General features: G+C 66.6%; 50 protein-coding genes (1 of these 50 running past the window's edge). 33 read left to right on the top strand and 17 right to left on the bottom strand.

Annotated elements, in window-relative coordinates:
• The 3 genes in view from AC1DFC_RS24085 to fabG are tightly spaced (each overlapping or abutting the next) and all read left to right on the top strand, a layout consistent with a single transcriptional unit that may run on beyond the window.
• Positions 1–566 carry the 3' portion of a class I SAM-dependent methyltransferase gene (locus AC1DFC_RS24085; RefSeq protein WP_478180126.1) on the top strand. 202 nt of this gene lie to the left of the window's left edge, so the window shows 566 of its 768 coding nt (coding positions 203–768); its start codon lies off the left edge, out of view; its stop codon occupies positions 564–566.
• Positions 563–1,036 carry a hotdog family protein gene (locus AC1DFC_RS24080; RefSeq protein ID WP_007837846.1) on the top strand — a complete coding sequence of 158 codons (474 nt, stop codon included), beginning with the start codon at positions 563–565 and terminating at the stop codon, positions 1,034–1,036. Before AC1DFC_RS24085 ends, AC1DFC_RS24080 begins: the two co-directional genes overlap by 4 nt.
• Positions 1,033–1,764, top strand: a complete 732-nt coding sequence (fabG, locus tag AC1DFC_RS24075) for a 3-oxoacyl-ACP reductase FabG (RefSeq protein ID WP_130426171.1) — start codon at positions 1,033–1,035, stop codon at positions 1,762–1,764. Before AC1DFC_RS24080 ends, fabG begins: the two co-directional genes overlap by 4 nt.
• A gap of 22 nt (positions 1,765–1,786) precedes the next feature.
• Here the strand turns inward: fabG and AC1DFC_RS24070 are convergent, their stop codons facing one another.
• From AC1DFC_RS24070 to AC1DFC_RS24055, 4 genes are all read right to left on the bottom strand, one after another.
• On the bottom strand, positions 1,787–2,479 hold the full coding sequence (locus AC1DFC_RS24070) for a P-loop NTPase family protein (protein WP_007837844.1): 693 nt from the start codon (positions 2,477–2,479) through the stop codon (positions 1,787–1,789).
• A gap of 64 nt (positions 2,480–2,543) precedes the next feature.
• The gene (locus AC1DFC_RS24065) at positions 2,544–3,836 is read right to left on the bottom strand and encodes a type II toxin-antitoxin system HipA family toxin (protein ID WP_478180125.1); all 1,293 of its coding nucleotides are present in this window, start codon (positions 3,834–3,836) and stop codon (positions 2,544–2,546) included.
• Positions 3,833–4,147, bottom strand: a complete 315-nt coding sequence (locus tag AC1DFC_RS24060) for a helix-turn-helix domain-containing protein (RefSeq protein ID WP_478180124.1) — start codon at positions 4,145–4,147, stop codon at positions 3,833–3,835. The genes AC1DFC_RS24065 and AC1DFC_RS24060 overlap by 4 nt, the downstream gene beginning before the upstream one ends.
• 72 nt (positions 4,148–4,219) lie before the next feature.
• On the bottom strand, positions 4,220–4,930 hold the full coding sequence (locus tag AC1DFC_RS24055; protein ID WP_478180123.1) for a hypothetical protein: 711 nt from the start codon (positions 4,928–4,930) through the stop codon (positions 4,220–4,222).
• Between the two features lie 173 nt (positions 4,931–5,103).
• Between AC1DFC_RS24055 and smc the strand changes: the two genes are divergently transcribed.
• The 5 genes from smc (at position 5,104) to def (ending at position 12,971) form a co-directional block, all read left to right on the top strand.
• Positions 5,104–8,619: a chromosome segregation protein SMC gene (gene smc, locus AC1DFC_RS24050; RefSeq protein WP_478180122.1), complete on the top strand. Its 3,516-nt coding sequence runs from the start codon at positions 5,104–5,106 to the stop codon at positions 8,617–8,619.
• A 14-nt stretch (positions 8,620–8,633) separates the two neighbouring features.
• Positions 8,634–9,737 (top strand): cell division protein ZipA C-terminal FtsZ-binding domain-containing protein, encoded by a 1,104-nt coding sequence (locus AC1DFC_RS24045; RefSeq protein ID WP_056590574.1) that lies wholly within the window; start codon positions 8,634–8,636, stop codon positions 9,735–9,737.
• 25 nt (positions 9,738–9,762) lie between these two features.
• Positions 9,763–11,850 (top strand): NAD-dependent DNA ligase LigA, encoded by a 2,088-nt coding sequence (gene ligA / locus AC1DFC_RS24040; RefSeq protein WP_413331487.1) that lies wholly within the window; start codon positions 9,763–9,765, stop codon positions 11,848–11,850.
• 116 nt (positions 11,851–11,966) lie between these two features.
• Entirely contained in the window at positions 11,967–12,395 is a 429-nt protein-coding gene (locus AC1DFC_RS24035; protein WP_007837832.1) for a hypothetical protein, read from the top strand.
• Between the two features lie 36 nt (positions 12,396–12,431).
• Entirely contained in the window at positions 12,432–12,971 is a 540-nt protein-coding gene (gene def / locus AC1DFC_RS24030) for a peptide deformylase (RefSeq protein ID WP_478180121.1), read from the top strand.
• A 6-nt stretch (positions 12,972–12,977) separates the two neighbouring features.
• On the opposite strand, the gene AC1DFC_RS24025 is transcribed toward def, so the two are convergent.
• Positions 12,978–13,373, bottom strand: coding sequence for a DoxX family protein (locus tag AC1DFC_RS24025; RefSeq protein WP_007837829.1), 396 nt, complete (start codon positions 13,371–13,373; stop codon positions 12,978–12,980).
• 173 nt (positions 13,374–13,546) lie between these two features.
• Here AC1DFC_RS24025 and AC1DFC_RS24020 point away from each other — a divergent pair, with 173 nt between their 5' ends.
• The 4 genes from AC1DFC_RS24020 to AC1DFC_RS24005 all read left to right on the top strand — a co-directional run bounded on the left by AC1DFC_RS24020 (position 13,547) and on the right by AC1DFC_RS24005 (position 18,261).
• On the top strand, positions 13,547–14,581 hold the full coding sequence (locus AC1DFC_RS24020) for an amino acid ABC transporter substrate-binding protein (RefSeq protein ID WP_007837828.1): 1,035 nt from the start codon (positions 13,547–13,549) through the stop codon (positions 14,579–14,581).
• Positions 14,578–15,576: an amino acid ABC transporter permease gene (locus AC1DFC_RS24015; RefSeq protein WP_007837826.1), complete on the top strand. Its 999-nt coding sequence runs from the start codon at positions 14,578–14,580 to the stop codon at positions 15,574–15,576. The genes AC1DFC_RS24020 and AC1DFC_RS24015 overlap by 4 nt, the downstream gene beginning before the upstream one ends.
• Complete coding sequence (locus AC1DFC_RS24010; RefSeq protein WP_478180120.1) at positions 15,573–16,628, top strand: amino acid ABC transporter permease; 1,056 nt, start codon at positions 15,573–15,575, stop codon at positions 16,626–16,628. Before AC1DFC_RS24015 ends, AC1DFC_RS24010 begins: the two co-directional genes overlap by 4 nt.
• A gap of 271 nt (positions 16,629–16,899) precedes the next feature.
• Positions 16,900–18,261, top strand: a complete 1,362-nt coding sequence (locus AC1DFC_RS24005) for a homoserine dehydrogenase (protein WP_478180119.1) — start codon at positions 16,900–16,902, stop codon at positions 18,259–18,261.
• Positions 18,262–18,310: 49 nt separating this feature from the next.
• Here AC1DFC_RS24005 and pgm read toward each other — a convergent pair whose 3' ends face one another.
• The gene (gene pgm, locus AC1DFC_RS24000; RefSeq protein ID WP_478180118.1) at positions 18,311–19,975 is read right to left on the bottom strand and encodes a phosphoglucomutase (alpha-D-glucose-1,6-bisphosphate-dependent); all 1,665 of its coding nucleotides are present in this window, start codon (positions 19,973–19,975) and stop codon (positions 18,311–18,313) included.
• Positions 19,972–20,649 (bottom strand): HAD family hydrolase, encoded by a 678-nt coding sequence (locus AC1DFC_RS23995; RefSeq protein WP_478180117.1) that lies wholly within the window; start codon positions 20,647–20,649, stop codon positions 19,972–19,974. Before AC1DFC_RS23995 ends, pgm begins: the two co-directional genes overlap by 4 nt.
• A gap of 187 nt (positions 20,650–20,836) precedes the next feature.
• On the opposite strand from AC1DFC_RS23995, the gene AC1DFC_RS23990 reads away from it, so the two are divergent.
• Both AC1DFC_RS23990 and AC1DFC_RS23985 read left to right on the top strand, forming a co-directional pair.
• Complete coding sequence (locus tag AC1DFC_RS23990; RefSeq protein ID WP_478180116.1) at positions 20,837–21,181, top strand: hypothetical protein; 345 nt, start codon at positions 20,837–20,839, stop codon at positions 21,179–21,181.
• Positions 21,182–21,303: 122 nt separating this feature from the next.
• Positions 21,304–22,653: a putative bifunctional diguanylate cyclase/phosphodiesterase gene (locus AC1DFC_RS23985; protein WP_478180115.1), complete on the top strand. Its 1,350-nt coding sequence runs from the start codon at positions 21,304–21,306 to the stop codon at positions 22,651–22,653.
• A gap of 19 nt (positions 22,654–22,672) precedes the next feature.
• Here AC1DFC_RS23985 and AC1DFC_RS23980 read toward each other — a convergent pair whose 3' ends face one another.
• Genes AC1DFC_RS23980 through map form a run of 3 tightly spaced genes read right to left on the bottom strand, consistent with a single transcriptional unit; the run spans position 22,673 to position 27,207 of the window.
• On the bottom strand, positions 22,673–23,710 hold the full coding sequence (locus AC1DFC_RS23980; RefSeq protein WP_413331480.1) for a sensor domain-containing diguanylate cyclase: 1,038 nt from the start codon (positions 23,708–23,710) through the stop codon (positions 22,673–22,675).
• A gap of 43 nt (positions 23,711–23,753) precedes the next feature.
• Positions 23,754–26,360, bottom strand: a complete 2,607-nt coding sequence (locus tag AC1DFC_RS23975; protein ID WP_413313539.1) for a [protein-PII] uridylyltransferase — start codon at positions 26,358–26,360, stop codon at positions 23,754–23,756.
• Positions 26,361–26,382: 22 nt separating this feature from the next.
• Positions 26,383–27,207 (bottom strand): type I methionyl aminopeptidase, encoded by an 825-nt coding sequence (map, locus tag AC1DFC_RS23970; protein ID WP_007837809.1) that lies wholly within the window; start codon positions 27,205–27,207, stop codon positions 26,383–26,385.
• A gap of 156 nt (positions 27,208–27,363) precedes the next feature.
• Here map and purL point away from each other — a divergent pair, with 156 nt between their 5' ends.
• A complete protein-coding gene (purL, locus tag AC1DFC_RS23965) occupies positions 27,364–31,332 on the top strand; it encodes a phosphoribosylformylglycinamidine synthase (protein ID WP_478180114.1) in 3,969 nt (1,322 codons plus the stop codon).
• Positions 31,333–31,493: 161 nt separating this feature from the next.
• Here the strand turns inward: purL and AC1DFC_RS23960 are convergent, their stop codons facing one another.
• From AC1DFC_RS23960 to AC1DFC_RS23935, 6 genes are all read right to left on the bottom strand, one after another.
• A complete protein-coding gene (locus AC1DFC_RS23960) occupies positions 31,494–32,279 on the bottom strand; it encodes a peptidylprolyl isomerase (protein WP_413313534.1) in 786 nt (261 codons plus the stop codon).
• A 71-nt stretch (positions 32,280–32,350) separates the two neighbouring features.
• Positions 32,351–32,623: a BolA family protein gene (locus AC1DFC_RS23955; protein WP_007837802.1), complete on the bottom strand. Its 273-nt coding sequence runs from the start codon at positions 32,621–32,623 to the stop codon at positions 32,351–32,353.
• A complete protein-coding gene (locus AC1DFC_RS23950) occupies positions 32,623–33,165 on the bottom strand; it encodes a septation protein A (protein WP_007837800.1) in 543 nt (180 codons plus the stop codon). Before AC1DFC_RS23950 ends, AC1DFC_RS23955 begins: the two co-directional genes overlap by 1 nt.
• Positions 33,162–33,572, bottom strand: coding sequence for a peptide-methionine (R)-S-oxide reductase MsrB (gene msrB, locus AC1DFC_RS23945; RefSeq protein WP_007837799.1), 411 nt, complete (start codon positions 33,570–33,572; stop codon positions 33,162–33,164). The genes AC1DFC_RS23950 and msrB overlap by 4 nt, the downstream gene beginning before the upstream one ends.
• Positions 33,569–35,050, bottom strand: a complete 1,482-nt coding sequence (locus AC1DFC_RS23940; RefSeq protein ID WP_478180113.1) for a protein adenylyltransferase SelO — start codon at positions 35,048–35,050, stop codon at positions 33,569–33,571. The genes msrB and AC1DFC_RS23940 overlap by 4 nt, the downstream gene beginning before the upstream one ends.
• Positions 35,051–35,113: 63 nt before the next feature.
• Positions 35,114–36,196 carry an AraC family transcriptional regulator gene (locus tag AC1DFC_RS23935; RefSeq protein WP_478180132.1) on the bottom strand — a complete coding sequence of 361 codons (1,083 nt, stop codon included), beginning with the start codon at positions 36,194–36,196 and terminating at the stop codon, positions 35,114–35,116.
• Positions 36,197–36,427: 231 nt separating this feature from the next.
• Between AC1DFC_RS23935 and AC1DFC_RS23930 the strand changes: the two genes are divergently transcribed.
• From AC1DFC_RS23930 to AC1DFC_RS23845, 18 genes are all read left to right on the top strand, one after another.
• Positions 36,428–38,071: a 3-(methylthio)propionyl-CoA ligase gene (locus tag AC1DFC_RS23930; RefSeq protein ID WP_007837796.1), complete on the top strand. Its 1,644-nt coding sequence runs from the start codon at positions 36,428–36,430 to the stop codon at positions 38,069–38,071.
• Positions 38,072–38,211: 140 nt separating this feature from the next.
• Positions 38,212–39,441: a branched-chain amino acid ABC transporter substrate-binding protein gene (locus tag AC1DFC_RS23925; RefSeq protein WP_007837795.1), complete on the top strand. Its 1,230-nt coding sequence runs from the start codon at positions 38,212–38,214 to the stop codon at positions 39,439–39,441.
• Positions 39,442–39,640: 199 nt separating this feature from the next.
• On the top strand, positions 39,641–40,873 hold the full coding sequence (locus AC1DFC_RS23920; protein ID WP_007837794.1) for a branched-chain amino acid ABC transporter substrate-binding protein: 1,233 nt from the start codon (positions 39,641–39,643) through the stop codon (positions 40,871–40,873).
• Between the two features lie 79 nt (positions 40,874–40,952).
• A complete protein-coding gene (locus AC1DFC_RS23915) occupies positions 40,953–41,906 on the top strand; it encodes a branched-chain amino acid ABC transporter permease (RefSeq protein ID WP_007837793.1) in 954 nt (317 codons plus the stop codon).
• A 4-nt stretch (positions 41,907–41,910) separates the two neighbouring features.
• Positions 41,911–43,248 carry a branched-chain amino acid ABC transporter permease gene (locus AC1DFC_RS23910; RefSeq protein WP_478180112.1) on the top strand — a complete coding sequence of 446 codons (1,338 nt, stop codon included), beginning with the start codon at positions 41,911–41,913 and terminating at the stop codon, positions 43,246–43,248.
• A complete protein-coding gene (locus AC1DFC_RS23905) occupies positions 43,245–44,015 on the top strand; it encodes an ABC transporter ATP-binding protein (protein WP_478180111.1) in 771 nt (256 codons plus the stop codon). The genes AC1DFC_RS23910 and AC1DFC_RS23905 overlap by 4 nt, the downstream gene beginning before the upstream one ends.
• Before the next feature lies 1 nt (position 44,016).
• Positions 44,017–44,712, top strand: a complete 696-nt coding sequence (locus tag AC1DFC_RS23900) for an ABC transporter ATP-binding protein (protein ID WP_478180110.1) — start codon at positions 44,017–44,019, stop codon at positions 44,710–44,712.
• A 239-nt stretch (positions 44,713–44,951) separates the two neighbouring features.
• Complete coding sequence (locus AC1DFC_RS23895) at positions 44,952–47,060, top strand: 3-hydroxyacyl-CoA dehydrogenase NAD-binding domain-containing protein (RefSeq protein WP_007832718.1); 2,109 nt, start codon at positions 44,952–44,954, stop codon at positions 47,058–47,060.
• 25 nt (positions 47,061–47,085) lie between these two features.
• Positions 47,086–48,561: a M20 family peptidase gene (locus tag AC1DFC_RS23890; protein ID WP_478180109.1), complete on the top strand. Its 1,476-nt coding sequence runs from the start codon at positions 47,086–47,088 to the stop codon at positions 48,559–48,561.
• Positions 48,562–48,607: 46 nt separating this feature from the next.
• Positions 48,608–49,783, top strand: coding sequence for an acetyl-CoA C-acyltransferase (locus AC1DFC_RS23885; RefSeq protein ID WP_007832722.1), 1,176 nt, complete (start codon positions 48,608–48,610; stop codon positions 49,781–49,783).
• Between the two features lie 141 nt (positions 49,784–49,924).
• Positions 49,925–51,778 carry an acyl-CoA dehydrogenase gene (locus AC1DFC_RS23880; RefSeq protein WP_413335096.1) on the top strand — a complete coding sequence of 618 codons (1,854 nt, stop codon included), beginning with the start codon at positions 49,925–49,927 and terminating at the stop codon, positions 51,776–51,778.
• Positions 51,778–52,044 carry a hypothetical protein gene (locus AC1DFC_RS23875; protein ID WP_007832726.1) on the top strand — a complete coding sequence of 89 codons (267 nt, stop codon included), beginning with the start codon at positions 51,778–51,780 and terminating at the stop codon, positions 52,042–52,044. The genes AC1DFC_RS23880 and AC1DFC_RS23875 overlap by 1 nt, the downstream gene beginning before the upstream one ends.
• 11 nt (positions 52,045–52,055) lie before the next feature.
• Positions 52,056–52,358, top strand: coding sequence for a Dabb family protein (locus AC1DFC_RS23870; RefSeq protein WP_413335095.1), 303 nt, complete (start codon positions 52,056–52,058; stop codon positions 52,356–52,358).
• Positions 52,359–52,493: 135 nt separating this feature from the next.
• Complete coding sequence (locus AC1DFC_RS23865; protein WP_007832730.1) at positions 52,494–53,291, top strand: SDR family oxidoreductase; 798 nt, start codon at positions 52,494–52,496, stop codon at positions 53,289–53,291.
• 1 nt (position 53,292) lies between these two features.
• Positions 53,293–53,760 (top strand): PaaI family thioesterase, encoded by a 468-nt coding sequence (locus AC1DFC_RS23860; RefSeq protein WP_007832732.1) that lies wholly within the window; start codon positions 53,293–53,295, stop codon positions 53,758–53,760.
• A gap of 28 nt (positions 53,761–53,788) precedes the next feature.
• Entirely contained in the window at positions 53,789–54,805 is a 1,017-nt protein-coding gene (locus AC1DFC_RS23855; RefSeq protein ID WP_007832734.1) for an NADP-dependent oxidoreductase, read from the top strand.
• Between the two features lie 106 nt (positions 54,806–54,911).
• Positions 54,912–56,552 carry an isovaleryl-CoA dehydrogenase gene (locus AC1DFC_RS23850; RefSeq protein WP_478180108.1) on the top strand — a complete coding sequence of 547 codons (1,641 nt, stop codon included), beginning with the start codon at positions 54,912–54,914 and terminating at the stop codon, positions 56,550–56,552.
• Between the two features lie 30 nt (positions 56,553–56,582).
• Positions 56,583–57,521, top strand: coding sequence for a glutathione S-transferase family protein (locus AC1DFC_RS23845; protein ID WP_478180107.1), 939 nt, complete (start codon positions 56,583–56,585; stop codon positions 57,519–57,521).
• Here the strand turns inward: AC1DFC_RS23845 and AC1DFC_RS23840 are convergent.
• On the bottom strand, positions 57,518–57,671 hold a 154-nt coding region (locus tag AC1DFC_RS23840), incomplete at its 5' end, for an integrase core domain-containing protein (protein ID WP_188258210.1). The two genes, AC1DFC_RS23845 and AC1DFC_RS23840, sit on opposite strands and share 4 nt — an antisense overlap.

Below are 57,671 nucleotides of genomic sequence, written 5' to 3'. Positions count from 1 at the left end.
GCCAGGGCCTGTTCGCAAGCCTGCTGGCGTCGATGAGCACGATGCAGAAGCAGGGCCGCTGGCCGTCGTCATGGCACGCCACCACGCACGGCGCAGACTACACCGGCATCGAGCTGATGCCGAAGGACGTGGCGCGCGCCGAGGCCTCCATCGGCCATCTGCAGCCCGCGCCGAAGCTGGTCTGCGCCGACATGTGCTCGGCCGCCTTGCCGGACTGCGACCTTGTCGTGATCCTCGACGTGCTGCACTACGTGAACCTGGAAGCGCAGGAAGGCGTACTGCAGCGCGTGCGCGACGCGCTGCGCCGTGGCGCCAACCCGCAGGCGCGGCTGCTGCTGCGCGTGGGCGACGCGTCGAGCCGCCGCGGCTTCGCGATCAGCCAGTGGGTCGATCGCACGGTCACGCGCATCCGCGGCCACAAGGTCTCGCCGACCTGGGGCCGGCCGCTGGCCGACTGGACGGCGCTGCTGCGGCGCCTGGGCTTTCGCGTGCAAAGCATCCCGATGAGCGCGGGCACGCCCTTCGCCAACGTGCTGCTGGTGGCCGACCTGGAAGGGGCCGCATGACGGTGCCGCAGACGCTCGACCGTGCCGGCATTGCGCAGCGCATTCCGCACAGCGGCAGCATGTGCCTGCTGGAGCGGCTGGAGAGCTGGGACGCCGAGGCCATTCGCTGCAGCACCACCACGCACGCACAGGCCGACAACCCGCTGCGCACCGAGAGCGGATTGCTCGCGCCCAATGCCATCGAATACGCGGCGCAGGCCATGGCGCTGCATGGCGGCCTGCTGGCTGCCGAGGGCAGCACGCCGTCGGCGGGTTTCCTGGCGAGCGCGCGCAACGTGAAGCTGGCGGTGGCGCGCCTCGACGACGTGCCCGGCGCGTTGCAGGTGGGGGCCCGGCGCCTGTCGGGCGACGACCGCCAGATCCTCTACGAATTCACGGTGAAGGCGGACGATGGCCGCATGCTGGCCGAAGGCCGCGCCGTGGTGGTCCTGAACACACCGCTTGCTGCAGAAAGCATGACATCGCCATGAGTCTCGAAGGAAAGCGCGCGCTGATCACCGGCGCCAGCGGCGCACTCGGCGCCGCCATGGCCGAACGCCTTGCGCGGGACGGCGCCACGGTCCTGCTGCACGCCAATTCGCGACCCGAGGCGGTCGAGCAACTGGCCGCATCGATCACGGCGGCGGGCGGCAAGGCGGAGTGCCACGTGTTCGACCTGTGCAGCGACGAAGCCTCGGCGGCGGCGTGCGCGCGCATCCTGGAAGGCGGGCCGGTCCAGATCCTCGTCAACAACGCGGGCGTGCACGACGACGCCGTGCTGCCGGGCATGCGTGCCGAGCAGTGGCACAAGGTGATCGACGTATCGCTTAACGGTTTCTTCCGCGTCACGCAGCCGCTGCTTCTGCCCATGATGCGCACGCGGTGGGGGCGCATCCTGAATATCTCTTCCGTGGCCGCGATTGCGGGCAACCGGGGGCAGGTCAACTACGCCGCGGCCAAGGGCGCGCTGAACAGCGCGACCAAGGCGCTGTCGCTCGAAGTGGCATCGCGCGGCGTGACGGTGAACGCGATTGCACCCGGAATCATTGCATCGCCGATGGCGGATGCGGTGTTCGATCCCGCGGTCATCAACCAGATGGTGCCGGTGAAGCGCGCTGGGACGCCCCAGGAAGTGGCTGCGCTGGCCGCCTTCCTGGCGAGTGACGAGGCGGCCTACATCACGGGCCAGGTGATCTCGATCAACGGCGGGATGATCTGAAGATCTGCCGCCGGGATTTCTTTTACAGCGGCAAGGTGTCGAACGCCGCGTAGGCCGTAGCCAGCCAAGACTTCACGCGCTGCCGTTCCAGCAACCCCAGCGCATGCGGGCCTTCGCGGTCGTTCACGGCCTTCCAGAAGCTCGTGTTCTGCGCATCGATCTTGCGCATGCTCGCGTCGTGCAGGCGGGGCAGGGTGATCACGCGTGCGCCGTTCGCCGTCGCCTTCGAGAGCGATTGCGAGGCGAGCAGCATCCCGAAGTCGCTGCCGCGGCCGTAGTTCTGCACCACGATGTAGTTGGGCCGGTTGCCGAAGGTGTCGATGAGTGCGCCGAGCAGGTCGGTCGAGTCCTTGCCGTCGTCCAGCACGTGCCAGAAGTTGACGGTGACACCGATGTCGGCGAACACGTCGAACAGGTCCGACTCCTTGATCCAGCGCGACAGCGGTGCCAGCGTTTGCGCGGCAAGGTCGACGATCACGCTCTGCTGCGGGTTGGTCTCGAAGCCGTTGACGACCGTGTCGAGCCCTTCGAAGCTGTCGACCACCACCTGCGAGGCGAAGCCTTCGTAGAAGCGGGTGAACGAGCTGTGCGAGCGGTCGGTGTCGAAGCCCGTGAAAGGGCGGCTGTGGTCGATGAAATACTGCGCCAGCACGCGCGCCGTGACAGATTTGCCGACACCGCCTTTTTCGCCGCCGATGAAATTGATGGAGCTCATGAGTTGCTGCTGCCTCGAATGGGTTGAGGGGTGGAGGGCGGATTCATTCTAGGGGCCAGTTTTTCTACCGGCCGCGTTTTGCCATGGCTTGCAGCAAGGGATGTGCCTGCAAGCGCTGCTGCAGCCGCTTCTTCCACGGCGCCGGCAGCGCCGAGGCGTCGATCATTGCAGGCCATTTGTCGCGGGCCAGCCGCGCGGTGTCGGCGACGACACGGCGCACCAGCGGCTCGTGCAGTCCCGTCGAGAAGCAGAAGGCGCGTACGTTGGCGGGCGTGAACAGGGCGGTGCGCCGGGCCGGGACCGCCGGCTCAGGCAACAGCGGCAGCGCGTGGCCGTCGACACCCTGCAGTGCGGCGTACGCGACGATGTCGTAGGCCGGCGCGAATCGCGGTGCAACGCCGTCTGGGTACAGCACGCCGAAGTTCTTGAGATGCGCGTCGGGGTTGCCGAGCAGGTCGTTCACTGCAAGGCGCCGCAGGAGCTCGAGCACCGCTTCGTCGCCCAGCGACGGAAACGCGCGCATCGCGAGCGCCATGTCGAGGTAGCTGCCGCTGTACTTGCGCATCGGGTCGATCGCCAGCACCTGCGCGAAGTCTTCGAAATGGATGCGGCCTGCGCCGTCGCGGTCGAAGCGCGTGACCGCCAGGAATTCGGGCTCGTCGGGCAGCGCATAGCTGTGCTCCGCGGCAATGGCCGAGAGCGGGGCGAGTTCCGCATGGCAAACCTCGACGCCCGCCGCGCCGGCCATCTGCAGCGACAGCATCTCGAGCTGCGGCATGTGCGGCCGGCCGGCGACCGGCAGCTTGGCGATCACCCGGGTGCTTGCGCCGGCCCGCGTGCGGGCCACGTACCGCCCGCCCTGGCGGCGCAGGCCCAGCTTGGGCTGTACGCCCGAGACCGATATGCCTTGCGGCATCGGCAGTTCGACCACCGACATCTCCAGCGCATCCTGGTCCTGCGTGATGAGGCGCTGCAGCGTGCCGCGGTCCACCGACACGGGCCGGGCACTCACTGCGCCGGGCAGGTCGCCGCCGCAGGCAGCGAGCAGTTCGAAATGATCGTTCTCGCGACAGCCGCGCAACTGCGCGATATGGCTGCGCAGCACGCCTTCGGGCAGCAGGTTCTGGAAAAAGCCCGGCAGCTGGCCCCCCTGGGCGTTGAACAGCGGGTTCTTGACGTCGCTCCAGAGTGCCGACTGGGCCGCGGGGTCGCTCGCCACCATCGAGAGCGACAGCACCTCGGCTGGCGGATTGGCGACCAGCTCGGGCTCCGCGACGAAGCGGCACAGGTCGGCGTACTGGAACAGCTTGCCGAAGCGGTGTGTGCCGAGCGAAATCTCGAGGATCTTGACGTTCATGGCGGCGAACGGCGCTTGTTGTGGGGCGCGCCGGGCGCCTGCGCCACTGCATGGCCTACGCGCGTGGCCACGGGGCGATAGCCGGGATCGGTGGCCGTGGTTTCGCCAAAGCCCTTGGGCGCAAGCTGCAGTTCGAGACCCAGCGCGTCTACCAGCGCCAGCAGGGACGACAGCTGCGGGTTGCCCTGCAGGCTCAGGGCGTTGCGCACGGAGCGCTCGGTGAGTCCCGAGCGCAGAGCGATTTCAGCATTCGAGATGCCGGCGGCATCGCGGCGAGCGGTCAGGGCGATGATGAGTTCCTGTTTATTCACGGAAATATATTACCGCAAATGAGGTTTTGGGAAACATCTTTCCTAAAACCTTCGCCGCTTCTTCCGCCGCTTTCACTTGGGTATCAGCGTGAAGAAGGGCATGACCACGCCCATCACCCAGTTCTGGCCGAAGTCGAGCGCCGCCCGGCGGTATTTCTCGTCGGCCTGCGCAGCCAGCAGGTCGAGCCGCGCCACGACCTTCGACAGTTCGCGGTCGGCCACGAGGTTGCGGCCGCGGTCGCTGATTTCGGTGGCCAGCAGCAGTGGCTGGCCATCGGGGCCGGTCTTGGAGGAAATGAGCCAGAGCGATATCTCGAAGTTGCGCGCGGCCCTGAAGCTGTTCTCGGCATTGATGCCGTCGATCATGGTCTGGTCCCAGGTGTCGCCGTTGGCCTGCTTGAGCATGGTGGCCCAGCCGTACACCAGCGCCGCGACGCGGTCGCCCTGGTAGCCCTGCGGCCCGGTATCGAAGGCCAGGCGGATCGCATCGATGCCGGTGGCGCCCTTCAATTCGGGCAGGGGCGGGCCCTTGAGCACGGCGTCCCAGGCGCGCTGGGCGGCCTCGTCCATGCTGGCTGCCGACTTGCGCCATTCGCGCGGGTTGCGCTTGTAGAGTGTGCTTTGCACGCGACGCACCGACTGCAGGTTGTCGCGCAGCGACAGGTTGGCGATGCGGTTGGCGCCGGACTGCATCCATTCGTGGCTGCTGTAGGGCTCGGCGCGCTGGGTGTCGCGCGTCGACGAGCAGCCTGCAAGGCCAAGCAGAACAGCCGTGCCCGCCAAGATGCCTCCAAGGAGGCAGGTACGTCGCATGGCGAGGGGAGAAACCAGGGAAGCGCTCATGCCCTGACGTTATCATCCACGGCTGGGGCGGCGGCCTGCTGCAAGCTGCAGGCCCGTGCAATTTTCCTTACAAATCAATACCTTGGCGCTAGAGCCAAGCAGGCCGACAAGTCGTGCGTCTTAATTCCATCAAGCTTTCGGGCTTCAAGTCGTTCGCCGAACCCACCAACTTCCTGCTGCCGGGCCAATTGGTCGGCGTCGTCGGGCCGAACGGTTGCGGCAAGTCGAACATCATGGACGCGGTGCGCTGGGTGCTCGGCGAGTCGCGTGCGTCGGAGTTGCGCGGCGAGTCGATGCAGGACGTGATCTTCAACGGCACGACCACCCGCAAGCAGGCCAGCCGTTCGAGCGTGGAACTGGTGTTCGACAACGCCGACCACCGCGCCGGCGGCCAATGGAACCAGTTCGGCGAAATCGCCGTGCGCCGCGTGCTCACGCGCGACGGCACCAGCAGCTACTACATCAACAACCAGCCGGTGCGCCGCCGCGACGTGCAGGACGTGTTCCTGGGCACCGGCCTCGGGCCGCGTGCCTACGCCATCATCGGCCAGGGCACGATCAGCCGGATCATCGAATCGAAGCCCGAAGAGCTGCGCCTTTTCCTCGAAGAGGCTGCGGGCGTGTCCAAGTACAAGGAACGCCGCCGCGAAACCGAAAACCGCCTGGGCGACACGCGCGAGAACCTCACGCGGGTCGAGGACATTCTTCGCGAGCTCAACGCCAATCTCGAAAAGCTCGAGAAGCAGGCCGAGGTGGCTGCGCGCTACAACATGCTGCAAGGCGACGCCACGAAGAAGCAGCACCAGCTGTGGTTCTTGAAGCGCAGCGAAAGCAACGCCGACCAGGCCAGGATCAAGTTCGACTCCGAAAAGGCGATCAACGACCTCGAATCGCGCATGGCCGACCTGCGCCACATCGAGGCCGAACTCGAAACGGTGCGCCAGGCCCACTACGGCGCCGGCGACCAGGTCAACCAGGCGCAGGGCAAGCTCTACGAGGCGAGCGCCGAAGTCGGCCGGCTCGAGGGCGAGATCCGCTTCGTGGTCGAAGGCCGCCAGCGCGTCGAGCAGCGCCTGGTGCAACTGCGCGAGCAGATGGGCCAGTGGGGCCGCCGCCGCGAAGAGGCCGAGGCCGAGATCGAAACGCTGGCCGGCGCCGGCGTGGACGCCGAGGAGCAGGCCATTTTGCTGGCCGCCCAGCTCGAAGAGCACGACGCGCGCATGCCCGAGCTCGAGGAAGCCGTGCAGCGCGCCCAGGACGAGGCCAACACCCAGCGCACGACCGTGTCGCAGGTACAGCAGCAGATCCAGGTGCTGGCTGCCGACCAGCGCAACATCGAAGAGCAGAGCCGCCAGCTCACGCAGCGCAGCGAGCGCCTGCGCGCCGACCAGAACGCGCTGGCCGCACCTGACGAAGCCCGCCTGCTCGAAATGCAGGAGCAGCACGCGATGGCGCAGGAGGCCGCGAGCGAAGCCGACGCCCGCCTGCATGAGCTGCAGGAAGCCGTGCCGCAACTCGACGACGACCGCCGCGCGAAGCAGCAGGCCGTCAACACCGAAGGCGCCCGCCATGCCGAGTTCTCGGCCCGCCTCGAAGCGCTGCGTGCGCTGCAGGAAAAGGTCAAGACCGACGGCAAGCTGGCGCCCTGGCTCGCCAAGCACGGCCTCGACGGCCTGCAACGCCTGTGGAGCCGAATCCACGTCGAGCAGGGATGGGAAAACGCGCTCGAAGCCGCGCTGCGCGAACGCCTGGGTGCGCTCGAAGTCAGCCGCCTGGAGATGGTGCGCGCCTTCGGCAACGACGCGCCGCCCGCCAAGCTTGCCTTCTACAGCCCGCCCACCGCCGGAGCGCCTGAAGGCACGGCCGCGCTGCCGCGCCTGTCCAGCCTGCTTCGCCTGAACGATGCCGGCCAGCAAGCCCTGCTGAACGGCTGGCTGCATGGCTGCTACACCGCCGCGAGCTTCGAGGAAGCGCTGGCCCAGCGCGCTGCGCTGCAGCCTGGCGAAGTCATCTACGTGCAGAGCGGCCACGCCGTGTCCTCGCACAGCGTCAACTTCTACGCGCCCGACTCCGAACAGGCCGGCCTGCTGGCCCGCCAGCAGGAAATGGAAAACCTGGAGCGCCAGCTGCGCGCCCAGACACTCATCAACGAAGAAGCGCGTACTGCCTTGGTTCGCGCCGAAGCTGCCTACGCCGATGCCGCACAGCGCCTCGTGACCGCACGTCGCGAAGCCGCCGAGACCCAGTCGCGCGCGCACGAACTGCAGGTCGAGACCCTGCGCATGACGCAGCTCGCCGAGCAGACCCGCGCGCGCAGCCAGCAGCTGGCCGCCGACCTCGGCGAAGTCGATGCGCAGCTCGAAGAACTGCAGGAGAGGCGCATCGCAGCCGAAGGCCGGTTCGAAGAGCTCGACATGCAGCTGGCCGACAGCCAGGAGCGCCACGCGCAGCTTGACGAGCGCGTGATCGAAGCCGGCCGCGCGCTGAGCGCGAGCCGCGAGCAGCACCGCAGCCTCGAGCGCCAGGCGCAGGAAGCGACCTTCTCGCAACGCACGCTCGAAGCCCGCCGCGGGGAGCTCAACCGCTCCATCGAAACCGCGGCGCAGCAGATCGTGGCGCTGACCGACGAAGACGAGCGCGCCCGGGCCGAACTGGCCCGGCTGTCCGATGCCGCTGCGCAGGCCGGCCTGCAGGATGCCCTGTCGCTCAAGCTCGAACGCGAAGCCGCGCTGGGCTCGGCGCGCAGCCAGTACGACGACCTCACGCTCAAGCTGCGCGCGAGCGACGAGCGCCGCCTGCAGCTCGAACGCGAGCTCGATCCGCTGCGCCAGCGCATCACCGAGTTCCAGTTGAAGGAACAGGCCGCGCGCTTGGGTGTCGAGCAGTACCAGCAGCTGCTCGACGATGCCGGCGCCGACCTCGAAGCCATCGAGCAGTCGATCGAAACCGAAAAGGTCAAGCTCACGGGCCTGCAAGGCGAAATCGACCGCCTCAACCGCGAAGTGGTCGCGCTCGGCGCGGTGAACCTGGCGGCGCTCGACGAACTCGCCATCGCGAGCGAACGCAAGACCTTCCTCGACGCGCAGTCGGCCGACCTGAACGAGGCCATCGGCACGCTGGAAGACGCCATCCGCAAGATCGACGCCGAAACGCGCGACCTGCTGGGCGGCACCTTCAAGGTCGTCAACGAGCACTTCAGCCGCATGTTCCCCGAGCTGTTCGGCGGCGGCAACGCCAAGCTGATGATGACGGGCGACGAAATCCTCGACTCCGGTGTGCAGGTGATGGCGCAGCCCCCGGGCAAGAAGAACCAGACCATCCACCTGCTGTCGGGCGGCGAGAAGGCGCTCACGGCCATTGCGCTCGTGTTCGCCATCTTCCAGCTCAACCCGGCCCCTTTCTGCCTGCTCGACGAAGTGGACGCGCCGCTGGACGACGCGAACACCGAGCGCTATGCCAAACTCGTGACAGCCATGAGCCGCGAAACCCAGTTCCTCTTCATCAGCCACAACAAGATCGCCATGGAAATGGCCGAGCAGCTGATCGGCGTGACGATGCAGGAACAGGGCGTGTCGCGCATCGTTGCGGTCGACATGGAGTCGGCGGTCTCGATGGTCGAAGCCGCGTAAGCCGAGCGGCACCCATGAGCAGCCTCACTCTCGCCCTGACCATCCTCGGCGGCCTCGTTCTCGCGGCCGTCGTTGCCTACAACACGCTGATGTCGCGCCGCAATGCGCCGCGCCAGCCCGACGCGATCGACATTGCGCTCGATGAAGCCGAGCGCGCTTTGGCGGAGAGCGGCGGCGGCATGGAGCCCATGCTGCATGCCGATCCGCACCAGATACAGGGGGCAGACCGCCACGAGCCCCTGTTCGACCCCGACCTGCCGGCGCCCAGCGGCGTGCCCGTGGCGACCGGCGAACGCCGCGGCGGGCTCGACCCGCTGATCGACGTGATTGCACCGATCTCGCTCGACGGCCTCGCCTCGGGCGATGCCGCCATCGCCGCCATGCCGCCGACACGGCGCGCGGGCAGCAAGCCAGTGGCCATCGAAGGCCTGAACGAACACACTGGCCAGTGGGAGCCGCCCGTGGCCGGCCAGCGCTACAGCGCTTTCCAGGTCGGCGTGCAGCTGGCCAACCGCACGGGTGCGCTCAACGAGATCGAGTACTCCGAATTCGTGGTCAAAGCCCAGGCCTTTGCCGACGCCGTCAACGGCGCGCCCGAGTTTCCCGAGATGCTCGATGAAGTGGCGCGCGCCCGCGAGCTCGACCAGTTCGCCAGCGCGCACGATGCGCAGCTGGGTTTTGTCCTGCGCGCGTTGCATGCGGCCTGGAGTCCGGGCTATGTGCAGCAGAACGCGGCTCGGCTCGGCTTCGTGGCCGGCATCATCCCGGGGCGCATGGTGCTGCCCACCAGCGAAGCCGGCCTGCCGCCGATCCTCGGGCTGGCCTTCGACACGCAGGCGGCGCTGGCCGACGACCCGGCCCAGTCGGCCATCCGCGAACTCAGCCTGAGCCTCGATGTGCCGCAGGTCGACCGTGGCGAAGAGCCGTTCCGCCGCATGCGCGAAGCTGCCGCCACGCTGGCGCGCGAGATGGACGGCGTGGTCACCGACAGCGACGGCCAGCTGCTGCGCGACGAAACCATGGACGTGATCGGCGCCGACCTCGAGCAGCTCTACGACACGCTCGATGCGCGCGACCTCGCTGCGGGCTCGCCGCTGGCACGGCGCCTCTTCAGCTAACAACTCCGACCTCCGGGAGACACCCATGACGACGCGCGACGAAGCGGCACGCGAAGCCGCCGCACTGAGCGAACAGCTCCACCGCCACGCCCATCTCTACTACGTGCTCGACACGCCCGAACTGCCGGACGCCGAGTACGACAGGCTCTTCCAGCGCCTTCAGGCCATCGAAACCGAGTTTCCCGACCTGCGCACGCCCGATTCGCCGACACAGCGAGTGGGCGGCAAGGTGCTCGACGGTTTCGTCAAGGTGCGCCACAGGGTGCCGATGCTGTCGATCCGCACCGAGACCGACATCACGCCCGGCGGCGCGAGCGCCTTCGACGCACGCGTGCGCAAGGAACTGGGTCTCCCCGAGGACGGGCCGCAAGTCGCTTACGTCTGCGAGCTGAAGTTCGACGGCCTTGCCATGAACCTGCGCTACGAGAACGGTGTGCTGGTGCAGGCCGCCACGCGCGGCGACGGCGAGGTGGGCGAAGACGTCACGCAGAACATCCGCACCGTGCGCGAGATTCCGCTGCGCCTCAACGGTACGGCGCCGCCCGTGGTCGAGGTGCGCGGCGAGGTCTACATGAAGCGCGCCGATTTCGACGCGCTCAACGAGCGCCAGCGCCAGAGGATCGCGGATGGGCAAAAGAACGAGAAGGTGTTCGTCAACCCGCGCAATGCCGCCGCCGGCGCGGTGCGCCAACTCGACCCGGCGATTGCCGCGGCGCGGCCCCTGAGCTTCTTTGCCTACGGGCTGGGCGAGGTGACACCAGCGGCCGAGGGCGGACCCGACTGCCCGACGCAATTCGACTGGCTGCAGCAGTTCGATGCCTGGGGCTTTCCTGTGGCCAGGCAGACGGCGCGCGCGACAGGTGCGATTGAACTCATAGCTTTCCACGAGAACATCGGCCGCCAGCGCGACGCCTTGCCCTATGACATCGACGGCGTCGTCTACAAGGTCGACAGCATCGAACTGCAGCGGCAACTGGGCTTTGTCTCGCGCGAGCCGCGCTGGGCCGTGGCCCACAAGTACCCGGCACAGGAGCAACTGACCGAGGTGGTCGGCATCGAGATCCAGGTCGGCCGCACCGGCAAGCTCACACCGGTCGCCAAGCTCGCGCCGGTGTTCGTCGGCGGCGTGACGGTGACGAATGCCACGCTGCACAACGAAGACGAGGCGCGCCGCAAGGATGTGCGCGTGGGCGACACGGTGATCGTGCGCCGTGCCGGCGACGTGATTCCCGAAGTGGTCGGCGTGGCACCGGACAGCCTGGCCAGGCCCGACGATCAGCGCGGCGCAGTCTTCACCATGCCGCACAAGTGCCCCGTGTGCGATTCGGAAGCCGTGCGCGAGGAGGGCGAGGTCGATTACCGCTGCAGCGGCGGCCTGTTCTGCGCGGCGCAGCGCAAGGAAGCCATCCTGCATTTCGCGGCGCGGCGCGCGGTGGATGTCGACGGACTGGGCGACAAGCTGGTCGAGCAACTGGTCGATGCCAACCTGATCCGCACCTTGCCTGATCTCTACAAGCTGGGTTTCACCACGCTGGCCGGGCTGGACCGCATGGCCGAGAAGTCGGCGAAGAACCTCGTCGACGCGCTCGAGGCCTCGAAGAAGACCACGCTGCCGCGCTTCCTGTTCGGTCTTGGCATCCGCCACGTGGGCGAAACCACCGCGAAGGACCTGGCCAAGCACTTCGGCAAGCTCGACGCGATCATGGACGCGAGCGAGGAGCAACTGCTCGAGGTGAACGACGTGGGTCCGGTGGTGGCGCAAAGCCTGCGCACCTTCTTCGATCAGCCACACAACCGCGAAGTGGTCGAGCAATTGCGCGCCTGCGGACTGAGCTGGGAGGAGGGCGAGCCCGCCGCCAGGGCGCCGAAGCCTTTGGCGGGTCTGACCTTCGTCATCACCGGCACGCTTCCTACGCTGAGCCGCGACGAAGCGAAGGATAAATTGGAGGCAGCCGGAGCCAAGGTTTCCGGCTCGGTCAGCAAGAAGACCCATTACCTCGTGGCCGGCGAAGAGGCCGGGAGCAAGCTCGACAAGGCGCGTGAAAACGGCGTCGAGATCATCGATGAGGCGCGTATGCTGGAGATACTCGCCAACGGTGTTCCGACGGAGTAAGCCGCAGAGGTGCCGGACAGGCCCTTTACCGGCCGTTACGCGACTTCATCTGAGCGCAGTCAACAGGGTCTACAACCTGGCGTTGAAAACTAATCGAAGGCCACAAGGAGTCCCTCATGCAAAAAATTCGTGTTCTTGGTGCTTGCGCCGCGCTCGGCGGCGTTGCGTTGCTGAGCGGCTGCGTGGGCGTGCCCGCCGATCCCTACTATGGTGGCTACTCGTCGGGGCCTTACTACAGCGAGCCCGCGCCCGTGGTCGTTTCGCCCGCGCCGGTCTACATCCAGGGTGGCGGCTACTACGAGCAGCGGCGTCCGTACTACTACGACCGTCCGTACTACGGCCGTCCGGGCTATCCGGCCGTGCGCCCTGTCTATCCGAGTCCCGGCGTGGTCGGACGACCGTCAGGCAACTGGGGCGGTGGCCACCCGGGCGTCGCACCGCGCCCGCCCATTGCCGGTGGAGGACCGGGCTCCATCCCGACGCCGCCGCGCGGCAATGCGCGCCTGTGGACTTCGCCGGACTCCAAGACCCAGACCCCTCCCTGATCGCGGCGGCTGCGGGCCTGTCGCGATAATCCCGCCATGGCCATCCGCGAAATCCTGAAAATGGGCGACCCCCGGCTGCTGCGCATTGCGCAGCCGGTCGCCGCCTTCGACACCGACGAACTGCACCTGCTGGTGCGCGACATGTTCGAAACCATGCATGCAGTCAACGGTGCTGGCCTCGCCGCACCGCAGATCGGCGTGGACCAGCAGCTGGTGATCTTCGGCACCGATGTCGTGAATCCCCGCTATCCCGATGCGCCACCGGTGCCGCGTACCGTGCTGCTCAATCCCGTCATCACGCCGCTGGACGACGAGGAGGAAGAGGGGTGGGAAGGATGCCTGTCGGTGCCGGGCCTGCGCGGCGTGGTGCCGCGATTCGCCAACATCCGCTATACCGGGTTCGACCCCTACGGCGACCCGATCGACCGGGTCGCCACCGGCTTTCATGCGCGCGTGGTGCAGCATGAAGTCGATCATCTGCTGGGCAAGCTGTACCCGATGCGGGTGCGCGATTTCTCGCGCTTCGGCTACGCCGAGGTCCTGTTTCCGGGCCTCGATGCAGCCGATGACGATTGAGCCCGCTCAGTTGTATTTGCTGCTGAGCGCGAAGCGGCCGCCGCCCATGAAGGCGAGGGCGAGCGCCGCGAACAGGAACATGCCCTGCGTTTCCAGCGCCCAGCCGCCTTGCTTGCCGAGCGAGGTCAGGTCCTTCGCGTGGACCAGCGTGAAAGCCACGAGCATGTTGATCGCGACGATCCATGCCGCCGGCCGCGTGTAGAGGCCGATGATCAGCAGCACGGGCGCCACCACTTCCCCGATATAGACCAGATAAGCCAGCGCGCCCGGCAGCCCGTGCTGGGCCAGCATGCCGGAAATGAAGCCGACGCCGCCCTGGAGCTTGGCGATGCCGTGCAGCAGGATCAGGACGCCAAGCGCGACGCGCAGGATGAACTTGCCGGTGTCGTCGGATTTGACCATTTGTGTGGATTCCAGTTGAAGTGATTCGAGGGCCGTATGGTAGTGAACCTGCAGCGTCTTCGGGCACCGGATTTGCGTCGGGCTACGCGCATATGCATCAAACCCGTGGTTCTTTGGCAGAGTCTCGTGTCGGCCCGTACACTGCCTTTTGCCTACTGTTGAGGAGAACACCAATGAACAATCGCTTCCGCCCGGCATTGCTTGCCGCCGCCTCCGTCATCGCACTCGCCGCTGCCGCGCCGGCCTTCGCCGGCAAGACACTCGACGCGGTCAAGCAGCGCGGCACCGTCAAGTGCGGCGTGACCAACGGCGTGGCGGGCTTCTCCGCACCGGACACCCAGGGCAACTGGTCGGGCCTCGACGTCGACACCTGCCGCGCCATCGCGGCCGCCGTGCTCGGCGACGGCAAGAAGGTCGACTTCGTGCCGCTCAATTCGCAGCAGCGCTTCTCGGCCCTGCAGGCCGGCGAGATCGACATCCTCGCGCGCAACACGACCTGGACGCTCACGCGCGACGCCTCGCTGGGCTTCAACTTCACCACCATCACCTACTATGACGGCCAGGGCTTCCTGGTGCCGAAGAAGCTCAAGGTAACGAGCGCCAAGCAACTCAAGAACGCCACCATCTGCACGCAGTCGGGCACCACCAACGAGAAGAACGTGTCGGACTACTTCCGCGCGCAGAACATCCCGGTAAAGACCGTCGTCTTCGAAAGCTTCGAGGCTTCGTTCAAGGCTTTCTTCTCGGGCCGCTGCCAGGCCTTCACGACCGACGCCTCGGCGCTGGCCGGCCTGCGCAACAAGGAAGCGCCGAACCCCGACGACTATGTCATCCTGCCCGAGCTGATCTCCAAGGAGCCGCTCGCGCCGCTGGTGCGCCGTGGCGACGACGAATGGTTCGCCATCGCCAAGTGGGTGCCCAATGCGCTCATCGAGGCCGAGGAGTTCGGCGTCACGCAGGCCAATGCCGACGAACTCAAGGCCAGCAGCAAGGATCCGGCGCAGCAGCGCCTGGTCGGCACCGGTGAAGACCTCGGCAAACTGCTGGGCCTCGACAAGGACTGGTCGTTCCGCGCAATCAAGGCCGTGGGCAACTACGGCGAGATGTTCGAGCGCAATGTCGGGCCGAAGTCGGTGCTCAAGCTGCCGCGCGGCTCCAACAACCTCTGGAACAAGGGCGGCCTGATCTACGCACCCCCGGTTCGATGAGCGCCAGGGCCTCGCGCCGCGGGGTCTGGCTGGCATGGGCCATCCAGGCGCTGCTGGTGCTGGCCGTCGTGGCCGGCGCGGTCTGGGTGGTTCACCATGCACTCGAGGTGCTGCGTGCACGCGGCGTGCGCTCCGGCTTCGACTTTCTCACCGAGCCCGCGGGCTTCTCGATCAGCGAAGGCTGGCTGGACTTCGACGCGGACCAGCCGTTCTGGCGCGCGTTTCTCGCGGGGCTGATCAACACGGTGCGCGCGGCGGTGCCGGCGGCCATCTTCTCGGTCGTGCTCGGCACGCTCATCGGCATCGGCCGGCTGGCGCCGCACGTGCTGCTGCGCGGCATCTGCACCGCATACGTCGAGTTGCTGCGCAACGTGCCGCTGCTGGTGCAGCTGCTGATGCTGGCCTTCGCGATGGCCAACCTGCTGCCCGACCCGACGGAGCCTGTTCGGTTGTTGCCCGGCGTGTGGCTCAGCAAGGGGGGACTCAGCGTGCCATGGCCCGTGGCAGGCGAGGGCGGCTGGTGGCCCACGCATTTCGAGTTTCCCGAGCGTGGCGACTTCGGTGTGAGCGGCGGCGCTGCGCTGAGCCCCGAGTACGTGACCATCGTGGCGGGCCTGACCTTTTATTCGGCCGCGTTCGTGGCGGAAATCGTGCGCGCGGGCATCCTGTCGGTCTCGCAGGGGCAAGTGCTCGCGGGGCAGGCGCTGGGCCTGTCGCCGGTGCAGCAGCTCCGCATCGTGATCCTGCCGCAGGCGCTGCGGGTGATCGTGCCTTCGCTCACCAACCAGCTGCTGAGCCTCACCAAGAACTCGTCGCTTGCTGTGGCCGTGGGCTATCCGGAGCTGGTGTCGGTGGCCAACACCACCATCGGTTCGAATGGCCGGGCCTTCGAGTGCATCGCGATCATCATGGCGGTCTATCTGCTGTTGTCACTGCTGATTTCGTTCGGCATGAACCGCTACAACGTGCGCGTTGCATTGCGAGGCTGGCAATGAGGAGCGCCACGCAGGAACCCATTGCGTGGCGCAGCGAACTCTGGGGTTCGCCGATGCGGGCACTGGCGACGGTGCTGCTGCTTGCGCTGCTCGCGTGGGGCGGCTTCCACGCCGTCGAGTGGGGCATCGTGCATGCGGTGTTCCGGCCCGACGCCGAGGCCTGCCGGGCCGTGCAGCATGGCGCCTGCTGGGGTGTGGTGGCCGAGAAGTGGCGGCCGATGCTGTTCGGACGCTTTCCGTATGAAGAGCAATGGCGCCCGGCCATCGCGGTCGTCGTGCTGTCCGCCGTCACCGTGCTCAGCGCCTGGCCGCGGAGCTGGCGCTGGTGGCTCGTGCCGCTGTGGATCGGTGCGCTGCTGCTGTTCGTGCTGCTGATGCGTGGCGGCGTCCTGGGACTGAGCCATGTACCGACGAGCCGCTGGGGCGGCCTGCCGCTGACCATCGGGCTCGCGGTGGTGGGGCTGGCGCTGGCCTTTCCGCTGGCCTTGTTGCTGGCGCTGGGCCGCCGCTCGGGCTGGCCCGTGGTGCGCACGCTGAGTGCGAGCTACATCGAGCTGGTGCGCGGCGTGCCGCTGATCTCGGTGCTGTTCATGGCCTCGTTCCTGTTGCCGCTGCTGTGGCCGGCCGGATGGCAGCCCGACGTGCTGGTGCGGGTGCTCGCGGGGCTCACGCTGTTCGTGGCGGCGTACCTGGCCGAGATCATCCGCGGCGGCCTGCAGGCCGTACCGCGCGGGCAGACCGAAGTGGCGATGGCGCTGGGCTTCGGCCGCTGGCCGGTGCAGCGCGACATCGTGCTGCCGCAGGCGCTGCGCCTCGTGGTGCCGGCGCTGACCAACAGCGTGGTCGGTACGCTGAAAGACACCTCGCTCGTCACCGTGGTCGGCCTGTTCGAGCTGACCGGCGCGCTGGGCCTGGCGCTGGGCGGTGATCCGACGTGGCGGCCGTTCTATCTCGAGGGCTATCTCTTCATCGCGGCTGTGTACTGGGTGCTGTGCTTCGGGCTCTCGCGCTACAGCGTGTGGTTCGAAAAGCGGCTGTCGGCCGCGCGCTGAGCCGGGCACGGCTGGGGTCCTGTACACTCCGGGCCTTCATGTCGAGCCACGATTTCCACCCCGCATCCCACGCAGCCCTGATGGCTCGCATGATGCCGCCTGCCTCCGCGCAGGCGATGGTCGTTGCTCGAATGATTACCACCATTACCACCGCGGCCACCTGAGCACGCGCAGGTGGCCGTTCCGGCAGCCACCTGGTGTATCGCTCTCTCCCCGAACGAATGAACCCAGCTCTGGCAGCTGGGTTTTGTTTTTTCGTCTGGAGATGTCCATGTACCGCGATCCCGTTGAATCCCTCGAGCCCCTGCACAGCCGCCCTGCGCTGAACCGTACCCTGCGCGTGGGGATGATCGGTATCGGAACCGTGGGCTCGGGCACCTTCCGCGTGCTCGTGCGCAACCAGGCCGACATTGCGGCGCGGGCCGGCCGGGCTATCGAACTCGTGATCGTTGCCGCGCGCAACCTGGCGCGCGCCGCCGGCATCGTGGGAGAGGGCGTTGCGCTCACGGCCGACCCGATGCAGGTCGCCGCGCATCCCGACGTCGACGTGGTCGTGGAGGTGGCCGGCGGCACCGGGCCCGCACGCGACTGGGTGCTGGCCGCCATTGCGCATGGCAAGCACGTGGTCACGGCCAACAAGGCATTGCTCGCGGTGCACGGCGCCGAGATCTTCGCCGCCGCGCGAAAACAGGGCGTGGCCGTGGCCTACGAGGGGGCGGTGGCCGTGAGCATTCCCATCGTCAAGGCGCTGCGCGAAGGCCTGGCGGCCAACCGCATCGAGTGGGTGGCCGGCATCATCAATGGCACCACCAATTTCATCCTGAGCAAGATGCGCGATGAAGGCCTCGACTTCGCCGCCGCGCTCGCGCAGGCCCAGGCGCTGGGCTATGCGGAGGCCGATCCGAGCTTCGACATCGAAGGCATCGACGCCGCGCACAAGCTGTCTTTGCTGGCCGCCAACGCCTTCGGCATGCCGCTGCGCTTCGCCGATGTGCAAGTGGAGGGCATCACCGCCCTGCAAGGGCTGGACGTGGCCTGCGCCGAGCAGCTGGGTTACCGCATCAAGCTGCTGGGCGTGGCACGCCGGCAGGCGTCGGGTGTCGAACTGCGCGTGCAGCCCGCACTCGTGCCCGCCACGCATCTGATGGCACAGGTGAACGGTTCGATGAACGCCGTCATGGTCAAGAGCGATGCGGCGGGCCTGACGATGTACTACGGTGCGGGTGCCGGCTCGGAGCAGACGGCCTCGGCGGTGATCGCCGATCTCGTGGACGTGGCGCGGCTCGACGGCGTGAATGCCGCGCAGCACGTGCCGCACCTCGGCGTGCATGAGCACGCGACGAACGCGTTGGCGGTGTTGCCGCGTGCCGCCGTGCACACCTCGCACTACCTGCGGGTGCCGGTGCGCGCGGTCAGCCAGATCCAGGCGGTCACGGCCTGCCTCGCAGAGCAGAAGGTGCCGGTGCGCCAGGTCGCGCTGGCGGCCGAACGCCCCGGCATCGGCCCCCAGGTCTTGGTGCTGACGGGGCCGGTAGCGCAGGGCACGCTGGACCTTGCCGTGCATGCGTTGCAGGCGCGTTCCGAGGTGGCAGGCGTGGTGGCGGCGCTGTGCGTGGAACTGCTGGAAGGTTGAGCCACGAACGCCGCTAGCGAAGCGCGCAGAACGTCGCGCCTGCATTCCTTCAGGGCGCAGAGAGCGCCCCGTCCACCACGTGCTGCGCTTCTTCAAGAATGCGCGCGAGGTGGTCCTTGCCCTTGAAGCTCTCGCCGTAGATCTTGTAGATGTTCTCGGTGCCCGATGGCCGCGCGGCGAACCAGCCGTTGTCGGTCACGACCTTTACGCCGCCGATGGCCGCGCCGTTGCCCGGCGCATGGCTCAGCACATTGACGATCTTGTCGCCCGCCAGCTCGGTCGAGCGGATCTGTTCCGGCGAGAGGCTGGACAGCCGCTTCTTCTGCTCGACGGTGGCGGCCGCATCCACGCGGTCTGACACCGGCTGGCCCAGCGCCTGCGTCAGCTCGGTGTAGCGCTCGCCGGGGTCGCGCCCGGTGCGCGCGGCGATCTCGGCCGAGAGCAGGGCGGGCACGAGGCCGTCCTTGTCGGTGGTCCACACCGAGCCGTCCTTGCGCAGAAAGGTCGCGCCCGCGCTTTCCTCGCCGCCGAAGGCCAGCGAGGCATCGACCAGCCCTTCTACGAACCACTTGAAGCCCACCGGCACCTCGTACAGCCTGCGGCCGAGCCGTGCGGTGACGCGGTCGATCATCTGGCTGCTCACCACCGTCTTGCCGACGGCCGCCTGCGCCGGCCAATGCGGGCGGTGCGTGTAGAGGTAGTCGATCATCACCGCGAGGTAGCTGTTGGGTTGCATCAACCCGGTGCTGCCCGAGACGATGCCGTGGCGGTCGTGGTCGGTGTCGCAGGCGAAGGCGATGCCGAAGCGGTCCTTCAATTCGATCAGCTTGTGCATGGCGTCGGGCGACGATGGGTCCATGCGGATGCGGCCGTCCCAGTCGAGCGACATGAAGCGGAAGGTCGGGTCGACTTCCTGGCTCAGCACGTTCAGGCGCGTGAGCTTGTAGCGCTCGGCAATCGCGGGCCAGTAGCGCACGCCCGCGCCGCCCAGCGGGTCGACACCCAGGTTGAGGTTCACGTCGCGGATCGCGTCCATGTCGAGCACCTGCGCCAGGTCTTCGACGTAGGTGTTCAGATAGTCGTGCCGGTGCGTGGTCGATGCGCGCAGCGCCTGCGCGAGCGGCATGCGCTTCACGCCTTCGAGCCCGTTGGCCAGCATCCTGTTGGCGGCCGTCTCGACGGCCGAGGTGATGTCGGTGCCTGCCGGTCCACCGTTCGGCGGGTTGTACTTGAAGCCGCCGCTCTCGGGAGGGTTGTGCGAGGGGGTGATGACGATGCCGTCGGCGAGCCCCCCAGCGCTGCTGCTGCGCCCGCGGTTGTAGACGAGGATCGCGTGCGACACGGCCGGCGTCGGCGTGTATTCGTCGTCCTTCGAGATCATCAGCTCGACCCCGTTGGCCGCGAGTACCTCGACCGCGCTGTTGAAGGCCGGTGTCGACAGCGCATGCGTGTCGATCCCGAGGAACAGCGGCCCGTCGATGCCTTTCTGCTTGCGGTAGTCGCAGATCGCCTGGCTGATCGCCAGCACGTGCCATTCATTGAACGCATCGTCGAACGAGGAGCCGCGGTGCCCCGAGGTGCCGAAGGCCACGCGCTGGCTCGGCACCGACGGGTTGGGCCGTCCGGTGTAGTAGGCGGAGATCAGGCGCGGTATGTTGACCAGCAGTTCGATGGGGGCGGGCTGTCCCGCGAGAGGGTTGGTTGCTTGGCTCATGCGGGTGGAAAGTCGAGGTTGATGATGTCGCCGATGCGCTCGATGGCGATATCGGCGGGCGCATAGGCGGCGTTGGCCTGCGTGTCGAGCGCATAGTGCCCCTGCCGCACGAAGACCGTCGTCAGGCGCGATCCCCAGATGGCCTTCATGGCCGAGAGGATGCGCAGCTTGTCGTCGATCATCACGTAGTGCCGCGCGGGGTAGCACTGCTCGACGGCGTCGAGCATCTGTTCCTTGTGCACGTAGATCAGCACGCGGCCCTCGGTGGTGTCCCAAAGGCCGGAGCGTTGCACCTTGCGCGGCTGGAACACGACGTCGCCGTCGGACAGGATCACCGTGGGCCCGCGCTGGCGCAGGTGCTTCAGCGTCTCCAGCGCGCCGGGGTAGAGCCGGTCGGCAAAGGGGTAGTCGATGAGAAATTCCGACATCAGCAGCAGCCGCGAATCGCTCATGCCGCGGCTGCTTTCCTCGGCGCGGTAGCGCTGCAGGGCGCCGAGGTAGTCGACATAGCCGAGCTCGTTGCGCAATTGCTCGAAGGCCGTCCAGTAGCGGCTGGCGCTTTCGGCGCCGAAGGTCTGTTCGAGATGGGTGCGAAGGTCGGCGATGATGCCGTCGTTGTCGAGCAGGGTGTTGTCGACGTCGATCAGGAAAACGGTGGCAGGGGGCGGTGTCATGGTGTGTGGCGGGTGGGCCAGAACTGCGCGCGTCGCTTCCAGCATACGCTTCGAATGCGACCCCGGACGGCCGCAGCGCGATTTTGTCGAGGCTCCGAGATCCATTGGCTTGAGCCGTGCCGGGGATCGGCCTCGGAATTGAATAAGCTCCTGCTCAGGGTTGCAGTTTGAAGAAGGAGCAAGACAGATGCGCATCACCAACGGTCGCCACTGGATCGGCCTGCCGGCCATGGCCATGGGCCTTTTGCTGGCTGGCTGCCAGGCGCCACCGGCCGACCGCCCCCTGACATCGGAAGTCCCCGAACCCCCGAGCTTCGTCACGCCGCCCGAAACCTGCCAGGCTGCTGCCGTGCGGTTTGGCCTGGGCCTGCGCGTCAGCCAGCAGTTGCTGGAAGAGATGCGCCAGCGCGCCGGCGCCCGCCTGGCACGTACGGTGCCCGCCGTGGAAAAAGCCGATCCGATGCAGGACACGGCGAGGCTCAACGTGCAGGTCGAACCGACCGGCCGCGTGGTGGGGGCCTATTGCGGCTAGGAGACGCGGCGTGGGCCCGGGTGTTGTGTGAATGCAGCGCTCATGTAACTAATATTAGCTAATAGGCACGCAATCGCCCCAATTGGGGGAACAATAGCCCGCGACCTCCGGAGCCCAGTCTTTTGTCGAACAAGCAACCCACAGTCTCTTTGCCGTCGTACTACGACGGGTCGGCACGTCTCCCGCCGGACGAGGTGCTGCGCCCGTTGATGGACGACTGGGCCCGTGCAGGCAAGCGCCTGGCTGCCGTCTGCTACATCGACCTGGACCGCTTTGCCTTGCTGAATGACCGCCTTGGCATGGTGGCGGGCAATGTCGCCCTCAAGGAGGTGGCCCGCCGCATCAAGGCTCAGCTGCCGCGCGAGAGCGTGATGGCCCGCGTGGGCGGCGACGAGTTCGCGGCCCTGTTCGCCGGCCTCGGAACCTCGCAGTGCACCCAGGTGCTGGAACGCATCCAGGCTTCCCTCGCCGAGCCCTGGAGCTGGCATGACCAGGCGGGCAGCATCGACGCGAGCATCGGCGCCATGCTGCTCGACAGCAATGGCCCGCCCCCTGAAACCGCGCTGCGCCAGGCGCAGCACGCCGCCTTCTTCGCCAAGCGCGCGGCCGACGGCAAGGTGCATTACTTCGACGCGCCGCAAGCGCGCGCCGACGAGCAGGTGGTGCGCGAGCGCCAGCGGATCCAGGAAGGCCTGCTGCAGGGCGAGTTCTTCCTGGTCTACCAGCCCAAGGTCGACATGCAGCGCGGCGTGGTGGTCGGCGTCGAGGCGCTGTTGCGCTGGCAGCACCCCGAGCGCGGCCTGCTGCCGCCGGCCCAGTTCGTGCCGCTGATCGAAGACGACGCGCTGGTCGAGCAGGTCGGCGACTGGGCCATCGCCACGGCCCTTTGGCAGGCGCACCAGTGGCGCCTGGCGGGCCTGCAGATGTCGGTGAGCGTGAACGTGGCACCGCGCCACATGATGCGCTGGGACTTCGTCGAACGGCTCGCGCGGCACCTGTCGCAGTTTCCGAAGCTGGGTGCGGGCATGCTGGAGCTCGAGATCCTGGAAACCACAGCGATCAGCCAGTTCGCGAACGTCGCGCTGTTCGTCGAGGCTTGCAAGACGCTGGGCGTGGGCGTGACCATCGACGACTTCGGCACCGGCTACTCCTCGCTCACCTATCTGCGCCAGCTGCCGGTGTCGACCGTGAAGATCGACCAGTCGTTCGTGCGTGGCATGCTCGACAACGGCCAGGACCACGCCATCGTGCAGGGCATCATCGCGCTGCTCCACGCGCTCGGACTCACGGCGGTGGCTGAAGGCGTCGAAACGGTGAAGCAGGGCGAAGAGCTGCTCGCCCTGGGCTGCACGCTCGCCCAGGGCTACGGCATTGCCATGCCGATGGCGGCCAAGGACATCGTGCAATGGGTGGCGCAGTACGAGCGGGCTCCCCTGTGGGGTACCCGCGCGGCGGCGCTGCCCGGCGCCTGAGCGCTGCGGCGGCGTCCGTTCAGCTGGACGCAGGAACCACGGCGTCGCGGACCATGGCCCGGCGGCTTTGCTTGACGGCGCGCATCGCGGTGTCGGCTTGGCGCAGGGCGGCCTCGGCAGAGACGGTGCGGGGGTCGACGGCCACCACGCCGACACTGGCGCCGCCGTAGTCGATCGTCAGGTGCCGCAGCTTCAGCTCGAAGATGGTGTTTTCCGCCAGACGGTCGGCCATGGCCCGCGCGCCCGTGCGCGGCGACTCGTCCAGCGCGGGCCCGAGGCCGATCACCACGAATTCGTCGGAGCCGAAGCGCGCCAGCATGTCGCTCGCGCGCACCGAGGCCGAGAGCTGTTTTGCCATGGCCGACAGGAACTCGTCGCCGACCTCGTGGCCGTGCGTGTCGTTGATCTTCTTGAAATTGTCCATGTCGATGAAGCCGACCAGCACGCTCTGCCCGCCGCGCGCGCCCTGCGCCAGCATGCGCTGCAGTTCGTCGGTGAGCGCGCGGCGGTTGGGCAGGCCGGTGAGGGCGTCGGTCGCGGCGTGGGTGGCGAGCTGGGCCTGGGCTTTCTTGAGCTTTGCGACGAGCAGCTCGCGCTCCACCTGCTGGCCGATCAGCCGCGCGAAAAGCCGCAGCACCGGCTCGGTATGCGGCGGCAGCGGCAGCTGTTGTGAGCTGGCACCGCACAGGACACCGAAGAGGTCGCCGCTTCCGGCCGTCACCGGTGCGCTCACACAGGTCTGGATGCCGAGCCGGCGGGCGGCGTCGGCATCGCCCCAGCAGCCGCCGGCGTCGTCCGTGTAGATGCGGCCTTCCTCCATGGCATGCCGGCAGAGCGTGTCGGCCCAAGGCACCGGCGCACCCTCGGGCAGGGACAATTCACCGGCGTTGTGGGCGAACAAGATGTGCTGTCGGCCCTTGTCGAGGTCGATGGTCGTGAGGTAAGCCGACTCCAGGCCCGTCGCCGCCTCGAGCATTTCGAGCATCGGGCGTACGAGGTCTTCCAGCGTCTTGGCCGAGGAGACGGAGTCGGATAGCTGTTCGATCAAGGATTCCATGGCCGACATTCTGATGGCATCGGTTGCGTTCGGGAGGGCAATTTCAAGAGGCCAGAGCTTCCATCAGCTCGGTTTCGATGGCCAGTTGCGTTTTTTGGCCCTGGAGTTCGGGGCCGCTGATCAGGAAGGTGTCTTCCACCCGCTCGCCCAGCGTCGTGACCTTGGCGAGCTGCAGGTTCAGGTGATGGCGCGCCAGCACCCGGGCCACCGAGTACAGCAGGCCGGCACGGTCGCTGGCCGAGATGTTGAGCAGCCAGCGCTGCGCCTTGTCGTCCGGCAGCAGGCTGATGCGCGGCTTGATCGGAAAGCTGCGCACCCGGCGCGAGACCCGGCCCATGCTGGGTGGGGGCAGGGCACCGGCCTCGGTGAGCGTCTGCGCCAGGCCCGACTCGACCATGCTGATCAGGTCGCGGTAGTGGTCCGGCACGAAGGTGGTCACCACCTGGAAGGTATCGAGCGCGTAGCCGTTGCTCGCGGTGTGCACCTTGGCGTCGAGGATGCTGAAGGACGCCTGGTCGAAGTAGCCGCAGATGCGCGCGAACAGGTCGGGCTGGTCGGGCGTGTAGACCACCACCTGCAGGCCTTCGCCCACCGGCGACAGGTGCGCGCGCACCACAGGCGGCGCCTTCGGGTCGACCGGCACGTTACTGGGCGGCACGAAGCGCGAGAGCTGCTTGGCGTGCCAGGCGATCTCGGTGGCGTCGTGGCGCATGAAGTAGCCCACGTCGAGCGTGTCCCACAGCGCCTTGTGCGCCTCGAAGCGCTGCGCGTGCAGGGCCAGTTGCACGAGCGCCTCGCGCTTGCGCGACTCGACCTCGGCATCCGGATCGGGCATGCGTCCGCCCAGTGCGCGCAGCGTGTAGCGGTACAGGTCTTCGAGCAGCTTGCCTTTCCAGGCATTCCACACGCGCGGGGAGGTGCCGCGGATGTCGGCGACGGTCAGCAGGTAGAGCGCCGTCAGGTAGCGCTCGTTGCCTACTCGCTTGGCGAAAGCGCCGATCACCTCGGGGTCGCTCAGGTCCTGCTTCTGCGCGACCTGGCTCATCACCAGGTGCTCGGCCACCAGAAACTCGATGAGCCTGGAATCTTCGCGGGCGATGCCGTGCTGCTTGCAGAAACGCTGAACGTCGCGCGCGCCGAGTGTGGAGTGATCGCCGCCGCGGCCCTTGGCGATGTCGTGGAACAGGGCGGCCACGTACAGGATCCAGGGCTTGTCCCATCCGGCCGCCAGCTGCGAGCAGAACGGGTATTCGTGCGCGTGCTCGGCGATAAAGAAGCGCCGCACGTTGCGCAGCACCATCAGGATGTGCTGGTCCACCGTGTAGACGTGGAACAGGTCGTGCTGCATCTGCCCCACGATGCTGCGGAACACTCGCAGGTAGCGCCCCAGCACCGAGGTCTGGTTCATCAGCCGGAACGCATGCGTGATGCCGTAGGGCTGCATCAAGATCCGCATGAACGTGTCGTGGTTGACCGGGTCGTTGCGGAACTTGCTGTCCATGACGTGGCGCGCGTTGTAGAGCGCGCGCAGCGTGCGCGCCGACAGGCCCTGCACGCCGATGGTCTTCTGGTACAGCAGGAAGGTTTCGAGCACCGCATGCGGCTCGCGCTCGTAGAGGTCGTCGCTGGCGATCTCGATCAGGCCGGCACGTTCGTAGAAGCGCTCGTTGATCGGTGTGTGCTGCTCGTCGATGGGCTGCAGGCGCTCGGCAATGTTGAGCAGCAGGATCTGGTTGAGCTGCGACACCGCCTTGGCCGCCCAGTAGTAGCGCCGCATCAAGGCCTCGCTCGACTTGCGCTGCGACTCGCCTTCGTAGCCGAAGCTTGCCGCCACGGCCGTCTGCAGGTCGAACACCAGCCGATCTTCGCGCCGATTGGCAATCACGTGCAGCCGGGCGCGGATCAACGAGAGCAGCGCCTCGTTGCGCTTGATCTGCTGCGCCTCGAACGGGGTGGCCAGGCCGTTCTTGGCGAGGTCGTCCCAGCGGCCGCCGTAGCCGGCGGCCTTGGTCATCCAGAGGATGGTCTGCAGGTCGCGCAGGCCACCCGGCGATTCCTTGCAGTTGGGCTCCAGCGCGTAGGGCGTGTTGTCGAACTTCTGGTGGCGATGCCGCATTTCCTGCGACTTGGCCACGAAGAAGGCCTGCGGGTCGATGGCGCGGGTGAAGCGGCGGCGGAAGGCGGTGAAGAGCTTCTTGTCGCCCACGATCAGGCGTGCTTCGAGCAGCGAGGTCTGAACGGTGACGTCCTTCTCGGCCTCGGCCAGGCATTCCTCGACCGTGCGCACGCTGGAGCCGATCTCGAGGCCCGCGTCCCAGCAATGGCCGATGAAGGCCTCGATGCGGGCCGGGTCGATTTCGCTCTCGTGGCCCTCGGGCGGCAGCAGCAGGAGCACGTCGACGTCGGAATACGGAAACAGCTCGCCGCGCCCGAAACCGCCCACGGCAGCCAGCGTGAGCGAGTCGCCGAAGCCGGCCTCGCGCCACAGGGTGCAGAGCGTTTCGTCGGCCAGCGCCGAGAGCTGGCGCAGCACCGCGTGCACGCTGCGGGTCGGTGCGCGCGCAAAGCGCAGGGTGTCGAACAGGGCGAGCTTCTTGGCGCGATAGGCTTCGCGCAGCGTCGCTACGTCGATCTTGGCTGCTTCGATCACGGCCGGGGAGCGCGTGTGCGCGTCAGGTTTTGGTCGAGGTGACGAAGGAGGGCGGCGGCGGGCTGCCCGCGGACAACGTCAACACCTCGTAGCCGGTCTCGGTGACGAGCACCGTGTGCTCCCACTGGGCCGACAGCGAATGGTCGCGCGTGACGATGGTCCAGCCGTCGTATTGGCCGCCCTTGAAGTCTTCCTTCACGTCGCGCTTGCCGGCGTTGATCATCGGCTCGATGGTGAAGATCATGCCGGGCTTGAGTTCTTCCATGGTGCCCGGGCGGCCGTAGTGCAGCACCTGGGGCTCTTCATGGAAGCGCTGGCCCACGCCGTGGCCGCAGAACTCGCGCACGATCGAGAAGCCCTGGCCTTCGGCGAACTTCTGGATCGCGTGGCCCACGTCGCCCAGATGCGCGCCGGGGCGCACCTGCAGGATGCCGTGCCACATGGCTTCGTAGGTGATGCTGCACAGGCGCTTGGCGGCGATGGAGGCGTCGCCGATCACGAACATGCGGCTGTTGTCGCCGAACCAGCCATCCTTGATGACGGTCACGTCGACGTTCATGATGTCGCCCTTCTTCAGGGGCTTGTCATTGGGAATGCCGTGGCAGACCACGTGGTTCACCGAGGTGCAGAGCGACTTCGGGAACGGGACGCTGCTCGCGCCCATGTAGCCCACCGTGGCGGAGGTGGTGCCCTGCTTGACCATGTACTCGGCGGCCAGCCGGTCGACATCGTTCGTTGTGATGCCGGGCTTGATGAAGGGGGTGAGGTAGTCCAGCACCTCGGAGCCAAGGCGGCAGGCGACCCGCATGGCTTCGATGCCCGCAGCGTCTTTGTAGTTAATGCTCATGCCCGAATTATCCCATTCACCAAGCTAAAATTCCGGGTTAACGCGGATGACCCCAGTCAGCGGCCATCCGCCTCGATTCCTTGAATTCCAACGCGGCCCCCGAGGCCCCCATCGACCGTGACGCAGCCCGCACCTCAAGCCCTTCCTGTCGTAACCATGTTCGAGGGCGGCAGCGCGCTCAGCGACTTCCGCGCGCGGCAGCTGCTGCCGAAGCTGCAGGCCATCGAGCCGCGCATCGAGGGCATTTCCGCCCGTTTCGTGCACCTCGTGGTCACCGATGCGGCGCTGGATGCGGCCGGCCGCGAGCGCTTTGCCGCGCTGCTGGCCTACGGTGAGCCCTTCGAGGCGCCGGCCAAGGCGGGCACCTCGGTGGTGGTCACGCCGCGCCTGGGCACCGTGTCGCCCTGGGCTTCCAAGGCCACCGACATCGCCCACAACTGCGGCCTGGCATTGCGCCGGGTCGAGCGCGTCACGCAGTACCACCTGAAGCTCAAGGCCCCGTTGATCGGCAAGGCGCCCGTGATCGAGGGCGACACGCTCGCCGCGGTCGCCGGCCCGCTGCACGACCGCATGACCGAATCGGTGCTGGCCACCGTCGAGCAGGCGGCCAGTCTGTTCAGCGAGCTGCCGGCCCAGCCGATGGCGCAGGTCGACGTGCAGAGCGGCGGTCGCGACGCGCTGGTAGCGGCCAACACCGGTTTCGGCCTGGCGCTGGCCGAGGACGAGATCGACTACCTCGTTGACGCCTTCACTCGCCTCGGGCGCAACCCCAGCGACGTCGAACTGATGATGTTCGCGCAGGCCAACAGCGAGCACTGCCGCCACAAGATCTTCAACGCCCAGTTCACCATCGACGGCAAGGCCCAGCCCCAGAGCCTGTTCTCGATGATTCGCCACACCGAGAAGCAGAACCCGCAGCACACGGTCGTCGCCTATGCCGACAACGCCTCGGTGATGGAAGGCGCGACCATCGAGCGCTTCATTCCGGCACACGGTTCGCAGAGCTATCAAAAAGATAGCGCCCTGAACCACGTGCTGATGAAGGTCGAGACGCACAACCACCCGACCGCGATTTCCCCGTTCCCGGGCGCCTCGACCGGCGCGGGCGGCGAGATCCGCGACGAAGGTGCCACCGGCCGCGGCTCCAAGCCCAAGGCGGGCCTGACCGGCTTCACTGTGTCCAAGCTCTGGCCGGAAGAGGGCCACTACGGCAAGCCCGAACACATCGCGAGCCCGCTGCAGATCATGACCGAGGGCCCGCTGGGGGGCGCCGCGTTCAACAACGAATTCGGCCGGCCCAACCTGCTGGGCTACTTCCGGGAATACGAGCAGGCCGTGGCGAGCGACCTTGATACCGTGCAGCGCGGCTACCACAAGCCCATCATGATCGCGGGCGGCCTCGGCAGCATCGACGCCACCCAGACGAAGAAGATCCAGTTCCCCGCCGGCTCGCTGCTGATCCAGCTCGGCGGCCCCGGCATGCGCATCGGCATGGGCGGCAGCGCCGCCAGCTCGATGGCCACCGGCGCCAACGCGGCCGAGCTCGACTTCGACTCGGTGCAGCGTGGCAACCCCGAGATCGAGCGCCGCGCGCAGGAGGTCATCAACCACTGCTGGCAACAGGGCGCGGCCAACCCGATCCTGGCGATCCACGACGTGGGCGCGGGCGGCCTGAGCAATGCCTTCCCCGAACTGACCAACGACGCCGGCCGCGGCGCGCGTTTCGACCTGCGCGCCGTGCCGCTCGAAGAGTCGGGCATGGCCCCCAAGGAAATCTGGTGCAACGAAAGCCAGGAGCGCTACGTGCTGGCCATCGCGCCGGAATCGCTCGCGCAGTTCAAGGCTTTCTGCGAGCGCGAGCGCTGTCCGTTCTCGGTGGTCGGTGTGGCGACCGAAGCGCGCCAGCTGCTGGTGGCCGACGAAGGCGCCGAGGTGCAGCCTGTCGACATGCCGATGGACGTGCTGCTGGGCAAGCCGCCCAAGATGCACCGCGACGTGAAGAGCGTGGCGCGCACGTTCAAGCCGCTCGACCTCACGGGCGTCGACCTGCAGAAGGCCGCCATCGACGTGCTCTCGCACCCGACCGTCGCCTCCAAGCGCTTCCTGATCACCATCGGCGACCGCACCGTGGGCGGCATGAGCCACCGCGACCAGATGGTCGGCCCGTGGCAGGTGCCTGTGGCCGACTGCGCCGTGACGCTGGCCGACTACAAGGGCTTTGCCGGCGAAGCGATGAGCATGGGCGAGCGCACGCCGCTGGCCGCGCTCGACGCGCCGGCTTCGGGACGCATGGCCGTGGCCGAGGCCATCACCAACCTGCTGGCTGCGCCCGTCGAGCTCTCGCGCGTCAAGCTCTCGGCCAACTGGATGGCCGCCTGCGGCGAACCCGGCGAAGACGCTGCGCTGTACGAGACCGTCAAGGCCGTGGGTCTGGAACTGTGCCCGGCGCTGGGCGTGTCGATCCCGGTCGGCAAGGATTCGCTGTCGATGCGCACGCAGTGGAAGGACAACGGCGAAGCCAGGAAGGTCACCTCGCCCGTGAGCCTGATCGTCACCGCCTTCGCCTCGCTGGCCGATGTGCGCGGCACGCTCACGCCGCAGCTCGACGCCGAAGAAGCCGACACCACGCTGGTGCTGATCGACCTGGGCCGCGGCCAGCACCGCATGGCCGGCAGCATCCTGTCGCAGACGCTCAACCAGAGCGGCGACACCGTGCCCGATCTCGACGACCCGGCACAATTGGTCGCGCTGGTCGATGCCGTGAACGCGCTGCGCGCCGAGGGAAAGATCCTCGCGATGCACGACCGCAGCGACGGTGGCCTGTTCGCCACCGCTTGCGAAATGGCCTTTGCCGGCCACGTCGGCGTGGCGCTGAACGTCGACATGCTGGTCACCGAAGGCGATGGCATTTCCGACAGCCGCATGGAAACCGGCGACGCCAAGAACTGGGCGCAGCAGGTCAGCGCGCGGCGCGAAGAGCTCACGCTCAAGGCGCTGTTCAACGAAGAGCTGGGCATGGTGCTGCAGGTGCGCACGGCCGAGCGCAACGACGTGATGCAGGTGCTGCGCGCGCACGGCCTGAGCGCTCACAGCCACTTCGTCGGCAAGACCCGGCCTGCGAGTTCCACGATGGATGCCGGGAAGGGCAAGCTCGAAGTCTGGCGCGATGCCAAGTCGGTGTTCAGTGCGAGCCTGCACGACCTGCACCAGGTATGGGACTCAGTCAGCTGGAAGATCGCCCGCGAGCGCGACAACCCCGCCTGCGCCGATGCCGAGCATGCCGCGGCAGGCGTGCCTTCGGACCCCGGCATGCATGTGTTTCTGCCGAATGCGCAGCCCGCGGCGCCGGCCATCCTGCAATCGCGCCCCAAGGTCGCCATCCTCCGCGAACAAGGCGTCAACTCGCATGTCGAGATGGCCTACGCCTTCACCGAAGCCGGCTTCGAGGCCTTCGACGTCCACATGACCGACCTGCAGACGGGCAGGGCGGACCTCGCCAATTTCAAGGGCGTGGTCGCCTGCGGCGGCTTCAGTTATGGCGACACGCTGGGTGCCGGCATCGGCTGGGCGCGCAGCATCACCTTCAACCCGAAGCTGGCCGAGCAGTTCAAGACCTTCTTCGGCCGCGCCGACACCTTCGGGCTCGGCGTGTGCAACGGCTGCCAGATGTTCGCCGAGCTGGCCGACATCATTCCGGGTGCCGAAGCCTGGCCGCGCTTCACCACCAACCAGAGCGAGCGCTTCGAGGCCCGCCTGTCGATGGTCGAGGTGCTCGAATCGCCGAGCATCTTCTTCCAGGGCATGGCCGGCAGCCGCCTGCCGATCGCGGTCGCGCACGGCGAGGGCTATGCCAACTTCAAGCACCGCGGCGACGCCGCCAAGGCCATCGGCGCGATGCGTTTCGTGGACAACCACGGCCAACCGACCGAGCAGTACCCGTTCAACCCGAACGGCAGCGCGGGCGGCCTGACCTCCGTGACCACGCCGGACGGCCGCTTCACCGCCGTGATGCCGCATCCGGAACGCGTGTTCCGCAACATCCAGATGAGCTGGACGCCGGGCGACCGCAGCGAGCTGAGCCCGTGGATGCAGATCTGGCGCAATGCGCGCAAGTGGGTCGGCTGATCGACGCAGCAAGCCCGTTCGGCGGGCAACAAAAAAGCGGCCCACGGGGCCGCTTTTTTTATTTCCAGAACACCGCGGAACCGGCTTCGCCGGGCCGCAGATGTTGCCCCCTGCAAAGGGTGGCGTAGCGACGCGAAGTGCGCGAAGCCTGTGAGTGTGCCCTATTCCACCTTTGCCTTCGCGCGCAATTCTTCCTGATACTTCTGCAGGCGCTGCTGCTGCAGCTGCTGCGTGATCTGCGGCTTCACTTCTTCCAGCTTCGGCAGCTGGGCCTGGCGGATGTCGTCGACGCGGATGATGTGCCAGCCGAACTGGGTCTTGATTGGAGCGGGGGTGGTCTCGCCCTTCTTGAGCTTGATCATCGCTTCCGAGAACTCGGGCACGAAGCCCGCGGGGTTGGCCCAGTCGAGGTCGCCGCCGTTGGCGCCCGAGCCCGGGTCCTTGCTCTGCTTCTTGGCGATGTCTTCGAACTTGGCACCCTTCTTCAGGTCGGCCATGATCTTCTTGGCCTGGTCTTCGGTCTCGACCAGGATATGGCGCGCCTTGTATTCCTTGCCGCCGTTGGCAGCAACGAACTTGTCGTACTCGGCCTTCACGTCGGCGTCCGAGATGGGGTTGGTCTTGCGGTAGTTCTCGAACAGTGCGCGGATCAGGATGGCCTGGCGGGCGAGTTCGAGCTGGTTCTTGTAATCCTCGCTGGCGTCCAGGCCTTGCTTCTGGGCTTCCTGCATGAACACTTCGCGCGCCACGATTTCCTCACGCAGCTGGCTCTGCATCTCGGGCGTCACCGGGCGGCCTGCGGCGGCCAGCTGCTGCGCCAGAACTTCCATGCGGGCCTTGGGCACCGGCTTGCCGTTCACGATGGCTGCGTTCTGCGCCAGAGCCGCCACCGGAATGGCACCGATCAACGCTGCGGCCGCAACGGCCTGCAAGATGTGTTTTTTCATGAAATGAATATCAGGCTGGAGAAGAAATGCGCGTGTAGGAATAAGCGCGTGAAAGAAAGCGGGCAGAGGGCTCAAAGCACCTCGATGGCGATGGCGTGAAGGCCCTGCGCGATAAAAACCTGGAGGGCATCATACACAAGCCGATGCCGCGCCACGCGGGGCTTTCCGGCAAACAGCGGCGAGGCGATGCGCACTCGGAAATGGCTGCCCCGTCCTTGCGCATTGGCACCGGCGTGGCCCGCGTGGGCGCTGCTTTCGTCGATCACTTCGAGCTGCGTCGGGGCCAGCGCCTCGCGCAACGCGGCTTCGAGGTCGGCGGCGGTGGGGAGGGAGGCGGTGCGCATCAGGCGGTCGGCTTGTCGTCGCCCTTGATGTGCGGCGCAATATAGAGACCCTGCGCCACCAGGAAGACGATCGGGAACACATAGCCCCAGAGCTTGAAGTTGACCCAGGCCTCGGTCGTGAAGTACGCCGCCACGTAGCCGTTGATGAGCGCCATGAACAGGCAATAGCCGATCCACGCCACGTTGAGCCGGCCCCAGATGCGGTCGGGCAGCTCGAGCTGCGAGCCCAGCAGCATCTTGAGGAAGTTCTTCTTCAGCGCCCAGAGCGCCACCGCCAGCGCGATGGCCATCGCGCCGTACAGCACCGTCGGCTTCCACTTGATGAAGCGGTCGTCGTGCAGCACCAGCGTGAGCGTGCCGAACAGCAGGATCAGCACCAGCGTGGCCTTCTGCATCGCCTGCAGCTTGCGCTCCATGGCATAGATGATGGCCATCTGCACCACGGTGGCGGCCATGAGCACGCCGGTGGCGGTGTAGATGTCGGCGAGCTTGTAGGCGCCGAAGAACAGGAGGATGGGAAAGAAGTCGAGGAGCAGTTTCATTTTTTATGGAAGTCGAGCGACGCCGAGTTCATGCAATAGCGCAGGCCGGTTTCGGTCGGGCCGTCAGGGAACACGTGGCCCAGGTGGGCGCCGCAATTGGCGCACACGTTCTCGGTGCGCACCATGCCGTGCGATCGGTCGACGATGTTCCTGATGGCACCGGGCACCGCTTCTTCAGAGAAGCTGGGCCAGCCGCAGCCGGCATCGAACTTGGTCGATGATTCGAACAGCTTGGCGCCGCAGCACACACAGTGGTAGGTGCCGTCGTCCCAGTGCGCTTCGTACTTGCCGGTGAAGGGGCGTTCGGTGGCCGCGTGGCGCGTCACCTCGAAGGCCGCGGGCTCGGCGCCTTTTTCAGCGAGCAGGGCTTTCCATTCGGCGTCGGTCTTCTGTACGGGAGTGGTCATGATGAGCAGCTGATTTCGATCGTGGAGGCCCAGTCGGGCGGGAAGCCGGCGAGTGCGTCGGCGTCGGGATGTTCTTCAAATGGGGTCTCGAGCACAGCCAGCAAGGTTGCCACACCCGAGTGGTCTTTTTGCTGACTTGCTTCGATCGCTTGCTGCCCCAAGTGGTTGCGCAGCACGAACCTGGGGTTGGATTTGAGCATCAGATCGGCGGCCTGCGTACGTCCAGTGGTCGTATGGCGCTCCGAAAACGCTAGCAGCCACGCGTCGAAGCCCTCGCGGTCCAGGAACAGGCCGCGCACCGGCTCGACGTTGCCGTCGGCCATGTGGTTCGAGAGCCGGCGCCAGAAGATGGTGTAGTCGACCTTGCCGGCGGCCAGCAGCTTGAGCACGCCTTCGATCAGCGCGCGGTCGCCTTCGGCCGGGTTCGCGAGCCCGAGCTTGGCGCGCATGCGGCCCTCGAACTCGTTCGGGAACACGGTCTTGTACGACTCCAGTGCGGCCACCGCGACTTCCTGGTCGCCGATCAGCGGCAGCAGCGCCTGTGCGAGGCAGAACAGGTTCCAGTAAGCCACGTTGGGCTGCTGGTTGAAGGCGTAGCGCCCGCTGGTGTCGCTGTGGTTGCAGATGTGGCGCGGGTCGAAGCCATCGAGGAACTGGAACGGGCCGTAGTCGATGGTGAGCCCGAGGATGCTCATGTTGTCGGTGTTCATCACGCCGTGGCAGAAGCCCACGGCCTGCCATCGGGCGAGCAGGGCGGCGGTGCGCTCGCTCACGGCTTCGAGGAAGGCGGCATACGCGTTGCCACCGAAGCGCCCGGTGGTGCGGCACGCCGGGTAGTGGCGGTCGATGACGTAGTCGGCCAGCGCGCGCAACTCATCTTCGCGCTGGTTGGCCGCGAAGTGCTCGAAGTGGCCGAAGCGGATGAAGCTCGGTGCGACGCGGGTCACGACGGCCGCGCTTTCCGGCTCCTCGCGGTACACGCGGGCGTCGGACCCCGTCACGCACAGCGCGCGGGTGGTCGGGATGCCGAGGCCGTGCATGGCCTCGCTGCACAGAAACTCCCGGATGCTGGAGCGCAGCACCGCGCGGCCGTCGCCGCCGCGCGAGTAAGGCGTGCGGCCCGCGCCCTTCAGCTGCACTTCGAGCCCGCCTTCGGTCTCGCCGACCGTGATCGCACGTCCGTCGCCGAGCTGGCCTGCCCACACGCCGAACTGGTGGCCGCTGTAGACCGTCGCGAAGGGGCGGCTGCCGGCGACGGGCAGGTTGCCGGTCAGGGCAGCGAGCGTGCCGTCCGACGAATGCCAGCCGGCCGGCAGCCCGAGTTCGCGTGCTACGGCTTCGCTGCGGCCCACCCAGTACGGATCGGGCAGGGGCGTCGGCCTCAGTTCAGTGAAAAATGCCGGGCCCAAGGCGGCGAAACCGGGTTTCCAGCGCAACCCCAGGTCCGCGACCTCGGTGTCTTCAGCAAGCAAGCTCATGCCCGGATTGTCCGGCACAGCGCGTAACCCCTTGCCGAACGGGCCATCGCGGCCCGCGCGCCCTCAGGCCGCGAGTGCGGCAGGCCCATTCCAGATGCGCGCCCGGTATTGCGCTGGCGGCACGCCGAACCAGCGCTTGCAGGCGCGAAAAAAGTTGCTGCTGTCGACGAAGCCCAGCCTGTCGGCTACTTCGGTCAATGTATGTCGGTCGTCGGCAAGGTACTGCTGCGCCAGCTCGCGACGGGTGCGGTCGAGCAGCGACTGGAACGACACCGACTCCTCCTGCAACCGCCGCTGCAGCGTGCGCTCGGCCAGGCCCAGACCCGAGGCCACGTCCTGCCGGCGCGGCTCGCCGTGCTGGAGCCGGCGCGCGATCTCGGCGCACACCAGGCTGCTTGTGGTGGCCTGACCCAGCAGATCGAGTTGTTCGTCCAGCAGATGCTCCTGCATCTCGCCGAGCGTCTCGTGGTAGGTGGGCAGCGGCATTGCCATGTCGGCGCTCGACAGCAGCAGGCGGTTGGCCGCTGCATTGAAGCGCACCTCGCAGCCGAAGGCCTCCCGGTGCAGCCGGTCGCTGGTCGGCGCGGGATAGACGAACTCCATCGCCAGCGGCTGCAGTTCGCGCCGCGTGAGCCACTGGCACTGCATCAGCGTGGTCAGCAGGGCGTATTCGACGCGCTGGCGCGGAATCGGCAGGCTGCCGCCGGTGTGTTCCATTGACAGCCAGCAGCCGCGCGGCTCGGGATGCAGCGAGAAGCCGGTCGCATCCGAAATCACGGCCATGTAGCGCGCCAGCCGCGCGAGCGCCGCCCCGAGCGTGGCGCTGCACGACATCGCATGGCCCACCGTTCCCAGTTTGCTGTGCGTGGCGGCCAGGTCGCGTTGCAGGCCTAGCATGGGCTTGCCGGCGCGGGCTACCGCGAGCTGCCACATCACCGTGACCTCGTCGACCGGGATGCGCGTGTTCTGCCGGTGCAGCGAATCGGGATCGAAGCCGGCGTCGCGCAGCAGCGAGGGCACGTCCAGCCCCTCGGCCTCGAACATCGAGAGCACGCCTTCGAGCCAGGCGGCCGAGCTGGTACGCAGCTCAGGCTGCGGGATGCCGCCGGTCGGCCGGCGTTGCGGCCCACGCTGGCGGTGCGGCACGGAGGCTCCTGAAGTCATTCGTTTGGCTTCCTTGCGATAGGGGTGAAAACGGCGCCGGTTCCTAGAATTTTCCGCGTGCTCGGCGGCCGGAAGTATGCGGGGTCGCGCACCGGGCCAGGAATTCGAGGCCAGATTCCGCAGTGCGGGTTTGTGTCATTGTGAAAGTCGCCGAAGCTTGCGTGAATCCGATGTCCGCAAGTTCATGAAGTCATTTCTTTCAGGAGTCCGTAGATGCTGGGTTTGATGCAAGACCAACCGCTTTTGATCTCGTCGCTGATCGAGTTTGCCGAGCGCCACAACGGCGACGGCGAGATCGTCTCGCGCCGGGTCGAGGGCGACATCCACCGCACGACGTGGGGCGGTATCGCATCGCGTGCCCGGCAGGTGGCCAATGCGCTGGACGGCGAGCAGCTGCTGTTCAGCGACCGCATCGCCACGCTGGCCTGGAACGGCTACCGCCACCTGGAGCTGTACTACGGCGTGAGCGGCAGCGGCCGCGTGCTGCACACCATCAATCCGCGCCTGCACCCCGACCAGATCGCGTGGATCGCCAACCATGCCGAAGACCAGATCCTGTGCTTCGACCTGAGCTTCCTCCCGCTGGTACAGGCGGTGCACGCCAAGTGCCCCACGATCCGGAAATGGATTGCACTCTGTGATGCCGACAAGCTGCCCGCCGACAGCGGGATTCCCAACCTCGTGAGCTACGAGGGCTGGATGGGCGCGCAGTCCAATGACTACGAATGGCCGACTTTCGACGAGAACTCAGCGTCGAGCATGTGCTACACGAGCGGCACCACGGGCAATCCGAAGGCCGCGCTCTACAGCCACCGATCGACCATGCTGCATGCCTATGCCGCGGCCCTGCCAGACGTGATGCGCCTGTCGGCGCGCGACTCGGTGCTGCCGGTGGTGCCGATGTTCCACGTCAATGCCTGGGGCATTCCGTATTCGGCCGCACTGGTGGGCTGCAAGATCGTGTTTCCCGGCCCCGCGCTGGATGGCAAGTCGGTGTACGAGCTGATCGAATCCGAAGGCGTGACCTTCGCGGCCGGCGTGCCCACCGTGTGGCAGATGATGCTGGGCCACATGCAGGCGAATGGCCTGAAGTTCTCGAAGCTCAACCGCACCGTCATCGGCGGCTCGGCCTGCCCGCCGGCCATGATCAAGGCGTTCCAGGACATCTACGACGTCGAGGTGCTGCACGCCTGGGGCATGACCGAGATGAGCCCGCTGGGCACGCTGTGCACCCTCAAGAACAAGCACCTGTCGTTGCCGGCCGACGCCCAGCTGCAGATCCGCATGAAGCAGGGCCGTGCCATTTTTGGCGTCGACATGAAGATCGTCGATGGCGACGGCAACGAACTGCCGTGGGACGGCAAGGCCTATGGCGACCTGCTGGTCAAGGGCCCGTGGATCGTCAAGGAATACTTCAAGGGCGAGGGCGGCAACCCGCTTATTCCCGATGCGCGCAATCGCGGCTGGTTCCCCACCGGCGACGTCGCCACCATCGATGCCGAGGGTTACCTGCAGATCACCGACCGCAGCAAGGACGTGATCAAGTCCGGCGGCGAGTGGATCAGCTCCATCGAGATCGAGAACATCGCCGTTGCGCACCCGGCCGTGGCCATGGCCGCGTGCATCGGCGTGTTCCATCCCAAGTGGGACGAGCGGCCGATCATCGCGGTCGTGAAGAAGCCCAATGCCGAGGTCACGCGCGAGGAACTGCTGAAGTTCTATGAGGGCAAGACCGCCAAGTGGCAGATCCCGGACGACGTGGTGTTCGTCGAAGCCATCCCCATCGGCGCCACCGGCAAGATTTTGAAGACCAGGCTGCGCGAACTGCTCAAGGACTACAAGCTGCCGACCCTTTGAAGACCCGCGCGAGCCCTGCCGCGCTGTCGCGCAGGCGATAGGAATTCCGCCTCGGCGGTCAAGCTTGCGGGCAATCCCTGTGCGGCGAAAAAAAGGGCGCTTGTAGGCTGGCACTCCGCCTTACAAACTGGAGACTCTTCATGCAATTTGCTATCAAGTCAGTAGCTGCCTGTGCAATGTTGGTGAGCCTGACCGCTGCATTCGCTCAAAAGGGCGAGACCGTCAAGATCGCCTGGCTCGACCCGCTTTCCGGCCTCATGGCGGCGGTCGGCACCAACCAGCTCAAGACCACCCAGTTCCTTGCAGAAGAGTTCAACAAGAAGAACCAGTCGGGCGTGAAGTTCGAGATCATCGCGCTCGACAACAAGCTCAGCCCGCAGGAAACCACCGCCGCGCTGCGCTCGGCGCAAGACCAGGGCGCGCGCTACATCATGCAGGGCAACGGCTCCGGCCCCGCGCTCGCGATCATCGACGCCATCGAGAAGAACAACGCGCGCAATCCGGGCAAGGAGCTGCTGTACATGAACTACGCGGCCGTCGACCCCGACCTGACCAACAGCAAGTGCAGCTACTGGCACTTCCGGCTCGACGCCGACACCTCCATGAAGATGGAGGCGCTCACCACCTGGATGAAGGACCAGCCCGACATCAAGAAGGTCTACATCCTCGGCCAGAACTACGCCCACGGCGTGCAGGTGTCCAAGTTCGCCAAGGAAGACCTGAAGGTCAAGCGCCCCGACATCCAGATCGTCGGCGACGACCTGCATCCGCTGGCCCAGGTGCGCGACTTCTCTCCCTACATCGCCAAGATCAAGGCCTCGGGCGCCGACACCGTCATCACCGGCAACTGGGGCTCCGATCTGTCGCTGCTCATCAAGGCCGCCAACGACTCGGGCCTGAACGTCAAGTTCCTGACCTACTACGCGCCGGGCGCCGGCACGCCTACGGCCATGGGCGCCACGTCGGACGGCAAGGTCTACACGGTCGCCTACGCCCACTACAACATGGGCGGGGAGATCCAGAGGCTGCTCGGGGGCTACAAAAAGCGCATGAACGACGACCTCACGCAGTCCTCGATCTACCACGTGTTCGCGTTGCTCGACGCGGCCTTCGCCGCCACCAAGTCGACCGACCCGGTCAAGGTGGCCGCGGCGCTGGAAGGCATGAAGATCAAGAGCTTCAACGGCGAGGTCGAGATGCGCAAGGCCGACCACCAGCTGCAGCAGGGCCTGTACATCGCGCGCTGGGAGAAGGCCAGCGCCAAGTACCCGTACGACGCGGAGAACACCGGCTACACGAATGTTCCCGTGAAGTACTACGAGTCGTACGTGGCGAGCACGCCCACCACCTGCCAGATGAAGCGCCCATGAGCGTCTTTGCGAGCGCGTTTCCTACCCGCGGGTAGCAGATGTCTACCCGTGGGTAGCAGCTTGGAGAAACGCGGTGTCGCATGCGCGATAGAAACGGGCCTTTGCGGCACCCCTCTTACGGGCATTCCCTGAGGGGAGGGGCTGCAAACGCTTGTACTCTCGTGCGGCGTTTCGAATCGGTTTGACCAGGAGATATAGATTGAATTTCGCTCTGAAAATCGCCGCCGCAGCCGTCATCGCTGCCACCGCCACCGGCGCCCTTGCCCAGAAGGGTGAAACCGTCAAGATCGCATGGCTCGACCCGCTGTCGGGCCTCATGGCCGCGGTCGGTACGAACCAGCTCAAGACCTTCCAGTTCTTCGCCGAAGAATTCAACAAGAAGAATGCGGCGGGCGTGAAGTTCGAGATCATCGGCATCGACAACAAGCTCAGTCCGCAGGAAACCACCAGCGCACTGCGCTCGGCCCTCGACCAGGGCGCGCGCTACATCGTGCAGGGTAATGGTTCCGGCCCCGCACTGGCCATCATCGACGCGCTCGAGAAGAACAACGCGCGCAATCCCGGCAAGGAAGCGCTGTACCTCAACTACGCCGCGGTCGACCCCGATCTGACCAACAGCAAGTGCAGCTACTGGCAGTACCGCTTTGACGCCGACACGTCGATGAAGATGGAAGCGCTGACCACGTACATGAAGGACCAGCCGGAGATCAAGAAGGTCTACCTGCTCAACCAGAACTACGCGCACGGCCAGCAGGTTTCCAAGTTCGCCAAGGAAGACCTGAAGCACAAGCGCCCCGACATCCAGATCGTCGGCGACGACCTGCACCCGTTGGCCCAGGTGCGCGACTTCGCGCCCTACGTCGCCAAGATCAAGGCCTCGGGCGCCGACACCGTCATCACCGGCAACTGGGGCTCCGACCTCGCCCTGTTGATCAAGTCGGCCAACGATTCGGGCCTGAACGTCAAGTTCTACACCTACTACGCCGTGACCACGGGCACCCCGACCGCCATGGGTGCCGCGTCCGACGGCAAGGTTTATCAGGTCAGCTATGCCCACTACAACATGGGCGGCGACATGCAGAAGTACGCCGAAGAGTTCAAGAAGAAGTTCAACGACGACCTCTACACCTCCGACATCTACACCGTGTTCCAGGCCCTGACCGAAGCCTTCGTGAAGACCAAGTCGACCGACCCCGTCAAGGTGGCGGCCGCGATGGAAGGGCTGAAGTTCAAGAGCTTCAACGGCGACATCGAGCTGCGCAAGACCGACCACCAGGCGCAGCAGGGCCTGTACATCGCCAAGTGGGAGAAGGCCAGCGCCAAGTATCCGTACAGCCCGGAGAACACCGGCTACACGCTGGCGCCCGTGAAGTTCTACGACGCCTACGTGGCCAGCACGCCGACCTCGTGCCAGATGAAGCGTCCCTCCTGAGTACGGGAACGCGCCAAAGCGGTCGAGGCCCGACTTCAACACTCGGGCCTTTTTCTTTTCTTACTGACACGAAAGACCGATGAACGTCGAATTCTTCGTCATCTCGCTGCTCAATGGCGTGAGCTACGGCTTGCTGTTGTTCATGCTGAGCTCCGGCCTCACGCTGATCTTCAGCATGATGGGTGTGCTCAATTTCGCGCACGCCAGCTTCTACATGCTGGGCGCCTACTTCGCCTACACGCTGTCGGGCATCGTCGGCTTCTGGCCGGCGCTCTTCATTGCGCCGCTGCTGGTGTTTGCGCTGGGTGCGGCCTTCGAGCGCTACTGCCTGCGCCGGGTCCACAAGTTCGGCCACGTGCCCGAGCTGCTGGTGACCTTCGGCCTTTCGTACCTCATCCTCGAACTGGTGCAACTGGTGTGGGGCCGCTCCACGGTGCCGTACGGCCTGCCGTCGGCGCTGCAGGGGCCGCTCTTCACGCTCTACGGCACGCAGTTTCCCAAGTCACGCTCGTTCATCATGCTCGTGGCGGTCCTGATGCTGGTGTCGGTGTGGCTGCTGCTCACGCGCACGCGCATCGGCCTGGTCATCCAGGCGGCGCTGAAGCACCCCGACATGGTCGAGGCGCTGGGCCACAACGTGCCGCGCGTGTTCATGCTGGTGTTCGGCGGCGGTGCCGCGCTGGCGGGCCTCGCGGGCGTGGTCGGCGGCAACACCTACGTCACCGAGCCGGCCATGGCGGGTTCGGTCGGCTCCATCATCTTCGTGGTGGTGGTGGTCGGCGGCATGGGGTCGCTGGCGGGAGCCTTCCTGGCCTCGCTGATCATCGGCATCGTGCAGACCTTCGCCGTGGCCATGGACCAGTCGCTCGCGACCGGCCTGCAGGCCTTTGGCGTGGTAGTGAGCGACCAGACCTTCGGCTACGAACTGCTGAAGCTCACCATCTCGCAGGTGGCGCCCATTCTTCCGTACCTGTTCCTGGTGCTGATCCTCATCTTCAGGCCCAAGGGCCTCCTCGGAACGCGGGAGGACTGACGCCATGAACACCGCAACGACAACCACACCAGCCGCTTCAGCCAAGGCGCCGACCCGGTATTACCGCTTCAAGCCGCTGAACATCGGCCGCATCCTGATCTGGTCATTCTTCGCGCTGCTGCTGATCGTGGCGCCGATGATCTTCACCAGCAGCCTGGCGCTGACCATGCTGTCGCAGATCGGCTATCTCATCATCATCTGCCTGAGCTACAACATGCTGCTGGGGCAGGGCGGCATGCTCAGCTTCGGACATGCCGTGTACGTGGGCCTGGGCTCCTTCATCGCCATCCACGCGATGAACCTGGCCGGCGCCGGCAAGCTGCCGATTCCGCTGGTGTTCATTCCGCTCGTGGGCGGCCTCGGCGGCATGTTCTTCGCCATGGTGTTCGGCTATGTGTCGACCAAGAAGTCGGGCACCACCTTCGCGATGATCACGCTCGGCCTCGGCGAACTGGTGGCCGCCATGGCGCTGATGTTCCCGAGCTTCTTCGGCGGCGAGGGCGGCATCACCACCAACCGCGTGTACGGCGCCTCGTTCTTCGGCATCAACTTCGGGCCGCAGAACCAGGTGTACTACCTGATCGCCGTGTATTGCTTCATCTGCACCGGGCTGATGTTCGCCTTCACCGGCACGCCGCTCGGGCGCATGCTGAACGCGGTGCGCGACAACCCCGAGCGCGTGGAGTTCATCGGCTACAACACGCAGCGCGTGCGCTACTACGCCTTCATCATCGCGGGCTTCTTCGCGGGCATCGGCGGCGGGCTGGCGGCCATCAACTTCGAGATCGTGAATGCGGCCGACAGCCTGAACGGGCTGCGCTCGGGCAGCTACCTGCTGTTCACCTTCCTCGGCGGTGCGACCTTCTTCTTCGGGCCGATCATCGGTGCGGCGCTGCTGGTGTTCGCGCTGGTGCTGCTGTCCGAACTCAGCAAGGCCTGGCTGCTGTACGTGGGCCTGGTGTTCCTGCTGATGGTGATGTTCGCGCCGGGCGGCGTGGCCAGCCTGATCATGATGAACGTGCGCGTGGCGCTGTTCGGCAAGATCAAGCGCTTCTACCTGCTGTACGTGGGCCTGTTCATCGGTGCGGCCATCGTGCTCGCGGGCGCGGCGGCCATTGTCGAGATGATCTATCACATGCAGCTCAACGCGGCGCTCGGACCCATGGTGCCGTTCGCGGGCCTGCAACTCGACACCTCATCGGTCGCGAGCTGGGTCGTCGCGATGGCCTTGCTGGCGGTGGGGCTGGGTGTGTTCGAGGTGTTCCGCCGGCGCTTCGCGAAGGTCTGGGGCCAGGCGCAGGAAGAAATCGAAGCCGAGATCAAGCGGCGGGAGACGGCATGACCTATTCACTCGAACTCAAGAGCCTGCGCAAGAGCTTCGGCAAGACCGACATCATCCGCGGGGTCGACCTGGCCGTGACGGCGGGCGAGCGCATCGCCGTCATCGGGCCGAACGGTGCGGGCAAGTCCACGCTGTTCAACCTGATCAGCGGCCGGCTTGCACCCACCAGCGGCGAGGTGCTGCTCAACGGCCAGCGCATCGACGGCAAGCAGCCCTACGAGATCAACCGGCTCGGGCTGTCGCGCAGCTTCCAGATCACCAACATCTTTCCGAAGCTCACGGTCTTCGAGAACTTGCGCTGCGGTGTGCTGTGGAGCCTGGGCTACAAGTACACCTTCCTGCGCTTCCTCTCGAACCTCGACGATGCCAATGAGCGCACCGAGGAGCTCATCAAGCAGATCGGCCTGGAGAAGAAGCGCGACGTACACGCGGTGAACCTCACCTACGCCGAGCAGCGCGCACTGGAGATCGGCGTGACCATCGCGGGCGGCGCCAGCGTGATCCTGCTGGACGAACCCACGGCCGGCATGAGCAAGACCGAGACTTCGCATTTCATCTCGCTCATCAAGTACGTGACCGTCGGCAAGACGTTGCTGACGGTGGAGCACGACATGGGCGTGGTGTTCGGGCTGGCCGACAAGATCGCGGTGGTGGTGTATGGCGAGGTCATCGCCTTCGACACGCCGGCTGCCGTTCGCGCCAATGCGCGCGTGCAGGAGGCGTATCTCGGATCGTCGGTCGCCGACGCACAGGGAGCGGGACACTGAGATGCTGAAGCTTCAAGACATCCACGCCTACTACGGCAAGAGCCATGTGCTGCATGGCGTTTCCTTCGACGTGCATCCGGGCGAGATCGTCGCGCTGCTGGGCCGCAACGGCTCGGGCCGCTCGACCACCGCCAAGGCCATCATGGGCCTGGTGCATGCCGAAGGCGGCCTGCACTGGAAGGGCCAGGACATCCTGCGCCGCAAGGCCTACGAGATCGCGCACTTCGGCATCGGCTACGTGCCCGAGAACCGCGACATCTTCCCCAAGCTCACGGTGCACCAGAACCTGCTGCTGGGGCAGAAGGGCTCGGGCAAAGGCAGCCGCTGGTCGTTCGACGACATGTACGGCATGTTCCCGCGCCTGAAGGAACGCCAGCACACCGAGGCCGGCGTGCTCTCGGGCGGCGAGCAGCAGATGCTCACGCTGTGCCGCACGCTCATGGGCGACCCCGACCTGATCATCATCGACGAGCCGACCGAGGGCCTGGCGCCCAAGATCGTCGAGCTGGTGGGGCAATACCTGCGCACGCTCAAGGACAAGGGCATCTCGGTGCTGCTGATCGAGCAGAAGCTCACCATCGCGATGCAGATCTCCGACCGCGCGCTCGTCATGGGCCACGGCAGCATCGTGTTCGACGGCACGCCGGACAGCCTGCGCGCCGACGCGACCACTCGCAAGGAGTGGTTGGAGGTTTAGGCAGCCCCCCAGGCTTCGCGCACTTCGTGTCGCTGCGCCAACCCCCTTGCAGGGGGCAACACCTGCGGCCCGGCAAAGCCGGTTCCGCGGTGTTTCCGGAAAGTCCCGCCCTCCTCATGGAAGGCCTTGTCTCTACAGCGACTGCGTGCCATTGTTTGGCCTCGCGAAACGCCTAGAATCCCCCGAAAAAGAACACTCGTGCTTTTTCTTCTTTTTCTTCTCACACCAAGGAACGCAGCATGACGGCTGAATACAAAGTGCTCGGCGATATCGCCGTGATCACACTGACCAACCCTCCGGTCAACGGTCTCGGCTTCTCGACGCGCATCGGCATCACCGATGGCCTGTCGAAGGCCAACGCCGACGACGCCGTCAAGGCCATCGTCATCACCGGCGCCGGCAAGGCGTTCTCGGGCGGCGCGGACATCAAGGAGTTCGGCACGCCCAAGGCGCTGCAGGAGCCCAACCTGCTGAGCGTGATCCTCGCGCTCGAGGCCTCGGCCAAGCCCATCGTCGCGGCCATCCACTCGGTGTGCATGGGCGGCGGCCTCGAACTGGCCTTGGGTTGCCACTATCGTGTGGCCGCACCGGGCACCAGCATCGCGCTGCCCGAAGTCAAGCTCGGCCTGATTCCCGGCGCCGGCGGCACGCAGCGCCTGCCGCGCGTGCTCGGCGTGGAAACCGCACTGAACATGATCGTCAGCGGCGAACCCGTGAAAAGCGAATTGCTCGCGAGCCTGCCCGGCCAGAAGCTGTTCGACAAGCTGGCCGACTCGCCCGAGTCTGTGTTCGACGAAGCCGTGGCCTTCGCCAGGAGCGTGGCCGGCAAGACCGGCGCCGACGCGCTGCCGCTGGTGCGCAACCTGCCGTGCAAGCACCCGCAGGGCGACGCCTACTTCCAGTTCGCCAAGAACATGGTCGGCGGCATGTCGAAGAACTACCCGGCGCCGCTGCAATGCGTGGACGCCGTGCAGGCCGCCACCAAGATGAAGTTCGACGCGGGCATGGCCGAAGAGCGACGCATCTTCACCTCGCTGATGTTCACGCCCGAATCGCTGGCCCTGCGCCACCTGTTCATGGCCGAACGCGCCGCGAGCAAGATCCCCGACGTGCCCGAAGACACACCGAAGCGCGAGATCAAGGCCGTCGGCGTCATCGGCGCCGGCACCATGGGCGGCGGCATCTCGATGAACTTCCTGAACGCGGGCATTCCCGTGAAGATCCTCGAAATGAAGCAGGAGGCGCTCGACCGCGGCGTCGCCACCATCAAGAAGAACTACGAAGCCCAGGTCAAGAAGGGCAAGCTCAAGCAGGACAAGTACGAGCAGCGCATGGCGCTGCTGAGCACCACGCTGAGTTATGACGACCTGAAGGACGCCGACCTCATCATCGAGGCCGTGTTCGAGGAAATCGGCGTGAAGGAAAAGGTCTTCAAGGAACTGGACCGCGTCGCCAAGAAGGGCGCGATCCTGGCCTCGAACACCTCCACGCTCGACGTCGACAAGATCGCCTCGTTCACCGAGCGTCCACAGGACGTGGTCGGCATGCACTTCTTCAGCCCGGCCAACGTGATGAAGCTGCTCGAAGTGGTGCGTGGCAAGGCCACCGCCAAGGATGTGCTCGCCACGGTCATGGCCATCGGCAAGAAGATCAAGAAGACCTCGGTGGTCTCCGGCGTGTGCGATGGCTTCATCGGCAACCGCATGATCGAGCAGTACAGCCGCCAGGCCGGCTTCCTGCTGGACGAAGGTGCCACGCCGCAGCAGGTCGACAAGGCCGTCGAGAAGTTCGGCTTTGCCATGGGTCCGTTTCGCATGGGCGACCTGGCCGGCAACGACATCGGCTGGGCGATCCGCAAGCGCCGTGCCGTCGAACGCGCCGACATGAAGTACAGCCGCACGGCCGACAAGCTCTGCGAACTGGGCCGCTTCGGCCAGAAGACCGGGGCAGGGTGGTACGACTACCAGGCCGGCAAGCGCGACGCGATTCCGTCGGAGCTCGTCAACAAGATGATCGAAGACCACCGCAAGGAACTGGGCATCACGCCGCGCAAGATTTCCGATGAAGAGATCGTGCAGCGCCTGGTGTTCGCCCTGGTCAACGAAGGCGCGCACATCCTCGAAGACGGCATTGCCTCGAAGTCGGGCGACATCGACATGGTGTACCTCACGGGCTACGGCTTCCCGATCTGGCGCGGCGGCCCGATGCACTACGCATCGCAGGTCGGCCTCTACAACGTGGCCGAGACGATGAAGCGCTTCGCGAAGAACCCGCGCGACGACGGCGAGTTCTGGCAGCCCGCGCCGCTGATCCAGAAGCTCGTGGCCGAAGGCAAGCAGTTCAGCTGAGACTGAACAGGAGTCAAGACCGCTCATGTTGAAACGCATCTTCCTCGGGCTGCTGCTGGCAATCGTCTTGCTGGTGGCTGCCGTGGCGGTCAAGACCTGGACCACGCCGTCGCAGCAGCTGGCGGTGGCGCCCGCGCCCAAGCTGAACATCGACCTGCAGGCGGCGGCCAAGCGGCTGTCCACGGCGATCACGTTCCGCACGGTGTCGAGCCTGGACGACCCGGCTGCCAACGCGGCCGAGTTCGACAAGCTGCACGCATTCCTCGAACAGCAGTTTCCCAAGGTGCATGCCACTCTCAAGAAGGAAGTGGTCGGCAACAAGGCGCTGCTCTACACCTGGACCGGCACCGACCCGAGCGCCAAGCCCATCGCGCTGATGGCGCACCAGGACATGGTGCCCATCGCACCGGGCACCGAGAAGGCGTGGACGGTCGACCCCTTCGCCGGCGAGATCAAGGACGGCTTCGTCTGGGGCCGCGGCACGCTCGACGACAAGAGCAACCTGTGCGCGCAGATGGAAGCCGTCGAGCTGCTCATCGGCGCCGGCTTCAAGCCCAGGCAGACCGTCTACCTCGTGATGGGCGACGACGAAGAAGTGAGCGGCCTGCGCGGCGCGCTGCCCATTGCCGAACTGCTCAAGTCGCGCAACGTGCGCCTGGAGTGGGTGCTCGACGAAGGTCTGCTGGTGCTCGACGGCGTGCTGCCGGGCCTGAGCAAGCCCGCAGCGCTCATCGGCCTGGCGGAGAAGGGCTACGGCACCTTCTTCCTCTCGCTCGACACGGCCCCCGGCCACTCGTCGATGCCGCCGCAGCACAGCGCGATCGGCAGCATGAGCGCGGCGCTCGCGCGGCTCGAAGCCAATCCGATGCCCGGCGGCATCCGCGGCGTGGCCGGCCAGATGTTCGGTGCGCTGGCGCCCGAAATGAGCGGTGTCAACCGCGTGATGCTGTCCAACCTGTGGCTCACCGAGCCGCTGGTGCGCGGCCAGCTCGAGAAGAGCCCGAGCAGCAACGCCATGCTGCGCACCACCACCGCACTGACCATCGTGCGCGCGGGCAACAAGGACAATGTGCTGCCCGGCCGCGCCGAGGCCGCCGTCAACTTCCGCGTGCTGCCGGGCGACACCTTGGCCGGCACCGAGGCGCACCTGCGCAAGGCGCTGGGCAACGACGACATCAAGATCAAGGCTTACCCGGGCAATTCCGAGCCGTCGCCGGTGTCGCCGACCGACAGCACCGGCTACCGCGCGATCCAGCAAGCCGTGCGCCAGAGCTTTCCCGATGCGGTGGTGGCACCCGGCCTCATGACCGCTGCCACCGACTCGCGCCACTTCAGCCTCGTGAGCGACGCCGTCTTCCGCTTCTCGCCGTTGCGCGTGAAGAGCGAAGACCTGGCCCGCTTCCACGGCAACAACGAACGCCTGGCCATCTCGAACTACGGCGAGATGATCGGCTTCTATCACCAGCTCCTGAGCAATACCAACGCTGCTCCGGCGCAATGACGACAGCTCTCTCTTTTTCCTTCCATCTGCTTCAAAGGACCTCACCATGACCAGCGCCGTCATCGTTTCCACCGCCCGCACGCCGCTCGCGAAGAGCTGGAAGGGTGCCTTCAACATGACGCACGGCGCCACGCTCGGCGGCCACGCGGTGCAGCACGCCGTGCAGCGCGCCGGCATCGACCCCGCCTCGGTGGACGACGTCATCATGGGCTGTGCCACGCCCGAAGGCGCGACCGGCTCCAACATCGCGCGCCAGATCGCGCTGCGCGCCGGCCTGCCGATCACCACCTCGGGCATGACCATCAACCGCTTCTGCTCCTCGGGCCTGCAGACCATCGCCACCGCCGCCCAGCGCATCATCGCGGGCGAGGGCGACGTGTACGTGGCCGGCGGCGTCGAGAGCATCTCGTGCGTGCAAAACGAAGCCAACAAGCACATGCTGGCCGACCCGTGGCTCGTGAAGCACAAGCCCGAGATCTACTGGAACATGCTGCAGACGGCCGAGCAGGTCGCCAAGCGCTACAACATCGGTCGCGACGCCATGGACGAATACGGCGCCGCCAGCCAGCAGAAGGCCACCGCCGCGCTGGAAGCCGGCCGCTTCAAGGACGAGATCGCCCCCATCACCGTGCTGGCCGGCGTGGCCGACCCCGTGATGGGCCTGCGCACCAAGGAAGTCACCGTCGAGAACGACGAAGGCATCCGCCCGGGCACCACCAAGGAAGGCATCAGCGGCATCCGCCCGGCCATGCCCGGCGGCCTGATCTCGGCCGGCAACGCCAGCCAGTTCTCCGACGGCGGCGGCGCCTGCGTGGTGGTCGACGAAAAGTACGCGCAGCAGAAGGGCCTGAAGCCGCTCGGCCGCTTCCTCGGCTTTGCCGTGGCTGGCTGCGAGCCCGACGAAATGGGCATCGGCCCCGTCTTCGCGATCCCGAAGGTGCTCAAGCGCCTGGGCCTCACGGTCAACGACATCGACCTGTGGGAGTTGAACGAAGCCTTCGCCGTGCAGGTGATCTATTGCCGCGACAAGCTCGGCATTCCGGCCGACCGCCTGAACGTTGACGGCGGCGCCATCGCCGTGGGCCACCCCTACGGCGTGAGCGGCCAGCGCCTGACGGGCCACGCGCTCATCGAGGGCAAGCGCCGTGGCGCCAAGAAGGTCGTGGTCACGATGTGCATCGGCGGCGGCATGGGTGCCGCGGGCGTGTTCGAAATCATCTGACTCTCCCCCAGTCTGCGGCGCACTGCGTGTCGCCTTCGCCAACCCCCTTCCGGGGGCAACACCGGCGGCCCGGCGAAGCCGGTTCCGCGGTGTTCCTGAGAAGGGACGCCGCGGCCTCATGACATCCACCGAAATCCGACCATGAGCCTTCGTCCCACCCTCGACTTCCTGCTCTACGACTGGCTCGATGCCGAGTCGCTCAACCAGCGCGAACGCTTTGCCGACCACTCGCGCGAAACATTCGACGCGGTGCTTGACACCTGCGAGCGCATCGCGCGCGAGAAGTACGCGCCGTTCAACCGCACGGTGGACACGCAGGAGCCGCATTTCGACGGCGAGAAGGTCATCCTGCCGCAGGCCACGCACGACGCGCACAAGGCCTTCGTCGAGTCGGGAATGATGAGTGCGGCGCAAGACTACGACATCGGCGGTATGCAACTGCCCTACACGATGCAGGCGGCGGCCAACAGCTTCTTCGCGATGGCCTCGGTGAGCATCGGCTCCAACATGCTCACGAGCGGCAACGCCAACCTGCTGATGGTGCACGGCACCGAGAGGCAGAAAGAGGTGTTCGCGAAGAATGAATTTTCCGGACGCTGGGCCGGCACCATGTGCCTGTCGGAACCGCAGGCGGGTTCGTCGCTGAGCGACGTGGCGACGCGCGCCGTGCCCGACGGCGACGACTTTCAGCAAGACCCGCTGGGCCCGCGCTACCGGCTCACGGGCAACAAGATGTGGATCTCGTCGGGCGACCACGAGCTGACCGAGAACATCGTGCACATCGTGCTGGCCAAGATCCCGGACGAGAACGGCAAGCTGGTGCCCGGCACGCGCGGTATCTCGCTGTTCATCGTGCCCAAGCGCATGGTGGACACGCAGGGCGCACTCACGGGCGAGCGCAACGACGTGGCGCTCGCGGGCCTCAACCACAAGCTGGGCTGGCGCGGCACCACCAATACGCTGCTGAACTTCGGCGAGGGCAAGTACCCGGTCGGCGGCAAGGCGGGCGCGGTGGGCTACCTCGTCGGCGAGCCTGGCAAGGGCCTGCACTGCATGTTCCACATGATGAACGAGGCGCGAATCGGCGTCGGCACGGCGGCCACCATGCTGGGCATGGCGGGCTACCACGCCTCGCTCGAATACGCCAGGAGCCGGCCGCAGGGCCGCCTGGTGAAGAAGCCGGACGCTGCCGGCACCGCGGTTGCGAAAGACTCGGCCGCGCCGCAGGTGCGCATCATCGAGCACGCCGACGTGCGCCGCATGCTGCTCGCCCAGAAGGCGTACTGCGAAGGCGCGCTGGCGCTGGAGCTGTACTGCGCCCGGCTGGTCGACGAGCAGAAGACCGGCGACGCACAGGCTGCCGACGACGCCCGCCTGCTGCTTGAAGTGCTCACGCCCATCGCCAAGAGCTGGCCCAGCGAGTGGTGCCTGGAGGCCAATTCGCTGGCCATCCAGGTGCACGGCGGCTACGGCTATACGCGCGACTTTCCGGTGGAGCAGTACTGGCGCGACAACCGCCTGAACATGATCCACGAGGGCACCCACGGCATCCAGGCAGCCGACCTGCTGGGCCGCAAGGTACTGATGGAGAAGGGCCGCGGCCTGCAACTGCTGGCCGCGCGCATGACCGACACCATCGGCCGAGCGGCCAGGGTGCCGGCGCTGGCGGCGCACGCCGAGGCGCTGGGCGCCGCGTTGCAGCGTATCGGCAGCGCCACCGAGGCCGCCTGGTCCACCGGCGACCCGGCCGAAGCGCTGGCCAACGCCGTGCCTTACATGCAGGCCTTTGGCCACACGGTGCTGGCCTGGATCTGGCTCGACGTGGCCCTGAAGGCCCTGCAGATCGACGCGGAAAAGGCGAGGGCGGTAACAGCTGGCAAGATCGGCGCCACGGACTACTTCTTTCACTACGAGCTGCCGAAAATCGGCGCATGGCTCAACGTGGTCGAAACCCGCGACCCGACCTGTACCGCTTTGCCCGAGGACGCCTTTTGATGGCCACTACCAATTCGCCGAACGCCAACCCCAGCAACAACACCCCCTCCGTCAAGCCTCCCAAGCCGCACGCGCGGCTCGAGAAGTGGATCTGGATCCTGATCTACGGCGGCCTGTTCGTCGTGATCCTGGGCATCGCCACCGGCCGCACCGACGCCGCGCTGGGCTGGTCCATCGCCGTGCCCGGCGGCGTCGTGGCGCTGATCGGCTTCGCGCTGATCTACGTGCGCTCGCGCCTGCCCAACGACAACCCCACCAGCAAGTAACGAGGCCCACCATGCTCAAGCACATCGTGATGTGGAAGTTCAAGGAGCACGCCGAGGGCACCGACAAGGCGACCAACCTGTTGAAAGCCAAGGCCTTGCTCGACGCCTGCGCCAAGCTGTCGCCCGGCACGCTGCGCTTCGAGGTGGCCATTGCCCAGCCCGGGCTCGAAGCCACCTACGACCTGATCCTGTATTCGGAGTTCACCGACGAGGCCGCACTCGCGGCCTATGCGGATCACCCGCAGCACGTGGCGTTGAAGCCCTTCATCGGCGCGGTCCGCGAGGCCCGCCAATGCATGGACTACATGGCATGACTCACCCCCAGGCTGCGCGCACTTCGTGTCGCTTCGCCAACCCCCTTGCAGGGGACAACGCCTGCGGCCCGGCGAAGCCGGTTCCGCGGCATTTCCCGACCTGAACAATTCAGCCCCTGATTGGAGACATCTCTCATGACCGCACGCACCGTCCAGCAACTCTTCGACCTCACCGGCAAGACCGCCCTCATCACCGGTGGTTCGCGCGGCCTGGGCCTGCAGATGGCCCATGCGCTGGGCGAAGCCGGCGCGAAGATCATGCTGAGCTCGCGCAAGGCCGACGACCTGGAGCAGGCCGCCGCTGAGCTGCAGGCCGCAGGCATCGACGCGCGCTGGATTGCCGCAGACTGCTCGAAGGAAGAAGACACCCGCCGCCTGGCCGACGAGACGCTGCAGCGTATGGGCGCGGTCGACATCCTCATCAACAATGCGGGCGCCAGCTGGGGCGCGCCAGCCGAGAGCCACCCGGTCGAGGCCTGGGACAAGGTGATGAACCTCAACGTGCGCGGCTACTTCATCCTGTCGCAGCAGATCGCCAACGGCTACATGATCCCGAAGAAGACCGGCCGCATCATCAACATTGCCTCGATCGCCGGGTTGAACGGCAACCCTCCCGAGATGCAGACGCTGGCCTACAACACCTCGAAGACCGCGGTGATCGGCTTCACGCGCACGCTGGCTGCCGAATGGGGCAGGTACAACATCACCGTGAACGCGATCTGCCCGGGCTTCTTCATGACGAAGATGGCCGCCGGCCTCATCAAGTCGCTGGGCGAAGAGAAGATGGCCGCGCAGGCGCCGCTCGGCCGCCTGGGCGACGACGAAGACCTGAAGGGCCTGACGCTGCTTTACGCGAGCGATGCCGGCAAGCACATCACCGGCCAATGGCTGGCGGTCGACGGCGGCGTGAGCGTCGTGCTGGGTGCTGCCTGACATGTCTTCTTCTTCCGATTCCAGCGACATCAACATCCGCTCGTACACGAGCCAGATCCCGTTCGCGCGCCACCTGGGCTTTTCTCTGACGAAGTTCGAGGGCGGCGAGTCCGAGATCTGCTACACCGCCAAGCCCGAGCATCTGAACACCTTCGACGTGACGCACGGCGGCGCCTGCATGACGCTGCTCGACATCACCATGGCGGCGGCAGCGCGCAGCGTGGCGCCCGAGACCGGCGTGGTCACCATCGAGATGAAGACCAGCTTCATGCAGCCTTCGGTCGGTCCGCTGCATGCGCGCGGCACGCTCATTCACCGGACGGCGACGCTGGCTTTCACGGAGGCCAAAATCTACGACGAACAGGAGCGCGTTTGCGCCCACGCCACCGGCACCTTCAAGTACGTGAAGCGCCGGCTGCCGACCGGCCCGTCGAGCGTCAACGAGATGCGACCGCCATCGACCGACTGACACGACCATATTCCCGGAGATTTCTTTCATGCCTACCAACAAACAGATCCACCTCGACAACCGCCCCGACGGCGAAGCCGTGGCGGGCAACTTCAAGCTCGTGACAGCCGAGACCCCCGCGCTCGCGGACAACCAGGTGCTCGTGCGGCACCACTACATGAGCCTCGACCCGTACATGCGCGGGCGCATGAACGACTCGAAGAGCTACGCGCAGCCGCAGCCGCTGGGCCAGACCATGCAGGGCGGCACCGCCGGCGAAGTGGTCGAGAGCAAGCACCCCAGGTATGCCGTGGGCGACAAGGTGGTCGGCTTCGGCGGCTGGCAGGAATACAGCGTGGTCGATGCCTCGCAGCCCGGCGCGCTGAAGAAGGTCGACACCACGCACGTGCCGCTGTCGCACTACCTCGGCGCGGTCGGCATGCCCGGCGTTACCGCCTGGTACGGCCTGGTGAAGATCATTGCGCCCAAGGCCGGTGAAACGGTGGTCATCACCGCCGCCAGCGGCGCGGTCGGCAGCGCTTTCGGTGCGCTGGCCAAGGCGCGCGGCTGCCGCGTGGTCGGCATTGCCGGCGGCCCCGACAAGTGCAAGTACGTGACCGACGAACTCGGCTTCGACGCCTGCATCGACTACCGTGTGCACCCCGACGTGAAGACCATGAGCGCCGCGCTCAAGGAAGCCTGCCCCAACGGCATCGACGGCTACTTCGAGAACGTCGGCGGCTACATCTTCGACGCCGTGCTGCTGCGCGCCAACGCCTTCGCCCGCGTGGCGCTGTGCGGAATGATCGCGGGCTACGACGGCCAGCCGCTGCCGCTCGCAAACCCAGCGCTGATCCTCATCAACCGCATGAAGATCGAAGGCTTCATCGTCAGCGAGCACATGGAAGTGTGGCCCGAGGCGCTGACGGAGCTGGGCACGCTGGTGGGCACCGGCAAGCTCAAGCCGCGCGAGTCGATCGCGCAGGGCATCGAAGCCGCGCCTGAAGCCTTCCTGGGCCTGCTCAAGGGCCGGAACTTCGGCAAGCAACTGGTCAAGCTGATCTGATTGCCCCCGATGAACTGAACGCGCGGCAAAGGAGGCCGGTCATGCGCGCCGCGCCGGGCCGCCCCAAGCAAGCGCGCACCGCAGTGCGAAGCACGGAGGTATTCGAATGAATTCGACGCACGAGGTGTTCAACCAGCCCACGCCGCTGGTGGACTACAACCTCTTCGACACCAACCGGCCCCTGCGCGACGCGCTGAAGTTCAACGCGCCCGCGCTGCAGACCACGCAGCTGCAGGAACTGGGCGCCACTCTCGGCACGGCCGGCATGCAGGCGCATGCGCGGCTCGCCAACATCCACATGCCGGAGCTGCACACGCACGACCGCTTCGGACGGCGTATCGACGAGGTGGAGTTCCACCCGAGCTACCACGCACTGATGACCGCCGCGGTGGGTGCAGGGCTGCACGGCACGCCGTGGACCGGCACCTCGGCCTCGCCGCACGTGCTGCGCGCGGCGGGCTTCATGCTCTTCACCGAGCTGGAGCCGTCGATTCTTTGCCCCGTCTCCATGACCTATGCGGCCACGCCCGCGCTGCGCAGCAACGCAGGCGTGTACGCCGACTGGGGACCGAAGCTCGGCAGCCTCTGGTACGACCCGGCGTTGAAGGTCTTCAAGGACAAGCCCGGCGTGACCATGGGCATGGGCATGACCGAGAAGCAGGGCGGCTCCGACGTGCGGGCCAACACCACCCGGGCCGTGCGCGACGGCAGCGATGCCTGGGGTGAGCGCTATGCGATCACCGGACACAAGTGGTTCTTCTCGGCGCCGATGTGCGACGCCTTCCTGGTGCTGGCGCAGGCGCCGTCCGGGCTCAGCTGCTTCTTCCTGCCGCGCGTGTTGCCCGACGGCACGCGCAACGGCATCCAGATCCAGCGCCTGAAGGACAAGCTTGGCAACAAGGCCAATGCGAGTTCCGAAGTCGAGTTCCAGGGCGCAAGCGCATGGCTCGTGGGCGAGGAGGGCCGCGGCATTCCGCAGATCCTCGAGATGGGCACGATGACGCGGCTCGACTGCGCGCTGGGCACCAGCGGCCTCATGCGCCAGTCGCTGGGCATCGCGCTCAACCACGCGGCGCAGCGCAACGCCTTCGGCAAGCCGCTGATCGAGCAACCCTTGATGAAGAACGTGCTGGCCGACCTCGCACTCGAAAGCGAAGCCGCCACCGCGCTTGCCATCCGCCTTGCCAGGGCCTTCGACCAACAGGCCGACGAGCATGAGCGCCTGATTGCCCGCCTGCTCACGCCTGTCGCCAAGTTCTGGATCTGCAAGCGCGGCAGCCATTTCGCGCAGGAAGCCATGGAGTGCCTCGGCGGCAACGGCTACGTGGAAGAGGGCGGCGAAGGCATCATGGCCCGCATCTACCGCGAGATGCCGCTCAACTCCATCTGGGAAGGCGCTGGCAACATCATGGCGCTCGACCTGCTGCGTGGCCTGCGCAAGGGCGACGCGGTCGCCGCGTTGGCGAAAGAGCTGGCACCCGCGCGCGGCCAGCACGCCGCGCTCGACAGGCTCGCCGAGGCGCTGCCGGCACGCATCGAGGCCATGGCCTCCGAAGCCGAGGCCCGCCGCCTCGCGCAGGACGTGGCGCTGGCCGTGCAGGGCGCGCTGCTCGCGCAGACCGCGCCCCCCGCCGTCGTCGGCGCCTTCTGTGCCTCGCGCCTTGGCGGAGACTGGGGCAACGTCTTCGGTACGCTGGCCGCGGGCACCGATTTCGATTCGATCATCCAGCGCGCGCAACCTCGCTGAACACACAACGACAGCCCCACAGGAAACACCATGGCCGACCTGATCCTCCACCACTACCTGACCTCGCCGTTCTCGGAGAAGGTGCGCATGATCCTCGGCGCCAAGAAGCTGCCGTGGAAATCGGTCTTCATCCCGCCGATCATGCCCAAGCCCGATGTGGGGGTGCTCACCGGCGGCTACCGCAAGACGCCGTTCCTGCAGATCGGCGCCGACATGTACTGCGACAGCGCGCTCATCGCCGACGTGCTGGAACACCTTCAACCCGAACCCACGCTGTACCCGGAGCCCGAGAAAGGCATGTCGCGCATCCTCGCGCAGTGGGCCGACACCACGCTGTTCTGGTCCGCCATGGCCTGGAGCCTGCAGCCCAAGGGCGCGGCCGAGGTGTTCGCCAAGGCCCCGCCCGAAGCCGCGAAGGCCTTCGGCGAAGACCGCGGCAAGATGAGCGCAGGCAACATGACCCGCCTGCGCCCGGCCGATGCCGCCAGCGCCTACAAGTCGTACCTGCGCCGCCTGTCGGACATGCTCGACGAGAAGCCCTACCTGCTGGGCGAGGTGTCAAGCATCGCTGACTTCTCGGCCTATCACCCGCTCTGGTACACGCGCCGCATCGAGTCGGTGCGCACCATCCTCGACTTGACGCCTGCGGTGATCGACTGGATGGACCGCATGGCCGCCATCGGCCACGGCGTGCCCGAGAAGTTCACCAGCGACGAGGCCATTGCCGTCGCCAAGGCGGCGACGCCGCACACGCTGCTGACCGACAGCACTTTCCAGGACGACCATGGCATTCCGCTAGGCAGCGCCGTCACCGTCCGCGCCGAGAGCTTCGGGTTGGAAGAAACACCGGGCACGCTGGTGGCGGCCACGCGCACGCACTACACGCTGGAGCGCAGCAACGAGCGAGTGGGCACGGTGCACGTGCACTTTCCGCGCATCGGGTATGTGCTGAAGAAGGCTGATGCCTAGGTGTGAAGCGTCAAGAGGTTGTTTCTTGACGAGTTGAGTCTGGACATAGGCGCGATACCGCCGATGCCGCTGTGCGGGCGATGCCAGTTGTAGTGGTGCTGCCAGCTCGCCAGGGCATCGGTTCGRTGAGCTGAGTTCTGGTAGGTCCAG

Source organism: Variovorax sp. 10L421 (assembly GCF_056395365.1).
Note: the sequence above shows the minus strand (reverse complement) of the source record. Positions and strands in the feature narration are given on the sequence as shown.

Coding starts and splice junctions, on each gene's coding strand:
- AC1DFC_RS23930 (WP_007837796.1), top strand. CDS start 36,428: ATGCTGGGTTTGATGCAAGACCAACCGCTTTTGATCTCGTCGCTGATC.
- msrB (WP_007837799.1), bottom strand. CDS start 33,572: ATGACCACTCCCGTACAGAAGACCGACGCCGAATGGAAAGCCCTGCTC.
- AC1DFC_RS23955 (WP_007837802.1), bottom strand. CDS start 32,623: ATGCGCACCGCCTCCCTCCCCACCGCCGCCGACCTCGAAGCCGCGTTG.
- AC1DFC_RS23875 (WP_007832726.1), top strand. CDS start 51,778: ATGGCCACTACCAATTCGCCGAACGCCAACCCCAGCAACAACACCCCC.
- fabG (WP_130426171.1), top strand. CDS start 1,033: ATGAGTCTCGAAGGAAAGCGCGCGCTGATCACCGGCGCCAGCGGCGCA.
- AC1DFC_RS23885 (WP_007832722.1), top strand. CDS start 48,608: ATGACCAGCGCCGTCATCGTTTCCACCGCCCGCACGCCGCTCGCGAAG.
- AC1DFC_RS24035 (WP_007837832.1), top strand. CDS start 11,967: ATGCAAAAAATTCGTGTTCTTGGTGCTTGCGCCGCGCTCGGCGGCGTT.
- AC1DFC_RS23855 (WP_007832734.1), top strand. CDS start 53,789: ATGCCTACCAACAAACAGATCCACCTCGACAACCGCCCCGACGGCGAA.
- AC1DFC_RS24010 (WP_478180120.1), top strand. CDS start 15,573: ATGAGGAGCGCCACGCAGGAACCCATTGCGTGGCGCAGCGAACTCTGG.
- AC1DFC_RS24045 (WP_056590574.1), top strand. CDS start 8,634: ATGAGCAGCCTCACTCTCGCCCTGACCATCCTCGGCGGCCTCGTTCTC.
- AC1DFC_RS23850 (WP_478180108.1), top strand. CDS start 54,912: ATGAATTCGACGCACGAGGTGTTCAACCAGCCCACGCCGCTGGTGGAC.
- AC1DFC_RS23860 (WP_007832732.1), top strand. CDS start 53,293: ATGTCTTCTTCTTCCGATTCCAGCGACATCAACATCCGCTCGTACACG.
- pgm (WP_478180118.1), bottom strand. CDS start 19,975: ATGAGCCAAGCAACCAACCCTCTCGCGGGACAGCCCGCCCCCATCGAA.
- AC1DFC_RS23990 (WP_478180116.1), top strand. CDS start 20,837: ATGCGCATCACCAACGGTCGCCACTGGATCGGCCTGCCGGCCATGGCC.
- AC1DFC_RS24005 (WP_478180119.1), top strand. CDS start 16,900: ATGTACCGCGATCCCGTTGAATCCCTCGAGCCCCTGCACAGCCGCCCT.
- AC1DFC_RS23900 (WP_478180110.1), top strand. CDS start 44,017: ATGCTGAAGCTTCAAGACATCCACGCCTACTACGGCAAGAGCCATGTG.
- AC1DFC_RS23925 (WP_007837795.1), top strand. CDS start 38,212: ATGCAATTTGCTATCAAGTCAGTAGCTGCCTGTGCAATGTTGGTGAGC.
- AC1DFC_RS23890 (WP_478180109.1), top strand. CDS start 47,086: ATGTTGAAACGCATCTTCCTCGGGCTGCTGCTGGCAATCGTCTTGCTG.
- AC1DFC_RS23870 (WP_413335095.1), top strand. CDS start 52,056: ATGCTCAAGCACATCGTGATGTGGAAGTTCAAGGAGCACGCCGAGGGC.
- AC1DFC_RS23960 (WP_413313534.1), bottom strand. CDS start 32,279: ATGAAAAAACACATCTTGCAGGCCGTTGCGGCCGCAGCGTTGATCGGT.
- AC1DFC_RS23880 (WP_413335096.1), top strand. CDS start 49,925: ATGAGCCTTCGTCCCACCCTCGACTTCCTGCTCTACGACTGGCTCGAT.
- AC1DFC_RS23905 (WP_478180111.1), top strand. CDS start 43,245: ATGACCTATTCACTCGAACTCAAGAGCCTGCGCAAGAGCTTCGGCAAG.
- AC1DFC_RS23865 (WP_007832730.1), top strand. CDS start 52,494: ATGACCGCACGCACCGTCCAGCAACTCTTCGACCTCACCGGCAAGACC.
- AC1DFC_RS24015 (WP_007837826.1), top strand. CDS start 14,578: ATGAGCGCCAGGGCCTCGCGCCGCGGGGTCTGGCTGGCATGGGCCATC.
- AC1DFC_RS23995 (WP_478180117.1), bottom strand. CDS start 20,649: ATGACACCGCCCCCTGCCACCGTTTTCCTGATCGACGTCGACAACACC.
- ligA (WP_413331487.1), top strand. CDS start 9,763: ATGACGACGCGCGACGAAGCGGCACGCGAAGCCGCCGCACTGAGCGAA.
- AC1DFC_RS24020 (WP_007837828.1), top strand. CDS start 13,547: ATGAACAATCGCTTCCGCCCGGCATTGCTTGCCGCCGCCTCCGTCATC.
- AC1DFC_RS23980 (WP_413331480.1), bottom strand. CDS start 23,710: ATGGAATCCTTGATCGAACAGCTATCCGACTCCGTCTCCTCGGCCAAG.
- AC1DFC_RS24070 (WP_007837844.1), bottom strand. CDS start 2,479: ATGAGCTCCATCAATTTCATCGGCGGCGAAAAAGGCGGTGTCGGCAAA.
- AC1DFC_RS23910 (WP_478180112.1), top strand. CDS start 41,911: ATGAACACCGCAACGACAACCACACCAGCCGCTTCAGCCAAGGCGCCG.
- AC1DFC_RS23940 (WP_478180113.1), bottom strand. CDS start 35,050: ATGAGCTTGCTTGCTGAAGACACCGAGGTCGCGGACCTGGGGTTGCGC.
- def (WP_478180121.1), top strand. CDS start 12,432: ATGGCCATCCGCGAAATCCTGAAAATGGGCGACCCCCGGCTGCTGCGC.
- AC1DFC_RS24080 (WP_007837846.1), top strand. CDS start 563: ATGACGGTGCCGCAGACGCTCGACCGTGCCGGCATTGCGCAGCGCATT.
- AC1DFC_RS24065 (WP_478180125.1), bottom strand. CDS start 3,836: ATGAACGTCAAGATCCTCGAGATTTCGCTCGGCACACACCGCTTCGGC.
- AC1DFC_RS24025 (WP_007837829.1), bottom strand. CDS start 13,373: ATGGTCAAATCCGACGACACCGGCAAGTTCATCCTGCGCGTCGCGCTT.
- map (WP_007837809.1), bottom strand. CDS start 27,207: ATGAGCATTAACTACAAAGACGCTGCGGGCATCGAAGCCATGCGGGTC.
- AC1DFC_RS23915 (WP_007837793.1), top strand. CDS start 40,953: ATGAACGTCGAATTCTTCGTCATCTCGCTGCTCAATGGCGTGAGCTAC.
- AC1DFC_RS23845 (WP_478180107.1), top strand. CDS start 56,583: ATGGCCGACCTGATCCTCCACCACTACCTGACCTCGCCGTTCTCGGAG.
- purL (WP_478180114.1), top strand. CDS start 27,364: ATGTTCGAGGGCGGCAGCGCGCTCAGCGACTTCCGCGCGCGGCAGCTG.
- AC1DFC_RS23950 (WP_007837800.1), bottom strand. CDS start 33,165: ATGAAACTGCTCCTCGACTTCTTTCCCATCCTCCTGTTCTTCGGCGCC.
- AC1DFC_RS23895 (WP_007832718.1), top strand. CDS start 44,952: ATGACGGCTGAATACAAAGTGCTCGGCGATATCGCCGTGATCACACTG.